At 71.3% G+C, this 52325-nt stretch carries 37 protein-coding genes and 2 pseudogenes; 18 read left to right on the forward strand and 21 right to left on the reverse strand.

All coding sequences use genetic code 11. The features are described from left to right. The coding region (locus ACRX5S_RS35700) for an ABC transporter ATP-binding protein (RefSeq protein ID WP_436777384.1) at positions 1-1557 on the forward strand (1557 nt) is incomplete at its 5' end. A 128-nt stretch (positions 1558-1685) separates the two neighbouring features. Then, positions 1686-3308 carry an ABC transporter transmembrane domain-containing protein gene (locus tag ACRX5S_RS35705; protein WP_436777442.1) on the forward strand — a complete coding sequence of 541 codons (1623 nt, stop codon included), beginning with the start codon at positions 1686-1688 and terminating at the stop codon, positions 3306-3308. Between the two features lie 15 nt (positions 3309-3323). On the opposite strand, the gene ACRX5S_RS35710 is transcribed toward ACRX5S_RS35705, so the two are convergent. Then, positions 3324-4043, reverse strand: a complete 720-nt coding sequence (locus ACRX5S_RS35710; protein WP_436777385.1) for a hypothetical protein — start codon at positions 4041-4043, stop codon at positions 3324-3326. A gap of 100 nt (positions 4044-4143) precedes the next feature. Between ACRX5S_RS35710 and ACRX5S_RS35715 the strand changes: the two are divergent. Next, positions 4144-4644 (forward strand): annotated as a pseudogene (locus ACRX5S_RS35715) (S1 RNA-binding domain-containing protein); the annotation flags it as partial. Positions 4645-4839: 195 nt separating this feature from the next. Here the strand turns inward: ACRX5S_RS35715 and ACRX5S_RS35720 are convergent. After that, positions 4840-7332, reverse strand: a complete 2493-nt coding sequence (locus tag ACRX5S_RS35720) for a SpoIIE family protein phosphatase (protein WP_436777386.1) — start codon at positions 7330-7332, stop codon at positions 4840-4842. A 49-nt stretch (positions 7333-7381) separates the two neighbouring features. After that, positions 7382-10636, reverse strand: a complete 3255-nt coding sequence (locus ACRX5S_RS35725) for a response regulator (RefSeq protein WP_436777387.1) — start codon at positions 10634-10636, stop codon at positions 7382-7384. A gap of 400 nt (positions 10637-11036) precedes the next feature. Between ACRX5S_RS35725 and ACRX5S_RS35730 the strand changes: the two genes are divergently transcribed. After that, positions 11037-11486: an ATP-binding protein gene (locus ACRX5S_RS35730; RefSeq protein ID WP_436777388.1), complete on the forward strand. Its 450-nt coding sequence runs from the start codon at positions 11037-11039 to the stop codon at positions 11484-11486. A 46-nt stretch (positions 11487-11532) separates the two neighbouring features. Continuing rightward, a complete protein-coding gene (locus tag ACRX5S_RS35735; protein ID WP_436777389.1) occupies positions 11533-11901 on the forward strand; it encodes an STAS domain-containing protein in 369 nt (122 codons plus the stop codon). A gap of 137 nt (positions 11902-12038) precedes the next feature. Here the strand turns inward: ACRX5S_RS35735 and ACRX5S_RS35740 are convergent, their stop codons facing one another. From ACRX5S_RS35740 to ACRX5S_RS35750, 3 genes are all read right to left on the reverse strand, one after another. Continuing rightward, entirely contained in the window at positions 12039-14558 is a 2520-nt protein-coding gene (locus ACRX5S_RS35740) for a CoA transferase (protein ID WP_436777390.1), read from the reverse strand. Beyond that, entirely contained in the window at positions 14507-15805 is a 1299-nt protein-coding gene (locus tag ACRX5S_RS35745) for an amidohydrolase family protein (RefSeq protein WP_436777391.1), read from the reverse strand. The genes ACRX5S_RS35740 and ACRX5S_RS35745 overlap by 52 nt, the downstream gene beginning before the upstream one ends. Positions 15806-15917: 112 nt before the next feature. Further along, positions 15918-17123 carry an amidohydrolase family protein gene (locus ACRX5S_RS35750; protein ID WP_436777392.1) on the reverse strand — a complete coding sequence of 402 codons (1206 nt, stop codon included), beginning with the start codon at positions 17121-17123 and terminating at the stop codon, positions 15918-15920. Between the two features lie 383 nt (positions 17124-17506). Here ACRX5S_RS35750 and ACRX5S_RS35755 point away from each other — a divergent pair, with 383 nt between their 5' ends. Genes ACRX5S_RS35755 through ACRX5S_RS35770 form a run of 4 tightly spaced genes read left to right on the forward strand, consistent with a single transcriptional unit; the run spans position 17507 to position 21184 of the window. Then, on the forward strand, positions 17507-18697 hold the full coding sequence (locus tag ACRX5S_RS35755) for a CaiB/BaiF CoA transferase family protein (protein ID WP_436777393.1): 1191 nt from the start codon (positions 17507-17509) through the stop codon (positions 18695-18697). Then, positions 18690-19895, forward strand: a complete 1206-nt coding sequence (locus ACRX5S_RS35760) for a thiolase family protein (RefSeq protein WP_436777394.1) — start codon at positions 18690-18692, stop codon at positions 19893-19895. The genes ACRX5S_RS35755 and ACRX5S_RS35760 overlap by 8 nt, the downstream gene beginning before the upstream one ends. Then, on the forward strand, positions 19892-20338 hold the full coding sequence (locus ACRX5S_RS35765; protein WP_436777395.1) for a Zn-ribbon domain-containing OB-fold protein: 447 nt from the start codon (positions 19892-19894) through the stop codon (positions 20336-20338). Before ACRX5S_RS35760 ends, ACRX5S_RS35765 begins: the two co-directional genes overlap by 4 nt. A 9-nt stretch (positions 20339-20347) precedes the next feature. Further along, entirely contained in the window at positions 20348-21184 is an 837-nt protein-coding gene (locus tag ACRX5S_RS35770; protein WP_436777396.1) for an enoyl-CoA hydratase/isomerase family protein, read from the forward strand. 97 nt (positions 21185-21281) lie between these two features. Here ACRX5S_RS35770 and ACRX5S_RS35775 read toward each other — a convergent pair whose 3' ends face one another. The 7 genes from ACRX5S_RS35775 to ACRX5S_RS35805 all read right to left on the reverse strand — a co-directional run bounded on the left by ACRX5S_RS35775 (position 21282) and on the right by ACRX5S_RS35805 (position 30767). Then, positions 21282-22361, reverse strand: coding sequence for an Ldh family oxidoreductase (locus tag ACRX5S_RS35775; protein ID WP_436777397.1), 1080 nt, complete (start codon positions 22359-22361; stop codon positions 21282-21284). Positions 22362-22375: 14 nt separating this feature from the next. After that, complete coding sequence (locus ACRX5S_RS35780; protein WP_436777398.1) at positions 22376-23611, reverse strand: CaiB/BaiF CoA transferase family protein; 1236 nt, start codon at positions 23609-23611, stop codon at positions 22376-22378. Further along, positions 23608-25251 (reverse strand): AMP-binding protein, encoded by a 1644-nt coding sequence (locus ACRX5S_RS35785; protein ID WP_436777399.1) that lies wholly within the window; start codon positions 25249-25251, stop codon positions 23608-23610. Before ACRX5S_RS35785 ends, ACRX5S_RS35780 begins: the two co-directional genes overlap by 4 nt. Positions 25252-25300: 49 nt before the next feature. Beyond that, positions 25301-26815, reverse strand: a complete 1515-nt coding sequence (locus ACRX5S_RS35790; RefSeq protein WP_436777400.1) for an aldehyde dehydrogenase family protein — start codon at positions 26813-26815, stop codon at positions 25301-25303. Positions 26816-26844: 29 nt separating this feature from the next. Then, positions 26845-28473, reverse strand: a complete 1629-nt coding sequence (locus tag ACRX5S_RS35795) for a thiamine pyrophosphate-binding protein (RefSeq protein WP_436777401.1) — start codon at positions 28471-28473, stop codon at positions 26845-26847. A gap of 222 nt (positions 28474-28695) precedes the next feature. Next, positions 28696-29928, reverse strand: a complete 1233-nt coding sequence (locus ACRX5S_RS35800; protein ID WP_436777402.1) for an amidohydrolase family protein — start codon at positions 29926-29928, stop codon at positions 28696-28698. 38 nt (positions 29929-29966) lie between these two features. Then, positions 29967-30767: a TauD/TfdA dioxygenase family protein gene (locus ACRX5S_RS35805; protein ID WP_436777403.1), complete on the reverse strand. Its 801-nt coding sequence runs from the start codon at positions 30765-30767 to the stop codon at positions 29967-29969. Positions 30768-30927: 160 nt separating this feature from the next. Between ACRX5S_RS35805 and ACRX5S_RS35810 the strand changes: the two genes are divergently transcribed. Together ACRX5S_RS35810 and ACRX5S_RS35815 are read left to right on the forward strand one after the other, a co-directional pair. Beyond that, entirely contained in the window at positions 30928-31956 is a 1029-nt protein-coding gene (locus ACRX5S_RS35810) for an acyl-CoA dehydrogenase family protein (protein WP_436777404.1), read from the forward strand. 2 nt (positions 31957-31958) lie between these two features. Then, positions 31959-33110, forward strand: a complete 1152-nt coding sequence (locus ACRX5S_RS35815; protein ID WP_436777405.1) for an acyl-CoA dehydrogenase family protein — start codon at positions 31959-31961, stop codon at positions 33108-33110. A 25-nt stretch (positions 33111-33135) separates the two neighbouring features. On the opposite strand, the gene ACRX5S_RS35820 is transcribed toward ACRX5S_RS35815, so the two are convergent. Then, positions 33136-35232, reverse strand: coding sequence for an acyl-CoA dehydrogenase family protein (locus ACRX5S_RS35820; RefSeq protein ID WP_436777406.1), 2097 nt, complete (start codon positions 35230-35232; stop codon positions 33136-33138). A gap of 403 nt (positions 35233-35635) precedes the next feature. Between ACRX5S_RS35820 and ACRX5S_RS35825 the strand changes: the two genes are divergently transcribed. Next, positions 35636-36361 carry a GntR family transcriptional regulator gene (locus ACRX5S_RS35825; RefSeq protein ID WP_436777443.1) on the forward strand — a complete coding sequence of 242 codons (726 nt, stop codon included), beginning with the start codon at positions 35636-35638 and terminating at the stop codon, positions 36359-36361. A 484-nt stretch (positions 36362-36845) separates the two neighbouring features. Further along, positions 36846-38438 (forward strand): ABC transporter substrate-binding protein, encoded by a 1593-nt coding sequence (locus ACRX5S_RS35830; protein ID WP_436777407.1) that lies wholly within the window; start codon positions 36846-36848, stop codon positions 38436-38438. 125 nt (positions 38439-38563) lie between these two features. On the opposite strand, the gene ACRX5S_RS35835 is transcribed toward ACRX5S_RS35830, so the two are convergent. Next, the gene (locus tag ACRX5S_RS35835) at positions 38564-39493 is read right to left on the reverse strand and encodes an LLM class F420-dependent oxidoreductase (protein ID WP_436777408.1); all 930 of its coding nucleotides are present in this window, start codon (positions 39491-39493) and stop codon (positions 38564-38566) included. 114 nt (positions 39494-39607) lie between these two features. Then, positions 39608-40114 carry a nuclear transport factor 2 family protein gene (locus ACRX5S_RS35840; protein WP_436777409.1) on the reverse strand — a complete coding sequence of 169 codons (507 nt, stop codon included), beginning with the start codon at positions 40112-40114 and terminating at the stop codon, positions 39608-39610. A 264-nt stretch (positions 40115-40378) separates the two neighbouring features. Here ACRX5S_RS35840 and ACRX5S_RS35845 point away from each other — a divergent pair, with 264 nt between their 5' ends. Beyond that, positions 40379-42088, forward strand: a complete 1710-nt coding sequence (locus tag ACRX5S_RS35845; protein WP_436777410.1) for a class I adenylate-forming enzyme family protein — start codon at positions 40379-40381, stop codon at positions 42086-42088. A 405-nt stretch (positions 42089-42493) separates the two neighbouring features. Further along, the gene (locus tag ACRX5S_RS35850) at positions 42494-43720 is read left to right on the forward strand and encodes an NAD(P)-binding domain-containing protein (RefSeq protein ID WP_436777411.1); all 1227 of its coding nucleotides are present in this window, start codon (positions 42494-42496) and stop codon (positions 43718-43720) included. A 51-nt stretch (positions 43721-43771) separates the two neighbouring features. Here the strand turns inward: ACRX5S_RS35850 and ACRX5S_RS35855 are convergent. Further along, positions 43772-44023: pseudogene (locus ACRX5S_RS35855) on the reverse strand (SDR family oxidoreductase); the annotation flags it as partial. Further along, positions 43941-44153, reverse strand: a complete 213-nt coding sequence (locus tag ACRX5S_RS35860) for a hypothetical protein (RefSeq protein WP_436777412.1) — start codon at positions 44151-44153, stop codon at positions 43941-43943. The gene ACRX5S_RS35860 and the pseudogene ACRX5S_RS35855, both read right to left, overlap by 83 nt. Positions 44154-44795: 642 nt before the next feature. Here ACRX5S_RS35860 and ACRX5S_RS35865 point away from each other — a divergent pair. Both ACRX5S_RS35865 and ACRX5S_RS35870 read left to right on the forward strand, forming a co-directional pair. Beyond that, a complete protein-coding gene (locus ACRX5S_RS35865) occupies positions 44796-45398 on the forward strand; it encodes a TetR/AcrR family transcriptional regulator (protein ID WP_436777413.1) in 603 nt (200 codons plus the stop codon). Continuing rightward, complete coding sequence (locus ACRX5S_RS35870) at positions 45391-46680, forward strand: glycosyltransferase (protein ID WP_436777414.1); 1290 nt, start codon at positions 45391-45393, stop codon at positions 46678-46680. Before ACRX5S_RS35865 ends, ACRX5S_RS35870 begins: the two co-directional genes overlap by 8 nt. A gap of 72 nt (positions 46681-46752) precedes the next feature. Here ACRX5S_RS35870 and ACRX5S_RS35875 read toward each other — a convergent pair whose 3' ends face one another. The 3 genes from ACRX5S_RS35875 to ACRX5S_RS35885 form a co-directional block, all read right to left on the reverse strand. After that, positions 46753-48285, reverse strand: a complete 1533-nt coding sequence (locus ACRX5S_RS35875) for an FAD-binding protein (protein WP_436777415.1) — start codon at positions 48283-48285, stop codon at positions 46753-46755. Positions 48286-48656: 371 nt separating this feature from the next. After that, positions 48657-49574, reverse strand: a complete 918-nt coding sequence (locus ACRX5S_RS35880; protein WP_436777416.1) for a TauD/TfdA dioxygenase family protein — start codon at positions 49572-49574, stop codon at positions 48657-48659. Between the two features lie 73 nt (positions 49575-49647). Continuing rightward, complete coding sequence (locus ACRX5S_RS35885; RefSeq protein WP_436777417.1) at positions 49648-50337, reverse strand: TetR/AcrR family transcriptional regulator; 690 nt, start codon at positions 50335-50337, stop codon at positions 49648-49650. 350 nt (positions 50338-50687) lie between these two features. Between ACRX5S_RS35885 and ACRX5S_RS35890 the strand changes: the two genes are divergently transcribed. Further along, the gene (locus ACRX5S_RS35890; RefSeq protein ID WP_436777418.1) at positions 50688-52295 is read left to right on the forward strand and encodes an ABC transporter substrate-binding protein; all 1608 of its coding nucleotides are present in this window, start codon (positions 50688-50690) and stop codon (positions 52293-52295) included. Positions 52296-52325 lie beyond the last annotated feature (30 nt).

Below are 52325 nucleotides of genomic sequence, written 5' to 3' on the forward strand. Positions count from 1 at the left end.
CTGGGCGCGGCGGCCACCGCGCTGTCGACGTACCTGGTCGGCCGATTGGGCGCGGACCTGCTCGCACACCTCCGGGAGAGCGCGGTGCGCGCGGTCCTGGGCATGCCCAGCGCGCGGGTCGAACAGGTCGGACGCGGGGACGTGCTCTCCCGGGTCGGGGACGACGTCGCCGTGCTGTCCAAGGGCATACGCATGGCGATTCCCACGATCTTCTCCGCCGGCGTCCTGGTCGTCATCGCCACGGTCGGCATGTTCGGACTCGACTGGCGGCTCGGTCTTGCGGGCGCGGGGGCACTGCCCGCGTACGCGCTCGCCCTGCGCTGGTACCTTCCGCGTTCCGCACCCCTCTACCGGCAGCAGCGGGCGGCCCAGGCGGAGCGCGCACAGGCACTCATCAGCGGACTGCACGGCATCGACACGGTACGCGCGTTCCGCCTCGAAGAGTCCTTCCGCGAGCAGGTCGACTGCAGTTCGCGACGCGTACGCGACCTCGGCATCGACGTGTTCCGGCTCTTCGGCCGCTTCGTCGGCCGGGAGAACCGCGCCGAGTTCATCGGGCTCACCCTGATCATCACGGTCGGCTACGCCCTGTTGGAGGCGGACGCCGCCAGCCTCGGCGAAGTCGCCGCCGCCCCACTCCTGTTCCACCAGCTCTTTGTGCCGCTGGGGTCGATCATGTTCACCTTCGACGAGGCGCAGAAGTCGGGGGCGAGCCTGACCCGGCTGGTCGGTGTGCTGGACGAGGCGACCCAGGAACGGCTGGTCGGCGACCCCGGCGTGGGCGAACTGGACGGCGGCGCAATGCCGGTGGTCGTCGATGACGTGACCTTTGGCTACCCGGACAGTGAACGGCCCGTGCTGCGGAACATCAACCTGACCATCCCGGCGGGGAGTTCGCTCGCGCTGGTCGGGGCGACGGGCGCGGGCAAGTCGACCCTGGCCGCGCTGATCGCCGGGATCGGGACCCCGCAGACCGGATCGGTGCGCATCGGGGCGTCCGACCTCGCGGAGTTGGACGAGGCCGCGGCGCGAACCCGGGTCAGCATCCTCACCCAGGAGACACACGTGTTCTCCGGATCCCTCGCCGACGATCTGCACCTCGCCGAACCGGGCGCCTCCGACCGGGAACTGCTCGACGCGCTGGGCACCGTAGGTGCCACCGCGTGGGTGGAGGCACTGCCCGACGGGCTGAACACCCCCGTCGGCGAAGGCGGTCGGCGCCCGGAGGCCACCGAAGTGGCCCAGGTCGCGCTGGCCAGACTGCTGTTGCGCGGAACCCCGGTCGTGGTGCTGGACGAGTCGACCGCCGAAGCCGGCAGCGAGCACGCCGCGGACCTGGAGCGCGCCGTCCTGGCCGCCTGCTCGGGCCGGACGACGCTCCTGGTCGCGCACCGCCTGACGCAGGCGGTGGCGGCGGACCGCATCGCCGTCCTGGAGGCCGGACAGATCGTGGAGGAAGGCACGCACGAGGAGTTGGTGGCCCTCGACGGCCGGTACGCCCAACTCTGGGCGGCCTGGCGCGAAGGCAGCGGCACGGCGGAAGGCGCAGCCCGGTGACCGACGAGAACCCGCGTACCGTGGAAGGGGTTTCCGCTCCCTCCCACCCCTCGACGGCAACTGTGCCCGGGCAGCCCGTGACCGGCGTCGGCATCGTCCGGACGACCCTGCGCCGCAACGTCGGCGCCATGGCCCGCGGCACCGTCCTCATGGGCATGTACCAGGCCGGCGAGACAGCCTTCCCCATCGCGCTGGGCCTGATCGTCGAGCACACGATGCGGGACCGCAGCCCCGGGTCCCTCGCCCTGGCCATCACCGCGTTGGCGGTCATCAGCACGACGGTGTCCCTGTCGTGGCGTTTCGGCATGCGCGTACTCCAGAAGGCCAACACCACCGAGGCGCACCGCTGGCGCGTGCGCGTGGCGGCCTGCGGGCTCCAGCCGGTGGCCGGAGGCAGTGGCCTCAAGTCCGGCGAGGTGCTGACCGTCGCCACGGACGACGCCGACCAGACGGCCGACCTGATCGAGGTCGTCCCGCTGCTGATCAGCTCGCTGGTCGCGGTGGCGATCACGGCTGTCGCGCTGGGCATGGCCAGCGTTCCGCTCGGCGTGCTGGTGGTCGTCGGGACCGCCGCGATCCTGTCGGTGCTGAGCGTGCTGTCCAAACGGATCGACACCGGCACGCGCGAGCAGCAGGCGCGCGTGGCGCGAGCGGGCGCGAAGGTGGCCGACCTGATCACCGGCCTGCGCCCGCTGCACGGGTTCGGCGGCAACCACGCGGCGTTCGCCTCGTACCGTACGGTCAGCTCGGCGGCCCGGGACCAGGCGGTCGGCGTCGCCCGGGTGAGCGGCGCGTACGCGGGGACCGCGCAGGCTCTCAACGCCGCCCTCGCCGCGACCGTGACGCTGACCGCGGGCTGGCTCGCCTTCGAGGGGCGCATCGGCATCGGCGAACTGGTGATGGCTGTCGGACTCGCGCAGTTCATCATGGAACCGCTCAAACTCTGCGCGAACATGCCCAAGTACGTGATGGTCGCCCGTGCGTCGGCCGAACGCATGGCCCTGGTCCTGACCGCTCCCCCGGCCGAGCCGCCGGCCGCCGAACCCCTGGCCGCCGGGGGCGGCCTCGCCCTGGACGCGATCCGGTACGGGTCGCTGCGCGACCTGTCGTTCCAGGTCCAGGCCGGTGAGTTCGCCGCCGTCGTCGCGCGGCAGCCTGCGGCCGCGGCCGACCTGGTCGCGCTGCTGTCCGCGAGCGTTCCCGACGACGCCTATGACGGGACCGTACGCCTCGACGGGAAATCGACCGCCGACCTCCCGGTGGGGGCGATTCGCGCGCACATGCTCGTGAACCCCGCCAACGCGGAGATCTTCGCCGGCACCCTGCGCACCAACATCGACCCCTCCGGCACGAGTCGCGCGATCCCCGAGGCCGTGGAGGCGTCACTGCTCACCGACGTCGTCGCCCTGCACCGCGACGGACTCGACCACCCGGTACGCGACCGCGGCGCGAACCTCTCCGGGGGCCAGCGCCAACGGCTGTCCCTCGCGCGCGCCCTCGCCGCGGACGCCGAAATCCTGGTCCTGCACAACCCGACAACCGCGGTCGACGCCGTCACCGAACAGCTCATCGCCCGCAACCTCGCCGCCCTGCGCCGCGGCCGCACCACCGTCGTGATCACCACCAGCCCGGCCCTCCTCGACGCCGCCGACCGCGTCCTCGTCGTGGACGGCGGCACGGTCGTCGCGGCGGGCACGCACCGCAACCTTGTGGCCGGTGACGAGGGCTACCGCGCGTCCGTGACGCGCTGAGCGCGTCGCTCGCACTCAGTCTTGCCGTGTGCGGTCGCCTTCGCGCCGTGGGCTGCCGTTGAACATCGCGGCGAGCCGGTCCACCACGAACAGGGCCAACTCGTGCCTCGCGGCGGTGGCGTTGCACAGGTCCCGTTCGACCGCCGCCGACAACGCCCGCCGCTGTTCGGGCGGCCCGCCGAGGCGCGAGGCAAGGCGCCGGGTCGCGTTCTCCAGGTGGCCGGTGACGTCGGCGTCACAGGTCGCCAACTCCTGCCCCGACCTGCCGAGCGGCGGCGACGTGGACGACTGCCGCAGCCAGATGCCGTCGGCCATCACGGCGTCGAACGCGGCGAAGGTCTCACGCCGCGCGTCGTCGATCTCGGCCTCGAAACGCTCGCGGTCCACGGCCCCGCCGGACGCGAGGGTACGCACGGTTCGACGCAGAACGGCCTCCCACCGCCGGGGCGCGGTCCGCAGCGCGGCCAGACGTCCCGCCGCGGCGTCCCGGCGTTCGAGGGCGACAAGGCGGTCGGCCTCACGGGCCGCGCGCGCCTCGCGCCGACGCTCCTCGTCCCGAGCACGCCGCTCCCGCGCCAACTCGTCCTCGCGGCCCCACTCCCGCTGCGCGGCCAGATCCCGTCGCGCGGTTTCGGCCGCCCTCCGCTGAACCCTGAGGGGACCCGCGTAGGCGACGAATCCGGTCACGAGCGCGCCCGCCAAGCCCCCTAGGAGCCCGTAGAGTTCGGCTTCCACGCGAGCAGGACGCCACAGGGACGGATCGATGTATGGTGCAGTAATGACATCCTTGCGAGCCCGGTAGATGACGGGGCCGACACCAGAAGCACAAGACGCATTCCGCAAGACCTTCCTGCTCTCGCTGCGCCGCGGCGAAATTCGGTCCGGCGTCGTCACCGGGATCCAGAACTTCGGCGTGTTCGTCGACATCGGCGGGGTCGACGGCATGGTGAACGTCGCCGAGTTGACGTGGAAGCACATCAATCACCCGGGCGAAGTCGTCGAGATCGGCCAACGGGTCGACGTCGAGGTCCTCGATATCGACATGGACCGCGAACGCATCGCACTGTCCCTCAAGGCGACCCAGGACGACCCCTGGCGACACTTCGCCCAGACCCGTGCACCAGGGCAGACGCTCCCGGGCACCGTCACCAAACTCGTCCCCTTCGGGGCGTTCGTCCGCATCGCCGACGGCATCGAGGGCCTGGTCCACATCACGGAACTGGCCGGGCAGCACGTCGAGTTGCCGAACCACGCCGTCCAAGTCGGCGACCGGATCACCGTCCAGATCCTCGACCTGGACTTGCAACGCCGACGAATCCTCCTCTCCCTCCGTCGGACAACCGCGCCACCCGACGCCCCGGCCTGAGCCCCACCCCACGAAACCGCGCCGCGAACCGAGCTCCCGGGTCGTTCGGGGACTCGACGCGCGGGAGGGGCCATGGCGCTTCTGCCGTCCAGACGGTGACACCGCGTCGCCGGCGTCCGGCCGCTCCGACGCGCCGGCGGCAGCGACACCGCTGCGCGCCGGGGCTCAGGTGGCCTGGACCCCGATCAGGCAGGTGTCGTCGTCGGTGTTGGCCGGGCTTGCGGCCAGTAGGGCGTCCAGGCGTGCTTCGAGGGTCGCGGGGGCGGAGGTCGACGCGGTGACCAGTTGGGTGAGGGAGTCGTTGAGGGAGCGGTCGCGGCGTTCGATCAGGCCGTCGGTGTAGAGGAGCAACGTGTCGCCGGGTTGCAGGAGTTCCTCGGACTCCTCGTACTCGGCCTCGGCGAATGCGCCGAGCATCGCTCCTTCGGGCAGCGGCAGCAGACGCGGGACGCCGTCGCTGATGCGGATCGGCGGCAGGTGCCCGGCGCGCGCCCAGCGCAGGATGCGGGTGTCGGGGTCGTACAGGCCGCAGACGACGGTTGCCGTCACGTGGTCGGTCAGATGGTGCGCGACGCTGTTGAGCCACGCGAGGAGTCGGCCCGGCGGGGCCCCCGTGACCGCGAGGTCGCGCAGGGCGTTGCGCAGGACGACCATGTTCGTGGCGGCGTCGATGCCGTGGCCGGCGACGTCGCCCACGGCCAGCAGGATCCGCCTGCTCGGCAGGGCGACGGCGTCGTACCAGTCGCCGCCGACCGCGGCGTCCGACTCCGCGGGACGGTAGCGCACGGCTACGCGGAGGTCCGCGGCGTCCACGGGCGTCTGGTCCGGCGGCATGATGGCCTGTTGCAGTTGCCGGGCCAGCCGGTTGCGTTCGGCGGCCTCCTCCTCGCTGTCCAGGAGTCGGTCACGCGTGGCCGCCAACGCGACCTCGGTCCAGTGCTGCGCCGAGGCGTCCTGGCAGGCGCCGCGGATCGCGGTCAGGGCGCCGTCGCCGTCGAGGACCGGTTCGGCGAACACCCGGAGGCGGCGGGTCACGCGTCGGGCGTGTTCCAGGCGGAAGTCGACCGTGGCGGGTCGGTGCCGGTCGACGATGGAGCTGCGGAATCGGCGCAGCGGGCCGGCGTCGTCCGGGTGCGCCTGGTCCGGCCATCGCGCCATGGGCAGGGGGCCTTGCGTCGGGTCGCGTCCGAAGAGTTGGTACGTCTGCCCGTTCCACAGGCACTCCCCGGTCCCCGACGCCTCCTCGAACCCCCCGATTCTGGCCAGGCGTTGGACGTGGTCGATCAGGTCGGCGGACCGCGCGTCCGGGGACTGCCGCGTCCAGACGACAAGAACCGCGTCGCCGTGCCGGCTGACGGCCACGTCGGCGAGCCCGCCGGGCGGGGCGGCGGTGTCGGCCCACGGGACCGGGCGGCGTTCGGCGTGGAAGCGGTGCCCTGAGGTGTACACGCGGTGGACCACCTCGTACAGCCCGCCGGGCGCGGCGGCGAGCGGGTACTCCTCCAGCATCCGCGCGCCCGCCATCCGGGCCCGCGCGGTCCGCAGGGCGTCCACCCCGCGGGCGTTCAGGTGCCGGATGCGGAAGTCGGCGAGCAGGCCGCGGGCGTCGAGGAAGGGTTCGAGGACCATCGCGGGGACGTTCAGCCCGTCGGCGAGTTCGGCCAGTCGGCCTGCCGGGCTCTGCCCCGAGTCGGTTTCGGGGCCCCAGTGTCCCGTTGCCTGCGGCGGCAGTACGAGAGCGCACAGGTCGGCCAACGCTTGAAGCTGGCGGCGCATTTGCGTCGACGGCGGCGGGAGCCGACCGGGCCAGCATGTTTCGAGTACGCCCTGCACTCTCCCGAGGGACACGACTGTCAGCGCGATCCGCCCCGGTGCTGTCTCGGTCTCGGCACGGGCCCTCCCGGGAACGGCCACGCCGGGCGACGCCGTGCCGGCCCCCGCGACGGACGGGATCCAGACGGAGCCCTCCGGAGCCGTGAGCGCGCGGCTCGCGACCGTGTCCACGTCGGGCGGGACATGGCGCCATCGGCGCAGTTCGGCGGCGTCGAACCCGGCGGCACCCGCCAACGCGAGCTCCGTGTCGTCGCCCACCGCCCAGATCAGCACGGCGACGGCTCCCAACGGCGCGAGGACATCATCGAGCATCGCTCGGGCGGCGGCGTCGGCGTCCGGGGCCCGGAGCGTGCCGCTCTGCGCGGCCCGGAGCCGGGCGGACGCAGATTCGGCGCGGTCGCCGGCAACGCCTCCGTCGACGTCCCCTCGACCGCTTACGGCTTCATCGGCTGCGAGTCCGTCGACGTCCCCTCCACCGCTCTTGGCTTCGTCGGCCGGGAGTGCGCCGACTTCGCCCTCAGTCGCCCCGTCGTCGGTGCCTCCCCGGACCATCAGAGGCCCGGCAACACGGTCCACGATGTCCGCCGCGAACGCGTACCGCGACGCGCCCGCGCGCTCGGCCAGCACGCTGAGTTGGTGGTCCGCTTCCGCCGGGTCGCACCCCAACTGGGCCACGAGAATGCCCTTGGCCAGGTCCACGACCGAGCGCCGGTCGGCGTCCGCCCGCACCGCCTTGACCTCGCCGTGCAGGCGTTCGACGGCCGCCGCCAGATCACGGAGTGCCGTGCTCTGCGGCTCGTCGGCATTCGGCGGGACTGCGGACATCTGGCGAGCAACTCCTCTGTAGATCAAGGGTGTTCGATGTTTCGTGAGATCACTGGCGCAACGCCCGACGTACGCGGTCGAGCAGGTCGTCCACGTCCACGGGTTTGGTGATGTAGTCGACCGCACCCGCGGCCAAGGCGTCCTCGCGGTCGCCGAGCATCGCCTTGGCGGTCACCGTGATGACCGGCAGTTCGGCGAAGCCTGGCATGCGGTGGATCTCACTGGTGGCGTTGTAGCCGTCCATCTCCGGCATCATCACGTCCATCAGCACCAGGTCGGTTTCCGGGTGCGCGGCCAGGAGCGCGACGCAGTCCCGGCCGTTGTCCGCCTGGAGGACCGCCGCGCCCTGGCTCTCCAAAATGCCGGTCAGGGCGTACTGGTTGCGCAGGTCGTCGTCGACCACCATGACCGTACGCCCCGCAAGCGCGTCATCACGTGCCGCGGTCGGCGGGAGCACCGGCCGGGTGTCGGCGGGCGGACCGGTTTCGACGGCACCCGGCCGGTCCTCCGCGACGTACGAGCGGATGCGTTCGCGCAACTCGTCGAGCCCCGACACGATTTCGCGGGCCGGTCCGTCGGGCCGGGACAGCAGGGCGTTCCGTGCCTCCTGCGACAGGCTCCGGCCGCGGTGCAGCAGCACCGGTGCTTCGGACAGTCGGGGGTCGCCGTCGAGGGCGGCCAGCAGGCGCAGCGCCTCGTCGTCCGGCAACCCGAGGTCGACGACGACGCAGCAGTACGGCTGAGCGCCCAACGCCTCGACCGCCGCCTGGGGGTCGGCGACCGACACGATGTCGATCTCCTGCCGTACGTCCGCCTCGACGTCCTCGCCGACGCTGGCCGCGATCATCGCGAGCAGGCCGCGCGCCCCCTCCTCGACGACCAGCACGCGGCGGGCCGGCGGCGGCGCGGCCCGGTCCCCCGCCGAACCGGCGCGGCCGGCGTCCCGGTTCACCCCGCCGGACCCGCCGGACCCCGACCCGCCGGACCCACCCGAACCGTCGGACGCCGGGGCCCGCTCGAACTCCGGTGCGGGCTCGGTGAATCCGGGATGCGTGACCGGCAGGTAGAGCGTGAACGTACTCCCCCGGTCCACCGCGCTCTCCGCGGTCACCGCACCGCCGAGCAGGTAGGCGATCTCCCGGCTGATCGACAGTCCCAGTCCGGTTCCGCCGTAGCGGCGGCCGGTGGTGCCGTCCGCCTGCTGGAACGCGCCGAAAATCGTGTCGAGTTGGTGGGCCGGGATGCCGACTCCCGTGTCCCGTACGCGGAACGCCACCGCCGGCTCGCCCTGGGCCACGCCATCGGGGATCTCCTCCGCGGCGGCGAGGTCGATGCGCAGCTCGATCTCGCCGCGCTCGGTGAACTTCACCGCGTTGGACAGCAGGTTGCGCAGGATCTGCCGGAGTCGCGCGTCGTCGGTGATCAGCTCGTTCGGCGCGTCGGAGGCGGCGGCGACGCGCAGGGCCAGGTGCTTCTGCGCGGACATCGGGCGGATCGTCGCGTCGACGAAGTCGAGCAGCCCGCGCAGCGGCACACGTTCCGGATGCACGTCCATCTTTCCGGCCTCGACCTTGGACAGATCGAGGATGTCGTTGATGAGCTGGAGCAGGTCGGATCCGGCGGAGTGGATGATGCTCGCGTACTCGACCTGCTTCCGGGTGAGGTTGTCGGCCGGGTTCTGGGCGAGCAGTTGGGCGAGAATCAGCAGGCTGTTGAGCGGTGTCCTCAGTTCGTGGCTCATGTTGGCCAGGAACTCGGACTTGTAGGTGGACGCCACGGTCAACTGCCCCGCGCGGTCCTCAAGTTCCTGCCGGGCGAGCTCGATCTGCTCGTTCTTCGCCTCGATGTCGCGGTTCTGGCTGGCCAGGAGCGCGGCCTTCTCCTCCAGTTCGGCGTTCGAGCGCTGCAACTCCTCCTGCTGATTCTGGAGTTCCTCGGATCGTGCGCGCAGTTCGCCGGCCAAGCGCTGGGATTCCCCGAGGAGTTCCGCGGTTCGGGCGTTCGCCACGATCGTGTTGATGTTGACGCCGACGGTCTCCCGGAGCTGTTCCAGGAAATCCCGGTGGATGGCGGTGAATTCGGTGACCGAGGCGAGTTCGACGACGCCCAGGACCTCCCCTTCGGCGACGATGGGGAGCACGATGAGCGCCCGCGGCGAGGCGCGGCCGAGCCCCGAGGAGACGATGTAGTCGCCCGGTACGTCCTCCACCGCGATGGTGCGCCGGGTGCGCGCGGCCTGGCCGACGAGGGTGCTGCCGTGCCGGACCCGTGCGGCCGGGGCGCCGTCCGGCGGCAGCCCGTATGCGCCGATCAGGGTCAGCTCCGCACCGTCGGCGGAGTCCTGGGCGAGGTAGAAGGCGCCGTACTGCGCACCCACCAGCGGCGTCAGCTCGTCCATCACCAGCGCGGCGACCACGGCCAGGTCACGCTGGCCCTGCATGAGGCCGGAGACGTGGGCGAGGTTCGACTTCAACCAGTCCTGGTCCTGGTTGGCCCGCGTCGACTCGCGCAGCGACCGGACCATGAAGTTGATGTTGTCCTTGAGTTCCGCGACCTCGCCGGACGCGTCGACGGTGATCGACCGGGTCAGATCCCCTTCGGCGACCGCGCTGGTGACCTCGGCGATGGCCCGTACCTGGCGGGTGAGGTTGCCGGCGAGTTCGTTGACGTTCTCGGTGAGGCGCTTCCAGGTGCCGGAGACGCCCTCGACCTCCGCCTGTCCGCCGAGGCGCCCGTGGCTGCCCACCTCGCGGGCGACGCGGGTGACCTCGGCGGCGAAGGCCGAGAGCTGGTCGACCATCGTGTTGATGGTGGTCTTCAGCTCCAGGATCTCGCCGCGCGCGTCCACGTCGATCTTGCGGGTCAGGTCGCCCTTGGCCACGGCCGTCGCCACCTGCGCGATGTTGCGGACCTGGCCGGTGAGGTTGGACGCCATGAGGTTCACCGACGCGGTGAGGTCGCGCCAGGCGCCGCCCACACTCGGGAGCTGCGCCTGCCCGCCGAGGATCCCCTCGGTTCCCACCTCTCGGGCGACCCGGGTCACCTCGCTGGTGAACAGTCCCAACTGGTCGACCATGCCGTTGAAGACGATGACGATCTCGCCGAGCAGCCCGTCCGGCTCACCGGGCAGCCGCGTACCGAAGTCCCCGTCGCGCACCGCGGTCAGTCCGGCGAGCAGGCGGCGCAGCTCCGGGTCGCCGATGGGGCCGTAGCCCGCGGCGGGGGCGTCCGTGCCGCGGGCGACGGCTCCGCCGGGGACGCCGGGGGTGTCCGCCGGCCGTCGCCGGTCCGGTTCACCTGGCATGTTCCACCTCACTCGGGTGGTCGGACGGCGCGGTGGTCGGACGGCGCCCCCGCCGCCCGGACGCGGCGGCGCTCGTGAACGGGTGCCGGCGCCCGCGACTCCGCCGCACGATGCGGGGAGACGCCCCGCATGCCCAGCACACCCCGTGGCGCGACATGCGTCAATTCGGGCGCATCGCCCCCGGGTACCGCCCGCCGAAGGGGGTAGCGGCCACACGGACGCGGGATCCCGCTTCGGGACCCGCACCGCCGGGACGGCCGGTCGAACAGGCCGTCCGCCGCAGCGCACCGGCCGTGTGCCGTTCGCCTCGGGCAACCGGGGAGGCCGGGGTCCGACCGGCCGTCGGATACGGTGCGCACGGCCGCAGCGACGGAACGCAACGATCCCACGGAGTGTCCGCGTGACCGACCCGAACGACGCTGGTGGCACGCCGTACGCGATCGAGGGCGGCGTCCCGCTGATGCTGCCGCTGGACGGCGCTCCCGGCTCGGTGAAGGCCGCGCACGCCGCGACCCGGACCTTCCTGGACCGCGCCCTGCCGGGCCGTGCCATCGGCCGCACGATGGCCGTGGACGCGCTGCTCGTGGTCGCCGAACTGGTCGCCAACGCCTGCCGGCACGCGCCGGGTCCGTGCCGGCTGAGCCTGCGGGTGTCCCGGCAGGGCATCGACGTCGCCGTGGAGGACACCGGGCCGGGGCGCCTCCTGCCCGGCATGGACGGGCGGAGGCCGGACGGGGCGGGCAGGGTCGGCTACGGCCTGATGATCGTCGGCAGGCTCACGCGGGGCATCCGCGTCGAGCCCCGTCCGCACGGCAAGGTCGTCCGTGCGTGCGTGCCGTGGTCGGCTTAGGCTCGAAGGACGGGCGCCCGGCGAGGGCGGCCCTGGAGAGGGCGTCATGCAGCAAGACGACGATCCCGATCGCGACCACGTGGACGGCTGGCGGGTGGTCCCCGTCGAAGGCGACCTGGACTTCGACTCCGCGGAGCGGTTCGGCACGGCCTTGGCGGCGCGCGCTCGGAACGGGGACCACCGTTTGGTGCTCGATCTGGGCAAGGTCGCCTTCATGGACTCCTCGGGCCTGCGCGTCCTGCTGCGGGCGGCGCGCGAGACGCGTGCGCGCGGCGGGGAACTGCGTTTGGCCGCCCCGAACGAGTCCGTCCTGCGGCTTCTGGAGGTCACGCAGGTGGGCCCGCTGCTGCCGGCCTACCCCGACATCCGGTCGGCGTGCGACGGCCCGCGGGGCGGATCGCCGGACACCGCTTGAACGCGCCGCCGGAGTGGTCCGGCGCGCGCACGATCGCCGGACACCGCTTGACGCTTCGCCGGAGTGGTCGGTCGCGGTCCGGCGCGCGCACGAGGGCGGTGACCTCGGCCGGGTCGGACGGCGTCCCCTCGGAAAGGTCAGAGCCCCGCGGGCCGGGTTCCGATGACTCCTTCGTCGCGGAGGGCGTCCAATTCGTCGTCGGACAGCCCCAGAAGGCCGGCCAGGATCTCGTGGTTGTGCTCGCCCATCGTCGGTGCCGGGCGCGTGATCCATGCGCGTGGGCGTCCCGCGAGTTGGAACGGAAGCCCGGGGATGCGGTGTTGGCCGACCACGGGGTGACCGACGCGTTCGAAGAAGCCTCGGTGACTCAATTGCGGGTGGTCGAAGAGCGCCGCGCCGCCCGAGACGACCGCGGCCGCGAGACCCGCCGTGCGGAGTTCCTCCACGGCCTTCACCGGATCCCGTTGCGCGGTCCACGCCGTGATCGCCGCGTCGATGCGGTCGTGTGCCGCCCGGCGTCCCGAACGGTGCCGCAGCCGAGTGTCGCTCCCCAGGTCCGAACGGCCGATGACCTCGCAGAGCACGGGCCAGTGCCCGTCCTCGGTGATCGACAACGCGATCCAGGCGTCCGAGCCGTGACAGCGGTACACGCCCTGCGGAGCCGCGTCGGGCGCGCGGTTTCCGTCCCGCATGAGGATGGCCCCGTAGGCGGTGTACTCGACGACCGCCTCCGCCGCGACGTTCAGCACCGCCTCGACCATCGTGGACTCCACCAGGGTGCCTTCGCCGGTGCGGTCGCGCAGTTCCAGGGCCGCGAGGGTGGCGAAGACCGCGTGCAGGCCCGCTATTGGATCGCAGGCGCCCCGAGGGATGAGCGGCAGTCCGTCGGCCCCTCCGGTCATCCAGGCCATGCCGCTCGCCTGCTCCATGGTCTGCGCGAACCCGACGCGGTCGCGCCACGGTCCGTCCAGGCCGAACGCCGGCATCCGCACAAGTACCGCGTGCGGGTTCGCGGCGCGCAGTGTGTCCGGGGCAAGGCCGAGGTTCGGGAGGACCCGTGGTGAGAAGTTCTCCATCACGACGTCGCACTCGGCGACCAGGCGCAGAGCCAGTTGCCGCGCCTGGGCGTGTCCGAGGTCGAGGGTCAGGCCGCGTTTGGCGGCGTTCGCCGACAGGAACGTACTGCCGGTCTCCCACCAGCCCTCGTGGGAAGGGGGCTTGGCCCCGGCGAAGCGCATGCCGTCGGGGCGGCGCACGCCTTCGAGTTTGACGACGTCGGCGCCGAGGGCGCCCAGCAGCATGGTCGCGAAGGGACCGGCCCAGAATGCCGTGAGGTCGAGGATCCGCAATCCGCTCAGCGGCAGCTGCGGATCCCCCGCGGGTTCGCGTGGCGGGCGGGGCGCGGAACGGGGGTGCCAGGCGACCGTCGTGTCCACCGAAGCAGGGGCGTCCGACAGCGGGACCCCACGAAATGCGCCGATGGCGTAGGGCACACGCGGCTGGCGGAATCCCGCGGGGTTGTCGGTGAACACCCCGCGGGCGGCGAAGTGGTCGATCCCGGTGACGGTGGCGGGGGTCCCCACCGGAGCCGCGGGAATGCGCAGGGCGGCGGCAAGCTCCAGGATCTCGTCCGTGGTCCGGGCACCGGTCCAGGCGTCCACCGCGGAGACGAACTCCTCGCGGCGGCGGAGCCGCCCTGCGGCGGTGGCCAGTTCGGCGTCCGCGAGGAGGTCCGGGCGCTCGATCATGACGAGGAAGTCCTGGAACTGCTGGGCGGTGATCGTGCAGAACCCGACAAGCCCGTCGGCGGTGGTCGCTATGGACGGGAGCTCGACGCCGCGCCCGCTCGTCGGCGCCGCGTCCCCCAGGACGTCCGCGGCGACGGCCGAGAGGCCGCCCATGGTGACCACCATGGCCTCCAGCACCGACAGGTCGACGAGCGCACCGCGCCCGGTCGCCTCCCGACCGCGGTTCATCGCGGCCGCGGCCGCGGCGGCGTAGGAGCCGGCGATCCACTCCCCGATGTTGCCGCCGGCCTGCATCGGGGTGTCCGCGGGCAGTCCGCGCCCGGCGGTTGAGCCGCACTGCGCCTGGAGCACGAACTCGTTGACGGCACAGGCGTCTTCCGTGTATGGGCCGGTGAGGCCGTACGGAGTGACGGCCACGGTGACCGCCTCCGGGAACCGCCGGTGCAGTTCCTGGACCGCCACGCGATCGGCGCCGGTCGGTGCCGCGACGAGGACGACGTCCGCGGCCGCCAGGAACTCGTCGGCGGGCAACTGCCCGAGCGCCCCGACCGACGACCGCTTCCCGGCGTTGAGGAAGCGGAAGAGGGCTCCGGGGGCGTCGTCGGCGGGACGGGCTCCCGAGGCGGACCGGCGCCGCAGCGCCTCGCCCCGGGGAGGCTCCAGCTTGACCACGTCCGCCCCGGCGTCGGCGAACAGTTTCCCGGCGTAGGAGACGGCGAGGCCGCCGCCCGTCTCGACGACCCGCAGCCCGGCGTACGGCGCTTCGGCGTCGGCTCCGCCGGGCCCCGCGTCGTCGCGGCCGAGCGCTCGCCGCCGTGTGTCCCGCAGTGCGGCTCCGCCGTCCATCGCGGTCTTCTTCACCGGTTGGTCGCGGTTCGGGCGGTGCGGGCGGCGGTGATCGCGTTCCACGAGTCGATGTCGCGCTGGTCGGCGCGGCGGCCCACGTGGGTGACGACGTCCACGTCCCGCGCGCCGGCTCGCAGGGCGCCCGCCGTGCACTGCTCGCGCGGCCGCGTCTTGAACGGATCGAACTGATAGGCCGCCATGGCGTTGTCGTGCGTGATCTTGTTGACGAGCGCGTCGTCGAGATGGCCGAGCGTGGCGATGACGTCTTCGGGTGCGTTCGGCCAACTGCTGTCGGAGTGCGGATAGTCCGATTCCCAGCACACCTGGTCGGTGTTGAACCAGTCGAGCAGCCGCGGCCCCACCTTGTCGCTGATGAAGCAGGTGTAGAAGTGCCGCTGGAACAACTCGGTCGGCCCGGATACGCCCTTGGGAAGCACGGGCTTCGTCCAGCCCGAGTGGCGTTCGAGGACGTGTTCGGCCCGCCACAGGAAGTACGGGATCCATCCGATGTCGCCCTCGGTGAGCGACAGGCGCAGGTCCGGGAAGTCCGCCCAGAACCCCGCCCACAGGAGCTCGACCAGGGTGAAGGTCGACATCAGGGACGACAGGGTCATCTGGGTGTTCGGCGGCGCGTCCGCCGAAACGGACGGCGACCGCGACGAGGAGCCCACGTGCGTGCACAGCACGACCCGCTCCTCCGACGCCGCCTCGAACAGCGGGTACCAGTAGCGCGTGTGGATGCTCGGCATGCCCAGCGCTTCGGGGTTCTCCGAGAAGGTCACCGCGTGGCAGCCCTTCGCGGCGATGCGCCGGATCTCCTTCGCCGCCTCCACGACGTCGAAGAGCGGCAGGATTCCGCAGGGGATGAAGCGCCCGGGATAGGCGGCGCACCACTCGTCGATGTGCCAGTCGTTGTAGGCCCGGATCATCGCCAGGTTCGTGTCCCGGTCCGGCCCCTGGTTCAGCACCTGTCCGGAGAACCCGGTCCAGTTGGGGAAGTTGAGACCGGCGAGTTGTCCCCCGGCGTCCATGTCGCGGACCCGGGCGTGGACGTCGTAGCAGCCGGGCCGCATCTCGTCGTAGCGGCTGGCGTCGACGTTGAACATCTCGCGGGGCTTGCCCGCGACCGCGTTGAGGCCGAGGTTCCGGCCGCGGAGGTTGCCGTAGTACCACTGCTGGGCGCCGTCGGCGGCTTCGACCACGCGGGGGGCCGCATCGGCGTACTTCGCCGGCACGTGTCCGTCGAACATGTCCGCCGGCTCGGCGATGTGGTCGTCGACGCTGATCAGGATGAGGTCGTCTTTGTGCACGTCTGCCTCCGAGGGTCCGCTGCGGGTGAGGGTTCGGTCCGCCACGTCACCCGGGTGTGCGGCACGGACCGTGCCTCCCGACGCGGCGACGTGGCCGGAACTGCGGCGTCCTTCAGCGATCCGCCGGTTGGAACCGGAAGAGCCGCTCGGCGTTGCCGCGCAGGAGCTTGTACTGCGTGGACTCCGGGAGGTGGGCCATCTGGTCGCGGGCGACCTTGATCGAATTCGGCCAGGTGGAGTCGCTGTGCGGGTAGTCGGTCTCGACCATCACGTTGTCCTCGCCGATCTCGGCAAGGCTGCGCATCGCGTGGTTGTCCTCGATGAAGCACCCGAAGATGTGGTCGCGGAACGTCGCCCGCAGGTCGAGGTTGTGCAGGTCGATCGCGCGCGACTCGCTGACGACCTTGCCGTACAGCTCGACGCCTTCGCCGGCGGATGCCCAGTGACGCTGCTTGTCCACGATCTGTTCGGCGCGCTCCAGGAAGTACGGCATCCAGCCGACGCCGCCTTCGGACAACGCGATGCGCAGGTTGGGCAGTTCCTGGAGGTAGGGGCTGAACAGCCACTCCAGCATCGCCCCCGCCGGGCGGATGCCGCCCCACGACATGTTGGCCAGCACGGACGACCCGGACGATATCTGCGGCATCGTCGACGACGAGCCGACGTGCATGCAGACGACCATTCCCGTGTCGTCGGCCGCCCGCATCACCGGGTCCCAATAGCCGCTCGCGTCGTGGACGGTCGGCAGGCCGAGCGGCTCGGGGTTCTCGGAGAGGGCGAAGGCCCGGGAGCCCATGCCCGCGCAGCGCTCCATCTCCCGCGCGGCCTCGTGCGGGTCCCACAGCGGGATCAGGGTCATCGGAATGTAGCGGCCGGGCGCGGCGCCGCACCATTCCTCGATCATCCAGTCGTTGTACGCCCGCACGCACAGCAGCGCGAGGTCCTTGTCGTCCGCCTCCCAGAACACCTGGCCGCAGAAGCGGGTGAAGGACGGAAAGCACAGGGAGGCCAGGATGCCCGCCTGGTCCATGTCCGCCACACGCGCCACCGCGTCGTAGCACCCGGGTCGCATCTCCGCATAGGTCAGGGGCTTCGGACTGAACTGCTCCTTGCTGCGGCCGGCCGCCGCGGACAGCCCCGAGCTCTCGACCTGCTTGCCGTCGTACTCCCAGTACTCGCGATCGCCGGTGGTCACCAGGCGCGGTGCACGGTCGCGCAGCTTCGCCGGGATCCGGTCCTGCCACACGCCCGGCGGCTCCAGGACGTGGTCGTCCACGGAGATCAGCCAGTCCAGACGGGGGCTCTCACCCTGGGCCATGAGCGCTCCTCACACCTATTTCGTAATGTATAAAGTACAAGGATGCGGGCGCGAGCAACAGATCTTGCCTCCGGATTCCGCGTCGGCTTGGCGGCCGCCCCGCCGCCGGCCCGGTGGCCTCGACCTCCATCGCCGCAGTAGCAGCGCACGCCTCGACCCCAGGGAACCCGACCACCCGCCCCGCAGAAGTCTCCACACGATGACAACCTGAGCGTATTATATATAGTACGTACGGGATATACATGAAGCCGCTCGGCGCCCGACTCCGATGAACTCCGCCGTCCACGGCGCGTGATTGGTGAGGTGACATGTCTGTCGGCAGCAATGCGCGCGGCGAGCCCTCCGAGGAGGGTCGCCTGCCTTCCAGGGGCCCCCTGCACGGCGTGCGTGTCGTCGAGTTCGGGATCTGGGTGGCCGGGCCCGCCACGGCCGCGGTCCTCGCGGACTGGGGCGCCGACGTCGTCAAGGTCGAGCCGCCCGGCGGCGACCCCCAGCGCGGGCTTGAGGGCGTGGCGAGCGCCGGCGGTGACGCCCTCCCCTTCAATCCGACGTTCGACGTGACCAACCGGGGCAAGCGCTCGATCGCCCTCGACCTGAAGTCGCCCGAGGGGCGTGCGGTGGCCGACGAACTGATCGCCGGCGCCGACGTCCTCGTCACCAACATGCGGATGCGGGCCCTGGAGCGGCTCGGCCTGGACTACGCGACGCTGCACGACCGGCACCCGCGCCTGGTGTACGCGCTGATGACGGGTTACGGGACCGAGGGGCCCGAACGCGACAGACCGGGCTACGACATCGGCGCCTACTGGTCGAGGGCCGGACTGGCGGCCTCCCTGGCGGTTCCCGGCAGCACACCGCCGTTCCAACGCGGCGCGATGGGCGACCGGACGGCGGCGGCCGCGCTCGCCGGCGGCGTCGCGGCGGCCCTGCTGGCACGCGTCCGCACCGGCAGCGGGCAGTTGGTCTCCCAGTCGCTGTTCCGCTGGGGCGTCTACACGCTGTCCTCCGACTTCAGCCTCGCGATCGGCTTCGGCGCCCCCATGGCCACCGCACGCCGGGAGGCCATGGCCAGCCCCACGGTCAACTGCTACCGGTGCGCCGACGACCGGTGGTTCTGGCTCACCGGCCTTGAGCGCGCCCGGCACTGGCCCCCGCTCGCCAGAGCCGTCGGGCGCCCCGAGTGGCTCGACGATCCGCGCTTCGCCACGTCAGCGGCCCGGCACGAGAACGCCCGCGTTCTGATCGCGGAGCTGGACGCCCTGTTCGCGACCCGCGAACGGCACATGTGGCTCAAGGAGTTCGACGCCCACGACGTCTGGTACCAGCCGGTCAACACCGTGCCGGAGGTGCTGGAGGATCCCCTGCTCCAGGCGTCCGGCGCGCTCGCCGAGGTCCCGCACCCGGAAGGAGGGAGCGCCGTGTTCGTCAACACCCCCGTCGACTTCGACCGCACTCCCGCGGGACCCCGCGGCACCGCCCCCGCGGTGGGCGAGCACACCGACAGTGTGCTGCGCGAACTGGGCTACTCCGACGAACGCATCGCATCCGTCAGGGCGGAGGGAGGTGTTGGCTAGCCACGACGCCGTCACCCGCGCAGACCGTCGCGGGGCCGCCGACATCTCGGGCCGCTTCTGCATCGCCGGTCTCGGGCTCAGCGAGCAGGGCAGACGACTCGGCGTGGCCCCACGGGAGTTGCGGCGGCGGGCGCTGGACGCCGCACTGCACGACAGCGGCCTTGCGCGTGCCGACATCGACGGCTACATCGGGACCTCCGGCGACCCCTTCGACGACATCCGCTACCTCGGCCTCTCCCCCGGCTTCGCCTGGACCATGCAGTCCGGCGGCGCCACGGCGATCTGGTCGGTCATCAACGCCGTGGGCGCGATCACCACGGGCCAGGCGACCGCGGTGGCGTGCGTCTACGGAACCGCCCCGACGTCCGAAGGCAGCCGGCGGGTGGACGGAACCGTCGGAGGCTACGGCGGCTTCGCGTACGGCTATCCGTCGATGTACGGACTCCACGGCGCCGCGGCGGCCCACGCCCTGCACGCGCGCCGGCACATGCACAGGTACGGGACCACCGCCGACCATCTGGGCGCCGTGGCCGTCGTCCAGCGCGAGTACGCCGCGAAGCGTCCCGGCACCCTCGGCTTCGGGCAGCCCATCACGCTCGACGACCACCGCGCGTCCCCGATGGTCGTCGACCCGTTCCGCATGCTCGACTGCTGCCGCGACACCGACGGCGGGGTGGTCCTGCTGGTCACCTCGGCGGACCGGGCGCGTGATCTGCGTCGACCTGCGCCGCGGATCCTCGGGTTCGGGTCCGGCCACAACATGCGCAACTGGTGGACGGGCGACGTCTACGACCTGCACGACGACATCGCCCCCGCCAAGGCGACCGCCTTCGGCCAGGCCGGCCTGGGCGTCGAAGACGTCGACGTGGCGGCGCTGTACGACCCGTTCACCATTTCACCGCTCATGCAGTTGGAGGCGTACGGCTTCTGCGCGCCGGGCGAGGGCGGGCCGTTCGTGGCGTCCGGGGCGACCCGCCTGACCGGCGTCGTTCCCACCAACACCGGAGGCGGGCAACTGTCCGGCTACTACGCCACCGGCTTCACCGCACTCGCCGAAGGCCTGGTGCAGTTGCGCGGCGAAGGCGGCGCCACCCAGGTGCCCGACGCGCAGGTCGCCCTCGTCAGCGGCCACGGCGGCAACGGCGGAATCCAGAACACCTGGGCGCACGCCACGATGCTCCTGGGGGCGGACCGATGAACACGCCGACCGACCCGCCGACCGACCCGCCGACCGCGCCCGGTCCGCGCGACGTCGTCCGCGACGACCTCGACGAACGGTTCTGGGAGGGCTGCGTACGCGGCGAGTTCCTGCTGCACGTCTGCGGCGAGTGCCGCCGGGCGTACTGGCCGGCCTCGACGTGCATCGAGCACGGGACGTCGGCCATGGCCTGGGTCCCGGCCTCCGGGCACGGAACGGTGCACACCTGGACGGTCTTCCACCGCGCGTACGCACCGCACCTCGCCGCCCGCGTACCCTACGTCGTGTCCGTCGTCGAACTCGACGAAGGCCCGTTCTTCCACACCGACCTGGTCGACTGCCCGCCCGAGCGAGTGCGCGTCGGCCTCCCGGTCGAGGTGGTCTTCACGAACCTGGACCCGGCGACCGTGATCCCGCGGTTCCGACCGCGACCGACCGAGTGAAGGAGCACCATGGCCTCAGGAGACCGCTACGGACTCACGTACATCCGCACCGAGTTGGGTGCGGACGGCGTCCTGTGGGTGACGCTGGACCGCCCCGAGCGGCGGAATGCGATCAGTCCCGAGATGCACGCCGAGTTCCTGCCGCTGTTCACGCGGATCGCGGCGGACTCCGACGTCGACGCCGTCGTGCTGACCGGCGCCGGGGAGAAGGCGTTCTGCGTCGGCGCGGACTTCGCGGGCATGGACGTGAAGCTGGAGGCCGGCTATCCGGACGGCAATCCGGAGCTCATGAACGGTTCCGCGGCCATCGTCCGCGCCCAGTTGGCCGTGCCCCAGCCCGTCGTGGCCGCGATCAACGGTGACGCGCTGGGGCTGGGGGCCACCATGGCGCTGTTCTGCGACGTGACCTTCCTCGCGGACGACGCCCGCATCGGGGACCCGCACGTGAACGCCGGCCTGGTCGCGGGCGACGGCGGCGCGATCCTGTGGCCGCTCCTGCTCGGCGTCAACCGCGGCAAGGAGTACCTGATGACCGGGGATCTGATGACGGCCTCGGAGGCCCTCGGCCACAACCTCGTCAACCACACCGCGCCGCGCGCGGAGGTACGTGAGCGGGCCGGAGCCCTGGCGGCCCGGCTGGCGGCCGGTCCCAAGGTGGCCGTCCAGTTCAACAAGCGCCTCGCCAACGCCGACCTGGTCGACCGGGTGAACCGCCTCATCGACACGTCGCTGGCCATGGAGGCCATCACCTTCGAGACCGCGGACCACCGCGAGGCCGTCCGTGCCTTCCTCGAACGCCGCCCGCCCGTCTTCGGCGACCGGAAGGCGCCGGACGGGCAGGCGTGACCCGCGGAACGAACGGAAGGGCAGGGACCCCCGGCGGCCTCGGAGGCCGGCCGCCCCTGCCCTCCCCACCTTCCCGCAGGGGGTCGGCGGCCGAGGGTCACCCGAGGCCGGAGACCCCGAGTTCCGCGGCGTGGCCGTTGATCTCGTCCCGCAGCGCGTTCGGCAGCGGGATGCCGGACACCTCCCGGGCCCGACGGCGCTCGTGCTCCAACTCGCCCGGTACGAGCACGCGGTCGACTCCCTCTGCCGTCTCACCGGAGCGGAGGTCACGGACGAGGGTGTCCACACGCGCGGTGAACTCGGCCGGCGGCATGAAGCGCGCCGGGTCGACGGCGATGAAGACGAAGCCCTTCGCGACCCTGTCGCGGCCGTGGGCCGAGGACGCGGTGTGCTCGGTGCGGCCGAAACTGCTGCCGGCCAGCACGCCGCCCAGCAGTTCGACGAGCAGGGCCAGGCCGTATCCCTTGTGACCGCCGAACCACTGGAGGTGGTGGACCGACGCGGCCTGGGGATCCGTGGTCGGAAGCCCGCGCGCGTCGTTGGCCCATCCGTCGGGAATCCTCGTGTCGCCCCGCTTCTTCGCCAGCAGGAGCTTGTTGCCCGCAACTGCGGTGGTGGCCACGTCGTACACGACCGGGGGTTCCTCGCCCGCGGGCACGGCGTACGAGAGCGGATTGGTGGAGAACATCTGGGTGACCCCGCCGAAGGGCGGGACAATGGTCGGACCGTTCTGGAAGCACAGGCAGATCCGGCCCGCGCGGGCGACGCGTTCCGTGTATGCGGCGAGGGCTCCCAGGTGGGTGCTCTCGCGGACGGCGACGACGGCGACGCCGTGTTCCGCCGACCGCTCGACCAGCAGGCGCGCGGCCTCAAGTCCGGCGATCTGTCCGAATCCCAGCCCGCCGTCCAGGAGCAGCGTCGACCCTTGGTCGTCGAGGATCCGGGGGCGTGCGGTGGGGACGATCTGTCCGGCCCGGAGGCGGGAGACGTACAGTCCCGTCAAATGGGCGCCGTGCGAGTCCACGCCGCGCAGGTCGGCCTCGACGAGCAGTTCCGCCACGGTCGCGGCGTCCGCGGAGGACGTGCCGAGGGCTTCGAGGATTCCGGCGAGCACCTTGCGCAGGTGACCGGCGTCCACCGGTGTCGGCTCGCCCGCTTCGGTCCTGGAATCCGGCATCGGTGCTCCTTCGCTCAAGGGCGCGCCGCGGGGCGTCCCGCGACCACGGCACGTATTTGCTCGTCGCTGTATCCGGCGACCTCGCGCAGCACCCGCTCGGTGTCGCCGCCCAGTTCGGGGGCGCGCGTCGGTTGCGGGATCTGCTCGTCGGGGAAGCGGACCGGGCTCGGCATGAGGTCGGTGCCCATGCGTTCGGCCGGCATCCACGGCATGCGCGCGGCGAACTGCGGGTCGTCCACGATGGTCCGCGGCGTGTTCACCGGCGCGATCGGCACCTCGTGCGCCGCGCCGAGGCGGACCCATGCGGCGGTGGTCCGCGATCTGAACAGTACGGTCAGGGCGTCGCGCAACTTCGTGTCGCCGACGGCGTGGTCGGCGATGCGGGCGCCTCCCTCCCGGTAGAGGTCCATCCGGCCGGAGGCCGCGCAGAAGTTGTGCCAGAACGCGTCCTCGGAGGCCATCAGAAGCACGTGCCCGTCCGCCGTGGCGTACATCTGGTACCGGACTCCCTCGGCCATGCCGCCGGTCCCGGGCGCCCGGCGGCGGCCGCCGTCGGCGGGGTTGCCGGTGACCTCGTCCTCGGGGCGTTCGTACGCCCGGTATCCCTCGATGCGGAGCCAGTCGAAGGCGGCCGCCGCGTCGGACTGCGCGACCTCCAGCCGCGACCCCTCTCCGGTCGCGCGGGCGCGGAGCACCGCCGCAAGGATGCCGAACGCGCCGAACAGCGGCCCGGCGTGGATGCCGATGGAGGTGTGGTCGGGGATGTACGCGTGCCCGTTCTCGTCGACGGACGGGGCCACGACACCCGACCAACTGTCGAAGGCGATGCCGTGACTGGGCAGGTCCCTGAGCGGGCCGGTCTCGCCGAAGCCGCTGACCGTCGCGAAGACGAGCCGCGGGTTGACGGCGCTCAGGTCGGCGTATCCGAGGCCGCGGCGGGCGAGTCCGCCGGGGCGCATGGCCTCGACGACCACGTCGGCCTTGGCGGCCAGCGCGCGGAAGGCGTCCGCGCCTTCGACGGTGCGCAGGTCCAGGACCACGCTGCGCTTGCCGCGGTTGAGGTGCCAGTGCATGAGCGCGACGCCGTCGACGATCGGCCAGGCCATGCCGCGCACGTAGTCGCCTGAAGGCGGTTCGACCTTGATGACCTCGGCTCCCAGGTCCGCGAGATGCGTGGTGACCGCGGCCGGGCCGAGGATGGAGCTTTCCACGACGCGCAGACCGTCCAACGGCGCTCGGCGTGCTGTCACTTCCGCCCTCCGCCCTCACGGTCCCAGGTTGCCCCGCCGACCCCGCGTTCGCGCAGAACGTGCTTCTGGAGCCGCAACGACGTGGTGTTGCGCGGGAGTTCGGCTACGACGTCGATGTAGCGCGGCACCATGTACCCCGGCATGCGGCCGGTCAGGAATTCGGTCAGTGCCTCGGGATCCACGGTGTGCCCCTCGCCGGGCACGACGGCGATCATCACCTCGTCGCCGCCCAGCGCCGCCGGGACGGCGAAGGCGGCGCATTCGCCGACCGACGGGTGCTCCAGGACGAAGTTCTCGACCTCGAACGACGAGATGTTCTCGCCGCGGCGGCGGATGGCGTCCTTCATGCGGTCCACGAAGTAGAAGCGGCCCTCCTCGTCCTGCCGGAAGGCGTCCCCGGTGTGGAACCAGCCGTTGCGCCAGGCCGCGACCGTGGCCTCGGGATTGTTGTGGTAACCGACGTTGAGGGTCCACGGCGCCGCGGTGCGCAGCACCAGCTCCCCGACTTCGCCGCACGGCAGCGGCATGTCGTTCTCGTCGACGACGCGCGCCTCGGCGCCCAGTGGTCCGGGGCGGATCGTTCCGCTGGTCTGCCATGGGCCGTGGTCCCAGCCGGTGGCGATCACCGCGGGGACCTCGCTCATGCCGTAGCAGGTGGCCACGCGTACGCCGAACCGCTTCTCGAAGGCCTCCGTCTCCGGGATCATCGGTCCCAGGATCAGGCCGCGCAGCGGGGTGTCGGCGTCGTCCGGGGACGGCGGCCGGGCGGCGAGGATCGCCGTCATCGGCCCGGCGATTCCGGCGGCGACGGCGCCTGCGGCCCGCACGTCGTCCCAGAACTCCGTTCCGCTGAAGCGGTCCCGGGTGACGAAGCGGGCGCCTCGCGCGGTGGCGTATTGCAGTGCCCCGAGCCCGGAGACGTGGAAGAGCGGCAGGGGGGCGAACAGCCCTTCACCGCAGGCGATCGTGTCCTCGGGCACCCAGCCCCAGTGCCCCGCCATGGCCGCCCACGGCGTCAGGACCCCCTTGGACGGTCCGGTGGTCCCCGATGTGTAGATGACCGAGGCGAGTTCGTGCGGTTCGGGTCCGGGGAACTCGGGCGCCTCCCCGATGCCGGCGAAGAGGGACGCCGCACCGACCACGGTCACCTCGGAGGTCCCCGCCGCCGGCGCCTCCCCGTCGGCCACGACGACGAGACGCACCTCGGGCAGTTCGGGCAGGAGCGGGAGGACCCGGTCGGCCAGGTCCGCGGATACGACGACGGCGACGCTGTCGGAGTTCCCGAGGACGTGCGCGAGCATCCGCCCGAAGTACGCCGTGTTGACCGGCACGCACACGTGCCCGCCGACACCGCAGGCGAGCCACACGCGCGCCGCGTCGAGCGGGTCGGAGAGCAGGTACGCGACGTGCTCACCGCGCCGGATCCCGGCCTGCCCCAGGGCGGCCGCCCATGTCAGTACGTCGCGCTCGGCGTCGCGATAGGTGATCCGGCGGCCGTCGCGGTGTTCGAGGAAGACCGACTCCGGTGTCTCCCGCGCCCAGCGGCGCAGGGCGTTCGGGGCCAGCTCGGCACGGTCCACGAGCCCGCCCGAGTCGGCCTTCCGCTCCGCGGTCGGCGGGTCCTGGTCGGGACGGAGCACGGGCACCTCCGGATCTGTTGGCGGCGGTCGTCGGCGGCACGGCGGCGACTCAGCCGATCGGGACGTAGACGTTCTTCGAGCGCACGAACTCGGCGATGCCCTCGCGGCCGCCCTCCTTGCCGTAGCCGCTGTCCCGGAATCCCCCGAAGGGCGCGGCGGCGGGGAGGGCGGCGAAGCCGTTCACGGACACGTATCCCGCGTCCAGGGCGGCGGCGACACGGTGGGCCCGTTGGAGGTCGCGGGTGTGGACGTACCCCGCGAGGCCGTAGGGAGTGTCGTTGGCGAGCGCGACGGCCTCTGCCTCGTCACGGAAGGTGGTGACGGTCAGGACCGGCCCGAAGACCTCGGTCTGCGCGATGGCCGATCGGGGGGCGACGTCGTCGAACACCGTCGGCGCCACGAAGTGCCCGCCGCTCAGACCGTCGCCGCCGACGGGCCCTCCCCCGAGGATGCGACGGCCCGCTCCCTCCTCCTCCGCATCCCGGATGAGACCCAGGATGCGTTGGGCGTGCGGGCGGCTGACCACGGGCCCGATCTGGGTGCGGGGATCGAGCGGATCGCCCAGCGGCATCGCACCGATCGCCCGGACGGCCCGGTCCACGACCTCGTCGTGCACGTCCTCGTGCACCAGCAGGCGCGTTGGCATGACACAGCCCTGGCCGCTGTTGCGCATGCAGACGCCGCCCGCGAAGAGGCCCGCGGCGTCGAGGTCCGCGTCCGGGAAGACCAAGTTGCCGGACTTGCCGCCGAGTTCGAGCACGACAGGGGTGATGTTGCGGGCGGCGCCGGCCAGGATCGCGCGGGCCGCGCCGATGCCACCCGTGAAGCTCAGCTTGTCCACTCCGGGGTGCGCGACCAGGGCCTCCCCTGCCGCGACTCCGCCCGGGACGATGTTGACGGCGCCTTCGGGGAGTCCGGCCTCCAGGGCGAGCCGGCCGAAGACCAGCGTGCTGAACGGGGCCAGTTCCATCGGCTTGACGACGACGGTGTTGCCGGCCGCGAGGGCGGCACCGGCTTTGCGGGCGACCGACGAAATGCCGCCGTTCCAGGTGGAGATCATGCCGATGACGCCGTACGGCTCCGGCAGCGTGTAGTCGAACGCCCGCTCGGGGAAGATCGGTACGACCCGGCCCTCCAGCTTGTCGGCCAGCCCCGCGTAGTACTCCAGGTAGTCGGCGGCCCGGCCCGGCATGGCCCGCGCCCCCGAGATCGGCGTACCGCACTCCAGAGTCAGCACCTGCGCGATCGACTCCGTCCGTCGGCGGATCAGCGCGGCGAGGCGCAGCAGGGCGTTGCGCCGCTCGTCCGGCCGCAGGCCGCGCCACACCGGGTACGCGGCGCGTGCCGCGTGCACCGCGCGGTCGACCTCGGCGGCGCCGGCCAGCGGCACGCGCGCCTGGACCCGTCCGGTGGCGGCATTGACGTGGTCGAAGTCGCCCTCGCTGCCGTGCTCGTGCTCCTCCGCCCCGATCAGGACGGTCATCCGGGGCAGGAACTCGGCCGCCGCGGTCTGGTGCCGCTGCGCGTCCACGGGGACGAGGACATCCGGGTCCGTCGTGGTCATCGTGGTGGCTCCTTGGTCTCCGGGGACGCTCAGAACGGCGAGGGCAGGCGCTGCATCGGGACGGAGACGACGGTCGAGCACTCGGCGGCGCACGCCCGCGCCAGGACCTCTGCGAGGTTCGTGATGTCGTCGACCACCTCGGCCTCGGCGCCGAAGGCGCGGGCGAGTGCGGACCAGTCGGGGTTGCGCAGGACGGTGCCGTATTCGCGGCCTCCGAAGCGGTCGCGCTGGTCGCGGTTGGAGTTGCCGTACGCGCTGTCGTCGAACACGACGGTCACCGTGTGGATGCCGTGCTGCACTGCCGTGGCCAGCTCGTTCGACGCGAACAGGAAGCCCCCGTCGCCGGTGACCGTGACCACGGGCACGTCCGGCCGCGCGACCTTGACCCCGAGGGCCGCCGGGTAGCCGAAGCCGAGGGTGCCCATGTACGAGGTCGACAGGTAGGTGCGTGGCGCGTAGACCGGGTACGCCATGTGGCACATGTACGCCACCGACGTGGTGTCGCACACGAGTACTCCGTCGTCGGGTATGCCCTGCCGCAGTGCCCTCACCATCTCCCATTGTGGGCCTATCGCGGCGAGTTCCCGTTCGGCCTTGGCCCGCGCGGCCCGTCCCTCGTCGGCCCGCGAGGCACGGTTGCCGCGGCCGCGCAGCAGGTCGGCGAGGGCGGCCAGGGAGAGCGCCGCGTCTCCGGCGACCGCGACGTCCGCGGGGTGGTTGCGTCCGATCTGCTCGGCGTCGACGTCGAGGTGGACCAGCTTCTGGTCCGGGCGAAGGCCCATGCCCTGGAAGCGGGTTCCGACCGCGAGGACGACGTCGGCCGCGTCGAGGACGGGCCGCATGCGCGGGTTGACCCACATCGTGCCGACGGACAGGGGGTGCCGGTCGTCGATGGCCCCCTTGCCCTCTCGGGTGGTGACCACGAGCGCCTGGAGCAGATCCACGACCTCGGTGAGGGCAGCGGACGCGTCCCCGAGGACCACGCCTCCGCCTGCCACGACAAGCGGGGCCGAGGAACCGGCGAGCAGTGCCGCCGCCTGTTCGAGCCGGTCCTGCGGGGCACTGCTCCGCGGGGGATTCGCCGCCGGGAGGGTGAGCGCGTCGGTCGGCTCCGCGAACGCCTCCGGGGGTATCTCGATCTCGGTGGGCCGCGGGCGTCCGGTGTGCATGCGCTCGAACGCCTCGTGGACGGCCGGCGCGATCCCGTCCGGGTGTATCACCCGCTCCGCCCACTTGGTGATCGGCCGGACGACGTCGAGCTGGTCGTGCACGTCGTGCAGGAGGCCCAGGTCCTTGCCTATCCCGTGCCGGTTGACCTGTCCGGCGATCAGCAGCACCTGCGAGGAGCAGGCGTACGCCGTCGCGAGCCCGGTGGCGGCGTTGTACACCCCGACGCCCGGCACCACCATGGCGACGCCGGGACGCCCGGACGCCCGCGCGTAGCCGTCGGCCATGTAGGTGGTGGCCTGCTCGTGCCGCGTGACGATGTAGCGCAGCTCGGGCGAGTCGACGAAGGCGTCGAGGGCCGCCATCAACTGGTCGCCGGGCAGCCCGAAAACGGTGTCGACGCCTTCTGCCACGAGTTGGCGGGCCAGTGCGTGACCGCCCGTCCAGTGACCCGTGTCAGCGCCCCCTTCGGCGGACATCTGTTCTGCCATGGTTCTGAGCCTCACTTCGACGCGACCCGCCCGGCCGAAACCGTCCGGACTATACATTGTATAAAGTACCTATGCCAGAGCGTCGGGTCCTCCGGCTATCGGATCTTCGGTTTCCAGATCTTCTGGTTTCCAGATATTCGGTTCCGGATCTTCGGTTCCGGATCCGAGGCTTCCGGACCTGAGGCTTCCGGGTCTAAGGGTCGTGCACCTGAGGATTTCCGCTCAGGGCGCGAAGGGCAGTTGGAACAGTTTGATGGCGTTGCCCCGGGCGATCTTGCGGATCGACTCGTCGTCCAGGTGCCCGAACTGCTCCTCCGCGGCCTTGACCGAGTGGGGCCAAGTACCGTCCTGGTGCGGGTAGTCCGTCTCGAACATGACGTTGTCCACCCCGATGCGGTGCAGCATCTCGACGCCGGCCCGGTCCTTGAAGAAGCAGGAGTGGACCTGCCGGTGGTAGTACGTCGACGGCAGCTCGGGGCACGCCGATTGCGAGTTGCTCCACCCGCGGTGCGTGTCCCAGACGTCGTCCACGCGCTCCAGGAGGTACGGCAGCCAGCCGATCTGCGCCTCGGCGTACAGCAGCTTGACGCCCGGGAAGCGGTGCAGAACCCCGGAGAGCAGGAAGTCCGTCATGCTCGCGACGGAGTTCCCGAAGATGATCGTCGCGGCCACCGCGTCGGGGGCGTCCGGCGACGCCTGCGGGGTCTTGGTGCCCGAGCCGATGTGCATGCACACCACCGTCCCGGTCTCCTCGCAGGCCCGGAAGAACGGATCCCAGTACCCGCTGTGGATGCTGGGCAGGCCCAGGTACGTCGGCAACTCGGAGAAGGCGACGGCGCGCACGCCCCGGGCGGCGTTGCGCCGGACCTCTGCCGCGGCGAGCTCGGCGTCCCACAACGGGACCAGGCACAGCGGTACCAGCCGCCCGCCGGACCCGCCGCACCAGTCCTCGACCATCCAGTCGTTGTAGGCGCGGACGCACAGCAGCGCCAGCTCGCGGTCCTTGCCCCAGAGGAAGACCTGACCGCAGAAGCGCGGGTAGTTGGGGTAGGACAGTTGGGCCTCGACGCCGTTGAGGTCCATGTCGGCCAGCCGGTCCTGCGGCTTCCAGCACCCCGGCCGCATCTGGTCGAAGGTCACTCCGTCCAGGCTGATCTCGTCGGCGGGATACCCGGCGGCGGCTATGAGCCTCTTGACCGAGTACTTGTGGTCCTCGTAGAACCACCAGGCGACGTCCGGACCTTCGGTCCCCGGCTCCTCGATGTAGCCGCCGCCGTCGAGCTTCGGGGTGCCCGCGGGCAGGTAGCGGATACGCGGCCCGATGTCCCGGTAGCGGGCCGGCAGACGGCTCGTCCACACGTCGGGCGGCTCGACGACATGGGCGTCGACGTCGATGATCAGGGGAATTCGGCCGGGGGCTCCGGACGGTTCGACCGGACCGGTATCGCTGGACATCAGGGCCCTCCCTCGCTTCTCGGCTCTCCGGACGGACATCAGGCGGGGCGGTCGCCGGCGATGGTGACCCGGTGCAGGACGCGCTCGGCGCCGCCCGTGTCGCCGACGACCGCGTGCTGGGTGCAGCGGTTGTCCCAGATGACGAGGTCGCCGACCTGCCAGCGGTGGCGGTAGACGTACTCCGACCGCGCCACCTGCGCGTACAGGTATTCGAGCAGCGGCGCGCTCTCCTCGACCGACCAGCCGTCGAACCGCTCCGTGTAGTCGCCGTTCACGAACAGCGCCTTGCGGCCGGTGACCGGATGCGTCCGGACCACCGGGTGCGTCTGCGTGACGGCACCCGTGTCCAGGCCCGCCGCGCCGGCCAGTTCGGTGCCCTTGTGCACCGCGCGCAGTCCGTCGAGCGTGGCCCGCAGCCCCGGCCCGAGGTTCTCGTAGGCCAGGTACGCGCTGGACCACATGGTGTCACCGCCGATCGGCGGCAGCGTTCGCGCCAGGAGCATGCTCAGCGCGGGCGGGCAGGCGGCGTGGGTGGTGTCCGCGTGCCAGCGCTGCGTCACGGGGTTGGGGTCGTAGATCTTCATCAGCCCCGGATAGCCCTCGATGCTCGGAACATAGGGGTGCACCGACACCTCGCCCCATTCGGCCGCGAAATCGAGCTGGTCCTGCGGCGACATCGACGCCTGGCCCCGGATGCACAGCACCTGGTGTTCGAGGAAGAGCGCCCGCAGGCGGTCGACCACCGCGCCGTCGACCCCCGACGCCAGGTCCACCCCCGTGACCAGCGCGCCGAGGGCCGACGAGAGGCGCTCGACCTTCAGGTTCACCGTTGCCGACACACGTCCTCCTGAACGTTGGGCCGCCCTCGGCGACTCTCGCACTGATCTACATATTGTATATTCTACATGCCACTCTCGGCGCCACCCATGCGAGGTAAACCGCGGCTCGTTCCCGGCACCGGCAGGGCCGGCGCGCCGGTCCGAGGAGGACGGAGTTCGGATGCAGCTCACGCTCGACGACGAACAGGAAGCCCTGCGACGTGCCTTCGCGGAACTCTTCGCCCGCGAGTCGTCCTCCGCGGCGGTCAGGGCCACGGAGCCGACCGGCTTCTCGCCCGGGCTCTGGGAGGTGCTGAAGGCGGCCGGGGCCACGGACCTGGGACTCCCCGACGAGGTCGGCGGCGCCGACGCGGCCCTGGGGCACTGCGTCGTCATCGCCGAGGAGGCGGGACGACGCGTCGCTCCCGTACCGCTCGCCGAACACACCGCCGCAACGCGCGCGGTGGCCCACGCGGGCGAACCCGGACCGCTTGCCGTCCTTGCGGCCGAGCCTGCCCCGATCACCCTGGCACTGCGTCCCGTCGGGCATGGTCCGGTGCTGGTGCCCGCCGGTTCGGTGGCCGGGCAGGTCCTGGTGCTGGACGCCGAGCGCGCACATCTCCTGCTGATACCGAACGACACCCCGCCCCCGGCCGTGCCCAACCTCGCGTCACTCCCCCTGGCCGAGCACCGGTTCGCACCGGCCGACACTCCGGGCGTGCTGGTCGCCGACGACGCACGGGCGCACGCGCTGTTCGCCGCGGCCGTCGACGACTGGCGGCTGCTCACCGCCGCCGCGCTGGTCGGACTCGCCGACGAGGCACTCGCCCGCACGGTCGAGTACGTGTGCGACCGGCGGCAGTTCGGACGGCCCATCGGGTCGTTCCAGGCGCTCCAACACGGTCTCGCGGAAATGCCCGGCCGGATCGCGGGAGCCCGGCTCCTCACGGCACGCGCAGCGTGGTCGTCGGACAACGGACACGGCGACGCGGGACGGCTCGCCCGTACCGCGTTCCTGTTCGCGGCCGAAACCGCCCGCATGGTGACGTCCAAGGCCATCCACTACCACGGCGGCTACGGCGTCATGGAGGAGCACGACATCCAGATGTACTACCGCCGGGCGAAGGGCTGGCCGCTCGTGGCCGGCGACCCCGCCGCGGAGTACCGCCGACTCGCCGACGTCCTGTACGGCCCCGCGAAAGGACAGTGACGATGGACTTCACGGAGGACCCGGCGACCGGCGAGTTCCGCGAGGAGGTACGCCGGGTGCTCGCCGAGCACTTGACCGCCGAGCTGCGCGAGCACGTCGGGCGGACCGGCACGAACCACGACTGGGGGCTGCACCGTGCGGTAGCGGAACGCGGCTGGCTGGCCGGAGCCCTCCCCGTCCCGCTCGGCGGCACCGGGCGCAGCCCCGAGCAACTTGCTGCGCTCTTCCGCGAGTTGGAGCTCGCGTCGGCACCGTACGACGGCATCAGCAACGCCATGCTGGTCTCGTACATCCTCGGCCACACCGGGACCGCCACGCAGAAGGAGACAGTGATGGCCGATCTCCTGACCGGTCGTGCCATTGCGTGCCTCGGCTATTCGGAACCGGGCTCCGGCTCCGACGTCGCGGCCGCCGCGACCCGTGCGATCCGGGCGACCGACGGCGACGGATGGGTGGTCAACGGACAGAAGATGTTCACCAGCCTCGCCGAGGAGGCGCGGTGGGCACTGCTGCTCGCGCGCACCGACACCGAGGCGGCCAAACACCGCGGGCTCACCTTCTTCCTGGTCGACATGACGTCTCCCGGTGTCGAGGTCCAGGAGCTGCGCACGCTCAGCGGAAAGCGCACCAACATCACCTACTACGACGACGTGCGCGTACCGGACGCCTACCGCGTGGGCGAGGTGAACGGCGGCTGGGACGTCATGCTGGTCGCCCTGTCGTTCGAGCGCGGAGTGGCCGGAGGGATCAGCGACATCGCGGCCCTCCACGACCTCGCGGTCGCCAAGGCGCGTACGGTGCGGAGCATCTCCGGGGAGTATCTGATCGACCGCCCGGAAGTGCGCGAGCGCCTGGCGCGGGTCGCCGTCGACATGGAGGTCGCCGAACTGCTCGGCGCCCGGGTCGCGTGGGCCGCGGGCACGGACCGGCTCCCCGCCCAGGAGGGGGCGGAGTGCAAGCTCTTCGCCACCGAGGCATACGGGCGCGCGGCCGACGCGATTGTCGACGCCTTCGGCTCCGAGGGGCTCCGACACGACCGGGAGATCGAACACGCCTACCGCGTGGCGCCGATCTTCACCACCGCCGGGGGCACCAGCGAAGTGCTGCGCAACCTCATCGCCGAGCGCGGCCTGAAACTGCCCCGGGCGCGCTGACGGGGGGCGCACAGCTGCGGATCGTTCAGCCGACACCGGGTCGTCCGGCGGGACCGAGCACCTCGGCAGCAAGGCGCGCGCGGTGCCAGTGCGTTCCGCCCATGAGGAACGTCGACGCCTTGGCCGTGCGGTACGCGTCGCCCGGGCCGCCCTCCTGTTGCAGGTAGCCCCAGCCCCCGCACAGCCGGTGCGCGGACATGGCGGTCCGACAGGCGACGTCGTCCACATGCGCCTTGGCCGCGTGGACGTTCGCCGCTCCGACATCGTGCGCGGCCGCCGCCAGGACGGCGTGTGCGGAATGCAGGTCGATGACCATGTCGGCGAGGCGCTGGCGTACGGCTTGCAGGTCCGACAGCACTCCTCCGTAGGCCCGCCTGCCGGCCACGCGGCCGAGGGTCGCCCCGAGCGCGGCGCGGGCGGCGCCGGTGGCCTCGGCCGCGACCACGAGGGACGCGAGGCGCCGGGCCCGCTCCACCGTGGCGGGGTCGATCGGCGTGCCGTCGGCCGCCGCGGCCAGGACGAGGTCTCCGGACGGGTGCGGCCCGATGCCCGGCACGGGTTCGTGACGGACCCCTTCGGCCGTCGCGTCGACCAGGACCACTTCCGGCCCCGACGGCCCCGCCGCCACGACCACGAGCCGCAGGCCCGAGGGATCGCCGTAGAGGACGGGCGCCGGGACGCCCGGGACCCGGCCCTCCACGCGCCCGCCGACGATCACGGGACCCGGTGCCACCTCCGGCCCGCCGTCGCAGCCCACGTACGTCCGGCCGTCGTCGGCACCGCACAGCAAGCGGCCCAACACCAAGGGCACGACGCTGGGCTTTCCGGCGGCGGCACGGGCCTCGGCGACCGCCAACAGGCGCCGCACCTCGACGACCGAAAGTCCGTCCTTCCACAGGGATTTGACGATCACCGCCGGCGCCGGAGGGTCCTGCTCCTCGGGCATCGCGGCGCCCGAGAGGATCGCCGCAGCCGGGTCGGCGAGCGCCCACCGGGCGACGCCGTCGCGGTGCAGTTCGTTGGCGCCGACGCTCACCGGCCCGTCGACGCGGAACAGGCACTCGTACGCGAACCGCCCTCCCCACGGTGCTCCCGCGATCGCGGGGCCGGCGACCGACCCCAGCCTGGCGCCCGCCGGCCCGGCCAACTCGGTGACGCGGTGGGCGATCTCCTGAAGCAGTTCGGTCAGCATGACCTTGGCCATGGCCGGAGCCATCGGGGCGGCCGGCTCGCGGACCGGCCGCAGCGCGACCTCGCGCGCGGCGGCACCGCGCGCCCACAGCGCGCCGAGGGTGTCCGCGGCGAGGGCACCGACACCGGCACCGGCGTCACGGCACCATGCGGCGAACTCGTGCAGCATGCGGTCGACCCACCCGGCGTGGAACAAGGCCCCGTGTTCCGCCTGTACGGCCGCCGCCAGTTGCCGCCGACCCTGCCCGACCGTGCCCACGACGGCCTCCGGTCCCAGGCGTACATCCTCGAAATGGATCTCGTCGAGTGTGTAGCCGGCGATGGTGGGCCGCCGCCGGACCCGCACACCCCGGGTGTCCATCGGGAGGGTGAACATCGTGAGTTCGGCTCGGCCGCACGCGTCGACTCCCGTGCGGGCGATCGTCAGGCACCGGTCCGCCTTGGCGCCCCCGGTGACGAGGCACTTGGCTCCGTCGAGCCGCCAGCCCTCACCATCGGGGACGGCGGAGGTTGTGATGCGGGCCATGAGGTCGTTCCCCGCGTCCGCCTCGGTGTAAGCGATGCACCATGTATCGGTGCCTTCGGTCATGCCGGGCAGCAGCTCCGCCTGTCGGTCCGCCGATCCGAACTGCCGGAGAGGTGCCGCCGCGAGGACGACTCCGGTGTCGACGAGCGGCGCGTCGTGGTAGGCCACTTCGTACGCGAACACCGCCGCGCACTCCGGGGCGATGTCCGGTCGCAGCAGGCCGCGCCTGCCGGCGTCGGCCAGCAGGGCGCGCTCGAACTCCTCGGCGAAACCGGTGCGGTCACGGGGATCAGCGGGGGCACCGGGCATCGCCGCGGTGAGCCAGGCGCACACCTCCGCGCGATACCCCTCCGCACTGTCGAGGCCGAGCGGGGCGCGATGCCATTCGTGCGGTTGATCGCTCACGTGACGGGCTCCTTCGCGAGGCCGGGGCGGGTCCGCCGCGTCCGGCCCATGGTCGCCCGGACTTCCGACAGCCGCGTCGTGCGGAGTCTACAGGAGAACATCATATATAAAGTATGCTTCTATCGTTACCGTGCCCGCAGTGCCCATGGCCGCCGCGGAGCGCCACCCGCGACGGAGGTAGGCATGCCATAGCCCACCCGCAGGGCGCGGGCGTTCATCCGGTTCCGGGGTCGTATAAAGTACAAGAGAACAAGGTTGTCCAAACAACCCGCATGATCCATTCGCGGCCGCGTTGGCCGAGGTCGCTGAAACAAAAAGCCTCATGGCGATGTGGTGCACATAACCACCCCCGCCAAGGGGCCGGGCGAGCTCGGCTAGAATATGTTCGTACGTGGCCGTCCACATGCCGTCGCCGTGGGAGTTCGCCATCAATACGCGTTCAAACGGAACAGTCTCGGGGTCCCTCGTGGTGAACTCCGAAGGTTTGTCGCGGCCGACCAGTGCCCAGCAGGTAGCCGAGTACATCCGGCGGATGATTTTCGACCGGAAACTGGCGACGGGCGAGCGTATCCCCCAGGACGAGATCGCCGCCGAGCTGCGCGTCAGCCGCGTGCCGGTCCGTGAGGCCGTCATCGCCCTCGACCGCGAGGGCTGGGTCACCCTCGAACCGCACCGCGGCGCCTTCGCCAACGGGCTGGACGAGTACTCCGTCCGCGACCACTACGGCATGCTCGGGCGGCTGTACGGATTCGTGGTGCGCCGCGCCACCGAACGCGGCACCGACGAGGACATCGAGAGGCTGCGGAGCATCCACCGCGACCTCCAAGCCGCCACGGACGCGGACGACTTCTTCCACCTCAACAACCAGTACCTGCGTCAACTGGTCACCATGACCCGGTCGCGCCGCCTGGCTTCCATGGCCCGGATCTTCACGACGAACCTGGTACCGGGAAACTTCTTCGCGGAGGTTCCCGGCGTCATGCGCATCCAGAAACGCGCTCTCCGCAGCGTGACCAAGTCCGTCGGAGTCCGCGACAGCGAGGCGGCCGAAGCCGAACTCGTGGCAATGCTGACCGCCCAGGCCGACAACGTCGTCGCGCTGGTGGAGTCCCGGGGCCTGCTCGCCTGACCTCCGGCCTCGTCGAGACCTTCCCCGAATGCCCGGGTCAACCTCTCGGCATCGGGTTCTCGGCGATCTCGGGCCCGGGTCATAAAGATCGCACGTCCGCGCGAAGGTGATTTCGCGCGGAACCACAACACGTCGGCGCGCAAGAGAAGCGCGCATTCACCCGGTGCAATCGCAAGTGAGAATCCGCGGCGCCGGGGAGCGCGGAACTGGCGGCGCGCGGCCGACGTCAGCCATGTCTGCCTGTTCGTCCGGAACGATCGCGAACACGCCCGTCCGACGACGGTCCTCGGTCGACGGGTATCGGCGGACGCCCCGCAGACGAACCGCGCACGCGCCTCCCCGCGACCGCGGAACGGTCGCACGACTCGACGCCGGAGGCGTCTGAGGATCATCTCTATACTGTGGGATGTATATAGTGTACGGTCGCCGCACCCATCTGCTGGTCGCATGACGTGTTCCGCACTCCCGGCGAAAGGGACGAACGGTGAACGTACCGCGAACATCCTCAAGATCCAGGTCGGCACGTACAGGCGTACTCACCGCGGCGGCGGTCGCTCTGGCGCTGGTGCTCTCCGCGTGTTCCGACAGCGGGGACAAGCAGTCCCCCGTCGGCGGAGCCGAGGGCGAGGTACGCAGCGGCGGTCGCATCACCCTGCTGGCAGTCCAGGACTCCCGCAGCCTGGACCCGTTCGGCACGAGCAACATCGCGGTGGCCGACGAGCCCCGGTCAGCGGCCCTGTACGACCCGCTGTTCTATTTCGATCTCGCGGACAACACCGTCAAACCGCACCTCGGGGAGAGCCTGACCAGCGCCGACGGCGGAAGGACCTGGATCCTCAAGCTCCGTCCCGGCGTGCAGTTCTCCGACGGCACCCCCTTCGACGCGGACGCCGTGCGCCTCACCTACGAAGCCCACGCCAAACCCGAGACCCAGTCCGTACGCCGGGCTGCCGCGACGGGACTGGCCATGCGCGTGGTCGATCCGCTGACGCTGGAGATCACCCCGCCGACCCCCAACGCCGCCTTCGACCGCACCGTCGCGCTCCACCTGCCCTACATCATCGCGCCGTCCGCACTCGCCAAGGGCCCCGACTTCTACCGCACCAACCCCGTCGGCGCCGGCCCGTTCACCCTCGAACGCTGGTCCCGCGGGGCCGAGCAGGTCTTCGCCAAGAACCCCAACTACTGGCAGAAGGACAAGGGCCTCCCCAAACTCGACGGCTTCAACGTCAAAGTCGTCGCGGACACCGAACAGCAGTACTCCACCGTCAAGACCGGCGGGGCCAACCTCTTCTACTCGACCAGCGGAGAAATACTCGAACGGGCCGAGAAGGAACTCCACGCGCAGCCGAAGAGCCTCAACGGCGGATACCTGATCCAGTTCAACACCACGAAGCCGCCGTTCGACGACGTCCGCGCACGACGTGCCATCGCACTGGCCCTCGACCCCGCCGACCTGCACAAGACCCTCAACACCGGGTCCACGCCCGCCAAGGGCCTCTTCACGCAGGACTCGTCGCTCTACGACCCGGGCGCGGCACAGGCGGCGCCCGACAAAGCCGAGGCCCAGCGCCTGCTCAACCAACTCGCCGCCGAGGGGAAGAAGCTCGACTTCGGCTTCCTGATCCCGCAGAACCCCAGATCCTCGCAGTTGGCCGAGTACATCCAGTCCCGGCTCACCGGCCTGGACAACATCTCCATGAAGGTCGAGTCACTGGAGATCGGCGCGTACGTCACCAAGTACGCGATCAACAGGGACTTCCAGGCGATGTCCTACCAGGAATTCCTCCCCGACCCCGAACCCGGCATGTTCACCTCCTACATGTCCGCCAGCCCACTCAACTACGCCGGCTGGAAGAACGCCGAAGCGGACCGCGCCCTGCTCGCCGCGCGCTCGTCCGACGACCCCGCCGTCCGGAAGCAGGCGTACGCCGACCTCCAGCGCGCGGTCCAACAGGACGTGCCCGTCTGGGTCCACGGAGAGTCGATCGTCGGCCCGGTCTACGACAAGATCGGCGGCGTCACACTCTTCAACACGGGAACCGCCCTCATGGACCGCATCGGCCTCCTCGCCTGACACCGGGGCGAAGCAGGGCGACACGGGGCGACACGTGTCGAGGTCACGCCGGTGTGCGGCCCCGAGGAGAAAGGGGGCCGCACACCGCGGCGACCGTGACTCCGCCCCCGGTCGGGCCTGCGGCCTCAGCGCGTCGCGGACGGTCTCGCGCCGAGTTCGGCGATGACCTCGCGGCCGAAGCGGGCGATGCGTTCGGACGCTTCCTCGGGGGTGCGCCCCGTACCGTTGACGGTGACCCAGGTGACTCCGGCGTCGCGCAGGGCCGCCAGATGCTCGACGAGCGGCGCGTGGTCATGGGGTGCGTCCCGCAGGCTGTGTGCCACGTCGATGGGCTCCGAACGCCCGGCGGCCTCGGCCTCCCTGCGCAGTCCGTCGAGCAGGCCGCGCAGGTCCTGGACGCTTTCCAGCGGCGGGGACGTGTGCTCCTCCCATCCCTTGACCCGCGGGTTCGGCATGCTCATCCAGCCCTGCGCGTGGCGCACGACGCGCCGCCGCGTCCCCGGGCCGTTCCCGCCGATCCAGACCGGTGGATGCGGACGCTGCTCGGGCAGCGGGTGGGCGACGTTGCCCTCGCAGACGAAGTCCGTGCCGCGGTAGTGCACCGGCTCCCCGGACCAGGCGAGCTTCATGGCTTCCAGGCACTGGTCGAACAACGCGTTCCGCCTGGCGTAATCCACGCCCAGCGCCTGGAATTCGGACTCCATGTACCCGGCGGCGACCCCGAGGATGACGCGGCCGCCGGAGACCACGTCGAGCGTGGCCACCGATTTCGCCAGCAGGAAGGGATTGCGGTACGGGAGGACCGCGGCGTAGGTGAGCAGTCGGATGTCCGAGGTGCCGGCGGCCACCGCCGCCAGGCCGACGAACGGGTCGATCGAGTCGTGGCCGCCCGGGGTGTTCCGCCACCGGTTCGACGGGATCGGGTGCTCGTCCAACGCCACTGCGTCGAATCCGGCCTGCTCCGCGGCGCGGGCGAGGCCCACCAGCGCCGCGGCGCGAGAGAACACCGGGTCGGCAGGCACCTTGCGTCCCGGGAAGTAGTAGGCGAATCGCAACGTCCAACCCCTCTCGACACCCGAACGCCCCGCTGCCGAGGCAGGGGTGGCGCCACTGGTTTATACAATATCTATCGCGGGGAAACGATCGGCAGCGCCGGTCTCCCCGCGGTCTCACAGCCCGCGGCGCAGCAAAGCGCCGGCGGCGTGTGAGCCGATGGAGATCGTCTCGCGCCTCGCGATGCGCCAACCGGCCGTGGTGCGCCGCAAGGTCCACCGGTTGCACCCCTGGCGCCAGATTCGGGGGCCGTCCTCCTCCTGCACCACCACGCAGGCGTAGCCGGTGGCGACCGCTTCGTCCCCGGCCAGCCGCACGGCCAACGGGCCGATCATGTGCGCACACCGAGGCAGGATCGATTGGTGCGCCTCGCTGGTCACCAACCCGCGGGCGCCGTCCGTCCCGTGGAAGAGCGCGGCGCCGCCGTCCACGTCGACGACGCAGTCGCCGGTATACAGACCGGCCGTCGCCTCGGCGTCGCCGGAGTCGACGGCGAATCCGTAGCCCACGAGCAACTCGCGGATCTCGCGCTCGTCCTCCAGCGTGCGCAGCCTGGCTTCCATCTGCGCGACCCTCTCCACGAGTTGCTCCGCGTCGCGACTGCCACCACGCTCGTCGGTCACTCCGCCACCCTCTCCACGGTTGGGACCCACGCCCGGCGATGCCGCCTCCCGACTGTCTGACGTCGGACCGGAGTCGGGATTCTCACTTGGGCGTGCATAGTATATAAAATACTTGATGCCGATCACATATGTCGCCGGGTTCACGGCCCGATCCCGAGCGAACGGCTCGATCTCGGAACCCGGGACGCTCCGCGACCCCGTGTCCGCCGCCTGTATCCGGGCCACTTGCCTTTGTGTACCCGCGCGCTTCGACCAGGGGGTTCCATGGCCACGTCCCTGTCCGTCCTCGACGACCGGCGTGCCGACGTACCGCCGCAGGCCGTCGCCGCCCTCACCGGCCCCGACGGCCGCTTCGCCGCGGGCGTCGAAGAAGTGCTCGGCACCACGCTCCCGGTGTTCACCCGTCGGCACCGCAACCTGCCCCGGGTGCTGGAAGCGGCCGCAACAGCCCATCCCGAACGGCCGTTCGTCGTGGACGCGGCAGCGCCGGACGGAACCGGCGTTCTCACGTACGCCCCAGCCCGTGAGCTGATCGTGCGGCGAGCCGGCCAACTGGCGGCCCGTGGAGTGCGCCCCGGCGACCGGGTGGCGATCGCGTCGGCGAACCGGACCGAGTACGTGCTGTGCGCGTGGGCGACGCTCTACACGGGTGCCGTCACCGTCGGCATGAACGGCTGGTGGACCGGCGCGGAATTGGAATACGCGACCGAGCTCGTCGCTCCGGCCCTGCTCCTCGCGGACGGGCCGCGCCGTGAGCGGCTGACCGATCGCACCCGGGACATGACGACCGTGGTGTCGTTCGAGGAACTGGCCTCGGTCTCCGTGCCGGAGGAGAACGACCCGCCGGTGCCCCACGACGCGGACGAGGACGCGGCCGCGGTGATCCTCTTCACCAGCGGCACCACCGGGCGTGCCAAGGGGGCGGTGCTCTCGCACCGCAGCCTGGTGCACTTTGCCATGTCGTCCGCCTTGAACGGCGCGCTCAACGCCGGCAGTTCGGGGCTGCGGCCGGCAGCGGTCGCCGCGGGCGGCGGCTCCGTCCTGATGGCGTCGCCGTTCTTCCACATCTCCGGATCGGCCATGATGCTCGTCGCCGGGCCGTGGTCCGGGCTCACCCTGGTGATCCCGGAGGCGGCCCGCTGGGACGAACACCGCCATCTGGAGTTGCTGGCGCGGCATCGCATCACCAGTTGGAGCGGCGTCCCGACGCAGTATTGGCGGCTCTTGGAATGCGAGGGGTTCAGCGCCGCGGGACTGCCGGACCTGCGCACGCTCGGCGCGGGCGGCGCGGTCTTCCCCCCGAAACTGGTCGAGTTGGTGGCCGAGCGATTCCCCGGTGTGACCATCTCCAGCGGGTACGGCATGTCGGAGACCTTCGGACTCGGCACGCTTCTGAGCGGCGCTCAGATGCGTGCGCATCCCGACTCCCTGGGACGCCCGACCCCGCTGAGCCAGGCACAGGTGCGAGACCCGCTCGGCGTTCCCGTGCCGGAAGGGGAGACCGGCGAGATCTGGCTGCGCAACGCCTCTGTATTCCTGGGCTATTGGAACGACGACAAGGCCACGGCCGACGTCCTCGACGACGAACGCTGGTACCGCACCGGCGACTTCGGACGGATCGAGCACGGGCTGCTGTTCCTCGACAGCAGGCTTCGAGACATCGTCATCAGGGGCGGCGAGAACGTCTACCCCGTCGAGGTGGAGAACCGACTCGTCGCGCACCCCGACGTGGTGGACGCGGCGGTGATCGGAGTGCCCCACCCCGTGCTGGGCCAGGAGGTCAAGGCCGTGGTGGTGGCGCGCCCGGAGTCCGGTCTGACGGCCGAGCAGGTGCGGGAGTGGACCGCGGTGGAACTCGCGGCGTTCAAGGTCCCCGCCTACGTGGAGTTCCGTACCGCGTTGCCCTACTCGGCGACCGGCAAGGTCCTCAAGCGCGAACTGGAGACGGGCTCCGCCGCAACGGACACGCCGTAGCGGCACGGCGGAACAGGACTGCCGCTTCTGCTCGATCCCGGCGCCCGAAGAAGGGAACACGACTTTGGCGTCGCAGGCACATCAGCTCCGGGAGCTCCTCGACAAGCAGGAGATCAGCGAGGCGTTGCACAACCAGAGGTGCTGCCGCACTTTCGGCGCGCAGACTGAAGCAATAATGATGTTCTATTTTTGCGAGTAGATCACGATCCCGCGTCGCATGAATTTCGGCTGACAACACCGGAACATACTTCTGGAGTTCAGTCTCCATCGCCGTTGACCTGACAGGAACACAATTCTACTTTGAAGGGGCAACCGGGCTCCGCGTCATCGGCGCGAGAACCGGCACACCGTCGTCGGCAGCGTCCCGGTCCCCGATGTCCACCACGTGCTCCCGAGGAGATCGCCATGAAGATCGCTGTTGTCGGCCTGGGACAGATCGGTGGCGGTGTTGCCGGTGCCCTGGCCTCCGCGGGACATCACGTGACGGTGTACGACGTGCGTCCCGAGGCCGCCGAGCCGTTCACCGCGAAGGGGGCCGTGATCGCGTCCGGCCTCGCGGACGCCGCCCGGGGGCAGGAGGTCGTGGTCGTCGCGGTCGTCGACGACGCGCAACTGCGGGCCGTGGCCGCCGAGGCGCTCCCCGCGATGCCCCCCGGTGCCGCCATGCTGGTTCTCAGCACGGTGTCCGTCGCCACCCTGGACGCCGTGACCGCGGAGGCGGGTCCCGTGAAGGTGGACGTCGTCGACTGCGGCGTCACCGGCGGCCCCAAGGCCGCCGCGCGAGGCCGGCTGGTCTCCATGCTCGGCGGCGACGAAGCGACGGTCGCCCGCATCATGCCCGTCGTGAACGCCTTCAGTTCCAAGGCAGTTCGCCTGGGGGAACGCGGGGCCGGCCTGCGCGCCAAGATCGTCCGCAACATGATGCAGTACAACATGTGGGCGGTCGCCCACGAAGCACAGATGCTTGCCGAAGCTGCGGATCTCGACCTCGTTGCCCTGCGTGAGGTGATCGACGCTGGTGACGTCCACACCGGAGGCCCGCTCGGCCTGTTCGGCACGCGTGCGGACGGCGGCAACATGAGGGCCCGCCAAGTCGGTGCGGCGCTCGCGCACAAGGACATGCGTGCGGCCGTCGAACTCGCGGAGCGCCTGGGGGCCGACGTACCGCTCACCCGGGCGATCGAGCCGGGCTACGACGACGTGCTCGGTGCCGCACCGGTCGCGGCGGACGGCACCGGGGAGACCGTCGGGGAAGACGCCCGCACGGCGGGCCTGCGGGTCATGGCCGAGCTGTACAACCTGCCGAGCTACGCGGACGCCCCCCGGACGCCGTACCTCGACCTGACCGTCGAGCACCTCTTCGGGACCATCTGGACGCGCCCCGGACTGGACATGCGGCAACGCCGGTTGCTGGTCATCGGCGCACTCGTCGCCCTCGGCCGCGACGACCTGGTGGAGACACAGTTCTCGTCGGCCCTCGACCGCGGCGAGCTGACGATCGAGCAGCTCCGCGAGATCGTCATCCATCTCGCCCACTACGTCGGATGGCCGCAGACGACCGTCATCGGCCCCATGGTCGAAAGGCTCGCGCACAGGCGGGGCGGGAACAAGCCGACTACCGCCGACGCGTGACCTCCCGACGTCGGCCGCCGGTGGAGGCCAGCCCGGCATCGTGGTTCCGCCGTTGGCGCGGAGGGTTTGGCCGGTGACGAAGGCGGCCGCGTCGGAGGCGAGGTAGCAGATCGTCCAGGCGACGTCGTCCGGCTGACCGATGCGGCGGAGGGCGGTGGCGCGGCCTATGCGCTTGCCGCACCGATGACGACGGCCGTGCCGCCGGCGAGGTCGAATGGGTTCACGGCTGCTGCTCCGTGGTGTCGGCGGCGCGTGCGGCGCGGGAGGCGTCGCCGGCGGCGCGGTAGATCCCGCGTCCCACAAAGGCCGCTTCGGCGTCGAAGCGGCGGGTAAACGCGGCGGCTGCCACATGGTGGGCGCGGGCTGTCCAGGTCGCCGAGGACGGCGAGTTCGGCGAGTTCGGCGAGGGTGGCAGGCACCGCATGAGCGTCATCGACACGCACCGCGCCGAACTCCTCGACGCACTCGACACACACGAACGGCCCGACCCGCGCGCCACCTGTCCGCCGACATCCTCCGCCTCCGCTTCGGCTGGGCCGCCGCCACCATCACCACGACCCTCGGCGACCTCGACGCCGAAGCCGACCCCGCACGCACCCTCGCCGCCCTGACCGACTACACGACCGGCGCAATCCAGTCCCCCGCCCCCAGCACCGAGCCGCCGCGAAGCGGCAACTAGCCCCGAACAACAACAACTTCGACCTCCGTGGCCGCCGACCGCAGTTCAGACGCCACCACATACCCGGGCGACCGAAAGGCCGCCCCTCCGGTCGTACATGGGCCGGAATGCCACGTGCGGAGCCGCGTCGAGGTGTTGCCCCGCATGCCCGATCACACCGAACACGCCGATCCGCCCCGGCACTAACCGGTTGATTCTCATCGAGCCCGGCGCGCGGCCGGTTGTCGTGCGGCGGCAGGCACCGGCGGGTGAGCGGACGCGGTCGATGCCGACGGGCTCGCCGCACGCGGTGCCCGCCGGACTCGCCGACAGGGAGTGGGCGGCGCGCGGGTCGCGGCCACGCGCCGCACGCCATTTGGCTTGACCATTCACTCAATTGAATATTTGATTGGGTCCATGGAAAGTGAGGGCAAGCGGGCGTACCGCATGGGGGCCAGGGCCGCGGCCTTGGAGGCGACTCGGGCGCGGGTGGTCCAGGCGGCGGCCGAGGTTCTGGCGTCGCGGTGGCACGACGAGGTGACGTTGCAACACATCGCGGATGCGGCGGGTGTGTCGGTGCAGACGATCGTCAACCACTTCGGCGGCAAGGACGGCCTGTTCGACGCCGTCGCCGACGCGGTGGCGGCGCAGACCGAGATCAATCGGCAGGCGCCGGTCGGGGACGTACCAGCCATCGTCGCCGCGCTGTTCGCCGACTACGAGCGGCAGGGGGACGCCAACGTCCTCTGGATCGCGCAGATGGACCGCGTCCCGGCTGCCGGTCGGGCCGCCGCGCACGCGCGCGGTCTGCACCGGGCCTGGCTGGAACGGGTGTTCGCGGACCGCCTCCCGGCCGAGGGCCCCGCTCGCGAGCACGCGCTGAACCTGCACTACGCCGCGACCGACATCTACCTGTGGAAGCTCTGGCGCCGGGACCTCGGGATGTCCCGGGAGGACGCCGAGCAGGCCATGCGCGACCTGGTGACCGCGATCGACCCCCGGAGGGACCGCCGTGCCTGAGAACAACTTCCTTTTCGCCACCTGGGCCGGCGGTGGGGCCGTGCCGCCCGTACTGTCCGTCGCCCGCGCGCTGCACGAACGCGGCCACGGTGTGAGGGTGTTGGCCGACGTCTCGCTGCACGGCGAGATCACCGCGGCGGGCCTGGAGCCGGTCGCCTGGTCCACCGCCCCGCAGGGCGATCCCAGCGACCCGGCCAAGGACGTCATCCGCGACTTCGAGGCCCGCACGCCGCTCGGGGCGCTGGCCCGGCTGCGGGACAACATCGTCTGCGGCCCGGCCGCCGACTACGCCCGGGACACCCTGGCGGAGTTGCGCGCACACCCCGCGGACGTCGTGGTCTGCGAGCACATGCTGCTCGGCGCGGCCACGGCGGGCGAGGCGGCAGGCGTACCGGTGGCCTCGCTGGCCACCACCGTCTACCCGTTGCCGACCCCCGGTGCCCCGCCGCCCGGGCCGGGCTTCGCCCCGGCCGAGGGCACGGCGGGCCGGCTGCGCGACCGGCTCGTGACCGCGATGTCCGGTAGGCCGTGGGCGAAGGGGCTGCCCGCTCTCAACGCGGCACGCACCCAGAACGGGTTGGCGCCGCTGGGCACGGTCGTCGAGGCGTTCGAACGGGTGGACCGGGTGCTCGTGCTCTCCCCACGCGCCTTCGACCACGAAGGACGGCGGTTCCCCGACCACATCCGGCACACCGGGCCTCGCCTCGAAGACCCGTCCTGGGCAAAGGAGTTCGATCTGCCCGAGGGTGACGGCCCGCTGGTGCTGGTCGGCATGAGCTCCTCCTTCATGAAGCAGCGGGACCTGCTCCAGCGCATCGCCGACGCACTGGGCGCCCTGCCCGTCCGCGCGCTGCTGACCACGGGTCCGGCGGTGGACCCGGCGTCCCTCCGCGCGCCCGCGAACGTCCGCGTCGTCGCGTCCGCGCCGCACAGCGCCGTACTCCGGCACGCGGCGGTGACGATCACGCACGCCGGCCACGGAACGACCGTGAAATCCCTGGCGGCCGGCGTCCCCATGGTCTGCATTCCGCTCGGCCGCGACCAGATGGAGGTGGCGGCGCACGTCCGCTTCGCGGGCGCGGGCGTCACCGTGGGCAAGGGCAGCACGGCCGCGAGGATCGCCCGAGCCGTCCGGCGGGTCCTGGACGACCCGTCCTACCGCGACGCGGCACGGCGCATGGCCGTCGCCATCGCCGCCGAGACCGCCACCGACCGAGCCGTCACCGAACTCGAATCCCTCGCGACCGCCCGCCCTGCCCACCACCCCGCGCCGTCCAAATGACGCCCCCGGCCCGGCCCTGCGGGAGCCGCCGCGGTCGCCGCCGAACCCGGGCCAACCGGTTAGATCCGCGCGTCAGAAGATCCCGGCGCCGGGAGTCATGATGCCGGCGGGGTCGAACTGCCGCTTCCAGGCGGCGAATTGGGGGTGGGTCGCACCGTAGTGGGCGCACCAGTCGGACTTGGTGAAGGGGATGGCGTCTTCGACGTAGCGGGTGCCGCCCAGGGCGTGGGCGCGCTTCCACCAGGTGTGGTTGCGTTCCAGGATGCGGGTGGCGTAGTCCGAACCGGGGTCGGGTGTGGCGGAGTTGGTGAGGATGCCGCACAGCCAGCTCCAGCGTCCGCCCTCGGGGGACGGCGCGCGGAAGAGCGGGAAGTCGTCGGTGTACGCGGACGTCAGCGTGGGGCTGACGACGACGAACGTCGTCGGGCTGACGTCCTCGTCCGTCAACCCGGGGAAGATCGACTCGGACCATTCCAGCATCCGGTTGTCGGGGATCAGCGCGTTGAACCACGGCTTGACCAGGCCGTCCCAGTTTCCGGCGGCCTTCCATGCGTTGACCTGGCTGTCCACGAGGTAGACGTAGTCGAGGTAGCCCATGTCCACGTACTGGGCCTGCTGCGCGGTCGGCGAGCACCCGCGGGTCAGAACCGCCGTGGACGGGACGGCGGCCGGGTCGTCGTGGAAGACCGCGCCGAGGAGGTTCAACGGCAACGCACCGGTGACGCCGGGGTTGTTCGCGCTGGTGACCGAGGAGAACCCGTCCGGTTGCCCGCTGCGTTCGGCGAGGGTGCGCAGGTCGTGCACGCAACTCGCCACGTCCGGGTACGGGGCCGAGCGGTACACGCGGGCGTACCGGGGAGCCGGGACCAGGTCGATCGTGACCCGTGTGATGACGCCGCACTGCCCCTGTCCGGCCAGCATCGCCTTGAACAGGCCGCTGTTGCGGGTACGGGAGCACACCACCAGGTCGCCGGCACCGGTGACCACCTGCATCTTCTTCACCATCGCGGCCTGCGGCACGGCCAGGTTGGTGGTGGCCACGCCCAGGCCGCCGATCGAGAGGGTGCCCGCGACGCCGAGCTGCGTGTAGCCGGTGATGGACGCGGGCGTCAGGCCCTGCCGGAACGCGGCGCCGATCAGGTCGTACCACTGCACGCCCGCGTCCACGTCCGCACCCGCCGACGAGATCGAGTGGATGGTGTCGAGCGACTTGGCGTTCACGACAAGTCCGCCGCTGACGAGGGTCTGGCCGAACACGCTGTTGCGGCCGGTGTTCGTCGCCACCGGGATTCGGCGCGCCGCGCAGTAGCGCACCATGACCCGGACGTCTTCCGCCGACGCGGGGAAGAGCACCGCATGCGGGACGCGTGCGGTCATGTGGCCGGCGTCCGTCGAGTTCGCAACGCGGGTGCTGTCGTCCATGACCAGCGCCCCGTCCAGGCGCGGGACCCGGCTGAACGGCATGTCGGCCGCCTCGGCCGTCGTCACCCAGCGCCCCACCGTCGCGTTGTAGCCGACCACGCCCACTCCGGCGGCCGCGGCGGCGAAGAACCCGCGCCGGGAGACGCCCCGCCGAGAGACCCCGCGACCCGTCGAATTACCCATGTCATCTCCGCTGCCCGTGCCGCGCCTCACCGCGCGACTCCCGTCCGACCCACCAGGACCGTGGCCACTGTCGGCCTCACGGCGATCTTTGGGTCTGTCCGCCGCGGAAACCCTTGAATCGCGAAGGGATATTCGCCGATGCGCGAACAGCCCGTACAGTGCACGCACGGGCGGCCAAAGGTGTCGCCGCATCCCGAAGTCGGATGAATCACCCGGGAGTTGTCGGCATCCTCCGCGGTCCCCGGTCGGCTGTTCCCGAGGTGTGGGCGGTGCGGAACGGCTCGTCCTCGCCGGGCACGGGCCCGGTCGGCAGTTCCCGGCAAGCGGCCGCCGCGCTCGGCGGGCATGTGCGTGGCGGCCGGCCCGGGGACTCAGTCGGTGGACAGGGTGTGGGAGCGGAAGCCGTGGGGACCGGTGGGTGTGTCGCCTTCGAGGGTGATGCGCTGCATGGAGCGGTGCATGCCGGGCGGGACGTCCTTCGGTACGCGGTGGACGGTGGCGCGGTTGTCCCAGAACGCGATGCTGTTGGGCTCCCAGCGGAAGCGGACGAAGAATTCCGGGGAGGCAAGGTGCTCGTACAGCAGCGCCAGCAGGTGACGGCCTTCCTGCCGGGTCAGTTCGACGATGTGGCTGGTGTATTGCGGGTTGACGAACAGCACTTTCTCGCCGGTCTCCGGATGGACGCGCACGAGGGGGTGGACGGTGCGGATGCCGGTGCCGTGGAAGGCGCGCATGTAGGAGCTGGGGCCGTTGCCTCGGGCGATCGGCAGGGTGTTCTCGTGGACGGCGGTGAGGTGGTCGATCATGTCGCGGACCGGTGCCGAGAGGCGTTCGTACGCGAGCGCGAGGTTGCCGAACTGGGTGTCCCCGCCGTACGGGGGGACGACGACGGCGCGCAGGATCGACCCCATCGGCGGATCTGCCAGGTAGGAGACGTCGGTGTGCCAGCGCGTCTCGATCTGGACCTCGTCGTCGCCGGGGGCGCTGCGGGCGACCGCGTCGGTGGTGGACTTCATGTTGTCGATCCGCAGGATCTCCGGGTGGTCCGGGAACGCCGAGGGCAGCGTCGGGTGGCCCGGGCTGACCTCGCCGAAGAGCCGACCGAAGGCGATGTGCCGGGCCTGGCTGATGTCCTGGTCGCGGAAGAAGACCACCTTCCACTCCAGCAGCGCGGCGCGGATCCGGGCGACGACGTCCGGAGCGAGAGGTCGGGTCAGGTCGACGCCGTGGATCTCGGCACCGATGTAGCCGGACATCGGGCGTATTTCGAGGTCGGTGATGGCAGTCATGGGCACAGTCCTTGTCGGAGCGGATCAGGTTCCGCGCACATCCGGGGCCGGGTGTGCGCTCGGGAGCAGGCGCTCAGGCCCGTGGGCCGGAAAGTCCGGAGGCGAGGGCGAGGGTGGATGCGCGGGCGGGCGCGGTCAGTACCGCGACCGCGGCGTCGACGAGACCGGCGACGAACACGGGGGTCGGGGTCAGTTCGTCGTGGGGGCCGGCCTCGATGCGGTGCTCGCGGTCGGCCAGCGCGTGGGTGCAGGAACTGGCGAACAACGCCCAGCGGTCCGCGCGCAGTGCCTGCGGCAGGTGGTCCAGCGCCTCCTCCACGCGGGCACGGATGCGGCGCACCCCGGAGACCAGGTGCTCCTCCTCCGCGGACCCGGACGGGCGCGCGGGTAGCGCCGGGTCCCCGGTGTACGCGGCGCGCACGCAGAACCGCAGGTACCAGCTCGGGCGGCCGACGTCGCCGAGCATCTCGGCGAGCGGCACGACGAACGCCTCGGCCAGCGCGTACGGGTCGCCGCCGCGGCCCTGCGCCTCGAACGCCTCCAGCATCGCCACCCGCCGCGCGTTCACCGGCGCCATGCGGTGTTCGAACACCGCGTCGACCAGCGCCCGCTTCGCACCGAAGTGGTACTGGACGGTGTGCGTGTTGCGCTGCCCCGCCGCCAACGCGATCTCACGCAGCGACACCGCCTCGGCGCCGCGCTCGGCGAACAGGCACTCGGCGGCCTCGATCAGACGCCGTCTTGTCACGGGACCACTGGCCATGTCCGGAAAATTAAGCCACGTGGTCTAAAAATTCAAGACGCGGTGCGTTCCCCCGTTCCCGCGCGGCGGCGCGACGGACTCTTCGCGTATCTCATACGCCAATGACGGCACCAGAGGCCGCCCGGCTGGTAACAGATTCGCCACGGGGGTGTCTTCTGTGGACAGAGCGTCTACTGTATGCACACTTCATCTCGCCAGGTGGCGCGTACCCACGGGGCTTCCCCGGGTACGAACCCGCCTGCGCCCTTCTCAGGTTCAAAGGTCCCGACGCACCACGCGGGATCGCACTTCGTACGACCGGAACGGCCGCGGCCAGGCCGCGATGCACGTGCAACGAGGAGGCAGGAACCGTGTACACGCAGAGATTCCGCAGTCGACGCCGCCGGGGTGTCGGACGCTCCGGCAGGGTGCTTGTCGGCTTGGCGGCACTGGGCCTCGTGGTGAGCGGGTGCGGCGGCGGAGGTGACGACGGCAAGGGGACGGGGGGCTCCGGCTCGCAGCCTCCCGCCAAGTCCGGGGGCAAGCTCACGATGCTGGCGGTGCAGGATTCCGCCGCGCTTGATCCGTTCAGCGTCTCGAACGTCGCCCTCGCGGACGAACCCCGCATGGCGGCCCTGTACGACCCGCTGTTCTACATCGACGCCAAGACGCACCAGGTCACAGCGCACCTGGGCGAGTCGATGACCACGTCGGACGGCGGTGCGACGTGGACGATCAAGCTGCGCCCCGGGGTGGTGTTCAGCGACGGCACGCCGCTCGACGCCGCCGCGGTGAAGCTCAACTACGACACGCACGCCAATCCGGCGACCAGGTCGGTGCACATCGCCGTGGCGATGGGGTTCACGACCGAGGTCGTCGACAACGTGACCGTCAAGCTCACGGTCGCGGGCGCCCCCAATCCGAATCTGGACCGCGGCGTGGCGACCGAACTGACGTACATCATGGCCCCGTCGGCGATTGCCAAGGGGCCGGAGAAGTACCGGTCCGAGCCCGTCGGGGCGGGTCCGTTCGTGCTCAAGAACTGGGTGCGCGGCTCCGAGCAGACGTTCGAGCGCAATCCCAACTACTGGCAGAAGGACAAGGGCCTGCCGAAGCTCGACCAGCTCTCGATCAAGAACGTCGCCGACATCAAGCAGCAGTTCAACACGGTCAAGTCCGGACAGGCCGACCTCTTCCTCAGCTCCGACGGCAAGGTCCTGGAGCAGGCGAAGAACGATCTGAACCTGGTGGAGTTCGCGACCGACGGCGGTCAGATCATCCAGTTCAACCTGCGCAAGGCCCCGTTCGACGACGTCCGCGCACGGCGTGCCGTCACGCTGGCGCTGGACCCCGCCGACATCCCCAAGACGCTGAACAACGGCTACGTCCCGGCCAAGAGCGTCTTCAACGCCAACAGCCAGTTCGTGGACCCCGCGGTGACGCAGCCGGCCCAGGACAAGGCCGAGGCGCAGCGCCTGTTCGACGAACTGGCGGCCGAGGGCAAGAAGGTCGACTTCGGCTACCTGATCCCGCAGAACCCCTCGTCCGCGGCGGTCGCCGAGTACATGCAGAGCCGGCTCAAGGAGTTCTCGAACGTCTCGATGCGGATCGAGCCGCTGGAGATCGGCGCGTACATCGCCAAGTACGCGATCCAGCGCGACTACCAGGCCACGCTGACCCAGATCTGGGCCGTCGACCCCGAGCCGATGCTGTACGGCTACTGGTACTCGCAGAGCCCGTTCAACCTCAGCGGCTGGTCGAACGCCCAAGCGGACGCCGCGCTCAACGCGGGCCGCGGCAGCACCGATCCCGCCGTGCGGAAGCAGGCCTACTCGGAGCTCCAGAAGGCGCTGGTCACCGACGTGCCGCTGTGGGCGTACGCCGAGTCTCTCACCGGCGCCATCTGCAACGACAAGGTGACCGGGATCGAGCACTACAACGCCGGCAACATCTTCATGGACCGCCTCGGCCTCAAGTAGAGCCCGGCCGAGCGCGAGGAAGTGCCGCCG

Origin of the sequence: Yinghuangia sp. YIM S09857 (assembly GCF_051388915.1) — a bacterium.
GTDB lineage: Bacteria > Actinomycetota > Actinomycetes > Streptomycetales > Streptomycetaceae > Yinghuangia.

Excerpts from the sequence above, each read along its gene's own strand:
- ACRX5S_RS35705 (WP_436777442.1), top strand. The coding sequence starts at position 1,686 with ATGGCCCGCGGCACCGTCCTCATGGGCATGTACCAGGCCGGCGAGACA.
- ACRX5S_RS35720 (WP_436777386.1), bottom strand. The coding sequence starts at position 7,332 with ATGTCCGCAGTCCCGCCGAATGCCGACGAGCCGCAGAGCACGGCACTC.
- ACRX5S_RS35725 (WP_436777387.1), bottom strand. The coding sequence starts at position 10,636 with ATGCCAGGTGAACCGGACCGGCGACGGCCGGCGGACACCCCCGGCGTC.
- ACRX5S_RS35735 (WP_436777389.1), top strand. The coding sequence starts at position 11,533 with ATGCAGCAAGACGACGATCCCGATCGCGACCACGTGGACGGCTGGCGG.
- ACRX5S_RS35750 (WP_436777392.1), bottom strand. The coding sequence starts at position 17,123 with ATGGCCCAGGGTGAGAGCCCCCGTCTGGACTGGCTGATCTCCGTGGAC.
- ACRX5S_RS35765 (WP_436777395.1), top strand. The coding sequence starts at position 19,892 with ATGAACACGCCGACCGACCCGCCGACCGACCCGCCGACCGCGCCCGGT.
- ACRX5S_RS35770 (WP_436777396.1), top strand. The coding sequence starts at position 20,348 with ATGGCCTCAGGAGACCGCTACGGACTCACGTACATCCGCACCGAGTTG.
- ACRX5S_RS35775 (WP_436777397.1), bottom strand. The coding sequence starts at position 22,361 with ATGCCGGATTCCAGGACCGAAGCGGGCGAGCCGACACCGGTGGACGCC.
- ACRX5S_RS35790 (WP_436777400.1), bottom strand. The coding sequence starts at position 26,815 with ATGACCACGACGGACCCGGATGTCCTCGTCCCCGTGGACGCGCAGCGG.
- ACRX5S_RS35795 (WP_436777401.1), bottom strand. The coding sequence starts at position 28,473 with ATGGCAGAACAGATGTCCGCCGAAGGGGGCGCTGACACGGGTCACTGG.
- ACRX5S_RS35800 (WP_436777402.1), bottom strand. The coding sequence starts at position 29,928 with ATGTCCAGCGATACCGGTCCGGTCGAACCGTCCGGAGCCCCCGGCCGA.
- ACRX5S_RS35810 (WP_436777404.1), top strand. The coding sequence starts at position 30,928 with ATGCAGCTCACGCTCGACGACGAACAGGAAGCCCTGCGACGTGCCTTC.
- ACRX5S_RS35815 (WP_436777405.1), top strand. The coding sequence starts at position 31,959 with ATGGACTTCACGGAGGACCCGGCGACCGGCGAGTTCCGCGAGGAGGTA.
- ACRX5S_RS35825 (WP_436777443.1), top strand. The coding sequence starts at position 35,636 with ATGCCGTCGCCGTGGGAGTTCGCCATCAATACGCGTTCAAACGGAACA.
- ACRX5S_RS35845 (WP_436777410.1), top strand. The coding sequence starts at position 40,379 with ATGGCCACGTCCCTGTCCGTCCTCGACGACCGGCGTGCCGACGTACCG.
- ACRX5S_RS35850 (WP_436777411.1), top strand. The coding sequence starts at position 42,494 with ATGAAGATCGCTGTTGTCGGCCTGGGACAGATCGGTGGCGGTGTTGCC.
- ACRX5S_RS35860 (WP_436777412.1), bottom strand. The coding sequence starts at position 44,153 with ATGACGCTCATGCGGTGCCTGCCACCCTCGCCGAACTCGCCGAACTCG.
- ACRX5S_RS35865 (WP_436777413.1), top strand. The coding sequence starts at position 44,796 with ATGGAAAGTGAGGGCAAGCGGGCGTACCGCATGGGGGCCAGGGCCGCG.
- ACRX5S_RS35875 (WP_436777415.1), bottom strand. The coding sequence starts at position 48,285 with ATGGGTAATTCGACGGGTCGCGGGGTCTCTCGGCGGGGCGTCTCCCGG.
- ACRX5S_RS35880 (WP_436777416.1), bottom strand. The coding sequence starts at position 49,574 with ATGACTGCCATCACCGACCTCGAAATACGCCCGATGTCCGGCTACATC.
- ACRX5S_RS35885 (WP_436777417.1), bottom strand. The coding sequence starts at position 50,337 with ATGGCCAGTGGTCCCGTGACAAGACGGCGTCTGATCGAGGCCGCCGAG.